This is a genomic window from Candidatus Hakubella thermalkaliphila, from assembly GCF_013281975.1.
Taxonomy (GTDB): Bacteria; Actinomycetota; Humimicrobiia; order Hakubellales; family Hakubellaceae; genus Hakubella; species Hakubella thermalkaliphila.
Genome location: NZ_BLRZ01000001.1, coordinates 1 through 55032, shown reverse-complemented (window position 1 = coordinate 55032; position 55032 = coordinate 1). Strand labels below are relative to the sequence as shown.

At 48.1% G+C, this 55032-nt stretch carries 59 protein-coding genes, 9 tRNA genes, 2 pseudogenes and 1 riboswitch; of the genes and pseudogenes, 48 read left to right on the top strand and 22 right to left on the bottom strand.

All coding sequences use genetic code 11. The annotated features are described in order from the left end of the window. Positions 1 to 677: 677 nt before the first annotated feature. The 11 genes from HW443_RS13715 to HW443_RS00300 all read right to left on the bottom strand — a co-directional run bounded on the left by HW443_RS13715 (position 678) and on the right by HW443_RS00300 (position 7522). Positions 678 to 962: a DUF3368 domain-containing protein gene (locus HW443_RS13715; RefSeq protein ID WP_407079816.1), complete on the bottom strand. Its 285-nt coding sequence runs from the start codon at positions 960 to 962 to the stop codon at positions 678 to 680. Positions 963 to 973: 11 nt separating this feature from the next. Further along, entirely contained in the window at positions 974 to 1105 is a 132-nt protein-coding gene (locus tag HW443_RS13195) for a hypothetical protein (RefSeq protein WP_258190432.1), read from the bottom strand. A gap of 39 nt (positions 1106 to 1144) precedes the next feature. Continuing rightward, positions 1145 to 1633 (bottom strand): PIN domain-containing protein, encoded by a 489-nt coding sequence (locus HW443_RS00340; RefSeq protein ID WP_176235233.1) that lies wholly within the window; start codon positions 1631 to 1633, stop codon positions 1145 to 1147. After that, positions 1630 to 2091, bottom strand: a complete 462-nt coding sequence (locus HW443_RS00335; RefSeq protein WP_176235234.1) for a helix-turn-helix domain-containing protein — start codon at positions 2089 to 2091, stop codon at positions 1630 to 1632. The genes HW443_RS00340 and HW443_RS00335 overlap by 4 nt, the downstream gene beginning before the upstream one ends. A 128-nt stretch (positions 2092 to 2219) precedes the next feature. Then, positions 2220 to 2295: transfer RNA gene (locus HW443_RS00330), tRNA-Arg, on the bottom strand. Positions 2296 to 2311: 16 nt separating this feature from the next. Next, positions 2312 to 2388, bottom strand: a tRNA-Arg gene (locus HW443_RS00325). Between the two features lie 159 nt (positions 2389 to 2547). Further along, on the bottom strand, positions 2548 to 3486 hold the full coding sequence (locus tag HW443_RS00320) for a D-alanine--D-alanine ligase (protein WP_176235235.1): 939 nt from the start codon (positions 3484 to 3486) through the stop codon (positions 2548 to 2550). Between the two features lie 108 nt (positions 3487 to 3594). Beyond that, positions 3595 to 4782, bottom strand: a complete 1188-nt coding sequence (locus HW443_RS00315; protein WP_176235236.1) for an aminotransferase-like domain-containing protein — start codon at positions 4780 to 4782, stop codon at positions 3595 to 3597. 231 nt (positions 4783 to 5013) lie between these two features. Further along, positions 5014 to 6039 carry an alcohol dehydrogenase catalytic domain-containing protein gene (locus HW443_RS00310; RefSeq protein WP_176235237.1) on the bottom strand — a complete coding sequence of 342 codons (1026 nt, stop codon included), beginning with the start codon at positions 6037 to 6039 and terminating at the stop codon, positions 5014 to 5016. 240 nt (positions 6040 to 6279) lie between these two features. Beyond that, a complete protein-coding gene (locus tag HW443_RS00305) occupies positions 6280 to 6516 on the bottom strand; it encodes an Lrp/AsnC family transcriptional regulator (protein WP_176227223.1) in 237 nt (78 codons plus the stop codon). A gap of 787 nt (positions 6517 to 7303) precedes the next feature. Beyond that, positions 7304 to 7522: a hypothetical protein gene (locus HW443_RS00300; protein ID WP_176235238.1), complete on the bottom strand. Its 219-nt coding sequence runs from the start codon at positions 7520 to 7522 to the stop codon at positions 7304 to 7306. Between the two features lie 583 nt (positions 7523 to 8105). On the opposite strand from HW443_RS00300, the gene rpe reads away from it, so the two are divergent. The 18 genes from rpe (at position 8106) to HW443_RS00210 (ending at position 21352) form a co-directional block, all read left to right on the top strand. After that, positions 8106 to 8765, top strand: coding sequence for a ribulose-phosphate 3-epimerase (rpe, locus tag HW443_RS00295; protein ID WP_176235239.1), 660 nt, complete (start codon positions 8106 to 8108; stop codon positions 8763 to 8765). 160 nt (positions 8766 to 8925) lie between these two features. Next, positions 8926 to 9255, top strand: a complete 330-nt coding sequence (gene trxA / locus HW443_RS00290; protein ID WP_308748292.1) for a thioredoxin — start codon at positions 8926 to 8928, stop codon at positions 9253 to 9255. A gap of 341 nt (positions 9256 to 9596) precedes the next feature. After that, a riboswitch (cyclic di-GMP riboswitch) is annotated at positions 9597 to 9681 on the top strand. Positions 9682 to 10477: 796 nt separating this feature from the next. After that, positions 10478 to 11737: an HD-GYP domain-containing protein gene (locus HW443_RS00285; protein ID WP_176231138.1), complete on the top strand. Its 1260-nt coding sequence runs from the start codon at positions 10478 to 10480 to the stop codon at positions 11735 to 11737. After that, positions 11692 to 12657, top strand: a complete 966-nt coding sequence (locus HW443_RS00280) for an MFS transporter (RefSeq protein WP_176231139.1) — start codon at positions 11692 to 11694, stop codon at positions 12655 to 12657. Before HW443_RS00285 ends, HW443_RS00280 begins: the two co-directional genes overlap by 46 nt. A 15-nt stretch (positions 12658 to 12672) precedes the next feature. Continuing rightward, positions 12673 to 12993, top strand: coding sequence for an MFS transporter (locus HW443_RS00275; protein ID WP_176231137.1), 321 nt, complete (start codon positions 12673 to 12675; stop codon positions 12991 to 12993). A 182-nt stretch (positions 12994 to 13175) separates the two neighbouring features. Then, entirely contained in the window at positions 13176 to 13775 is a 600-nt protein-coding gene (locus tag HW443_RS00270; protein WP_176227144.1) for a hypothetical protein, read from the top strand. A gap of 205 nt (positions 13776 to 13980) precedes the next feature. Next, a tRNA-Lys gene (locus tag HW443_RS00265) sits at positions 13981 to 14056 on the top strand. 2 nt (positions 14057 to 14058) lie between these two features. Beyond that, positions 14059 to 14134: transfer RNA gene (locus HW443_RS00260), tRNA-Glu, on the top strand. 1 nt (position 14135) lies between these two features. Then, positions 14136 to 14211 (top strand) — tRNA-Val (locus HW443_RS00255). 128 nt (positions 14212 to 14339) lie between these two features. Then, positions 14340 to 14417, top strand: a tRNA-Asp gene (locus HW443_RS00250). Between the two features lie 151 nt (positions 14418 to 14568). Further along, positions 14569 to 14644, top strand: a tRNA-Phe gene (locus HW443_RS00245). Positions 14645 to 14990: 346 nt separating this feature from the next. Continuing rightward, positions 14991 to 15224 carry a hypothetical protein gene (locus HW443_RS00240; protein WP_176231136.1) on the top strand — a complete coding sequence of 78 codons (234 nt, stop codon included), beginning with the start codon at positions 14991 to 14993 and terminating at the stop codon, positions 15222 to 15224. Between the two features lie 149 nt (positions 15225 to 15373). Beyond that, positions 15374 to 16540, top strand: a complete 1167-nt coding sequence (gene nifS / locus HW443_RS00235) for a cysteine desulfurase NifS (protein ID WP_176231135.1) — start codon at positions 15374 to 15376, stop codon at positions 16538 to 16540. 292 nt (positions 16541 to 16832) lie between these two features. Further along, positions 16833 to 17012 (top strand): DUF1858 domain-containing protein, encoded by a 180-nt coding sequence (locus HW443_RS00230; protein WP_176227176.1) that lies wholly within the window; start codon positions 16833 to 16835, stop codon positions 17010 to 17012. Between the two features lie 345 nt (positions 17013 to 17357). After that, positions 17358 to 17921 (top strand): hypothetical protein, encoded by a 564-nt coding sequence (locus HW443_RS00225; RefSeq protein WP_176231134.1) that lies wholly within the window; start codon positions 17358 to 17360, stop codon positions 17919 to 17921. Positions 17922 to 17989: 68 nt separating this feature from the next. After that, positions 17990 to 19147 (top strand): Gfo/Idh/MocA family protein, encoded by a 1158-nt coding sequence (locus HW443_RS00220; RefSeq protein WP_176231133.1) that lies wholly within the window; start codon positions 17990 to 17992, stop codon positions 19145 to 19147. Between the two features lie 54 nt (positions 19148 to 19201). Further along, positions 19202 to 20104, top strand: a complete 903-nt coding sequence (locus tag HW443_RS00215; protein ID WP_176231132.1) for a sugar phosphate isomerase/epimerase family protein — start codon at positions 19202 to 19204, stop codon at positions 20102 to 20104. An 81-nt stretch (positions 20105 to 20185) separates the two neighbouring features. Beyond that, entirely contained in the window at positions 20186 to 21352 is a 1167-nt protein-coding gene (locus HW443_RS00210; protein WP_176231131.1) for a Gfo/Idh/MocA family protein, read from the top strand. Here HW443_RS00210 and HW443_RS00205 read toward each other — a convergent pair. Further along, the gene (locus HW443_RS00205; protein WP_176231130.1) at positions 21261 to 22214 is read right to left on the bottom strand and encodes an ATP-binding protein; all 954 of its coding nucleotides are present in this window, start codon (positions 22212 to 22214) and stop codon (positions 21261 to 21263) included. The genes HW443_RS00210 and HW443_RS00205 overlap by 92 nt on opposite strands. Positions 22215 to 22479: 265 nt before the next feature. Between HW443_RS00205 and HW443_RS00200 the strand changes: the two genes are divergently transcribed. The 4 genes from HW443_RS00200 to HW443_RS00185 all read left to right on the top strand — a co-directional run bounded on the left by HW443_RS00200 (position 22480) and on the right by HW443_RS00185 (position 26924). Next, positions 22480 to 22809 (top strand): DUF5667 domain-containing protein, encoded by a 330-nt coding sequence (locus HW443_RS00200; protein ID WP_176231129.1) that lies wholly within the window; start codon positions 22480 to 22482, stop codon positions 22807 to 22809. 35 nt (positions 22810 to 22844) lie between these two features. Continuing rightward, positions 22845 to 23930, top strand: a complete 1086-nt coding sequence (locus HW443_RS00195) for a 2-oxoacid:acceptor oxidoreductase family protein (RefSeq protein WP_176231128.1) — start codon at positions 22845 to 22847, stop codon at positions 23928 to 23930. A gap of 300 nt (positions 23931 to 24230) precedes the next feature. Next, a complete protein-coding gene (locus HW443_RS00190; RefSeq protein ID WP_176235210.1) occupies positions 24231 to 26516 on the top strand; it encodes a thiamine pyrophosphate-dependent enzyme in 2286 nt (761 codons plus the stop codon). A 332-nt stretch (positions 26517 to 26848) separates the two neighbouring features. Next, positions 26849 to 26924: transfer RNA gene (locus tag HW443_RS00185), tRNA-Ala, on the top strand. Positions 26925 to 26968: 44 nt separating this feature from the next. Here the strand turns inward: HW443_RS00185 and hpnA are convergent. Further along, entirely contained in the window at positions 26969 to 27964 is a 996-nt protein-coding gene (gene hpnA / locus HW443_RS00180) for a hopanoid-associated sugar epimerase (protein WP_176235208.1), read from the bottom strand. 251 nt (positions 27965 to 28215) lie between these two features. Here hpnA and HW443_RS00175 point away from each other — a divergent pair, with 251 nt between their 5' ends. The 9 genes from HW443_RS00175 (at position 28216) to HW443_RS00135 (ending at position 34616) form a co-directional block, all read left to right on the top strand. After that, positions 28216 to 28590, top strand: a complete 375-nt coding sequence (locus tag HW443_RS00175) for a cyclophilin-like fold protein (protein WP_176231703.1) — start codon at positions 28216 to 28218, stop codon at positions 28588 to 28590. Between the two features lie 160 nt (positions 28591 to 28750). Continuing rightward, the gene (locus HW443_RS00170; RefSeq protein WP_176235207.1) at positions 28751 to 30040 is read left to right on the top strand and encodes an efflux RND transporter periplasmic adaptor subunit; all 1290 of its coding nucleotides are present in this window, start codon (positions 28751 to 28753) and stop codon (positions 30038 to 30040) included. Positions 30041 to 30043: 3 nt separating this feature from the next. Then, on the top strand, positions 30044 to 30748 hold the full coding sequence (locus HW443_RS00165) for an ABC transporter ATP-binding protein (protein ID WP_176231705.1): 705 nt from the start codon (positions 30044 to 30046) through the stop codon (positions 30746 to 30748). A 2-nt stretch (positions 30749 to 30750) separates the two neighbouring features. Next, a complete protein-coding gene (locus HW443_RS00160) occupies positions 30751 to 32028 on the top strand; it encodes an ABC transporter permease (RefSeq protein ID WP_176231706.1) in 1278 nt (425 codons plus the stop codon). A 135-nt stretch (positions 32029 to 32163) separates the two neighbouring features. Continuing rightward, entirely contained in the window at positions 32164 to 32889 is a 726-nt protein-coding gene (locus HW443_RS00155; protein WP_176235206.1) for a YIP1 family protein, read from the top strand. Next, positions 32886 to 33008: a helix-turn-helix domain-containing protein gene (locus HW443_RS13710; protein ID WP_176235205.1), complete on the top strand. Its 123-nt coding sequence runs from the start codon at positions 32886 to 32888 to the stop codon at positions 33006 to 33008. Before HW443_RS00155 ends, HW443_RS13710 begins: the two co-directional genes overlap by 4 nt. 203 nt (positions 33009 to 33211) lie before the next feature. Continuing rightward, positions 33212 to 33553 carry a BrnT family toxin gene (locus HW443_RS00145; protein WP_258188929.1) on the top strand — a complete coding sequence of 114 codons (342 nt, stop codon included), beginning with the start codon at positions 33212 to 33214 and terminating at the stop codon, positions 33551 to 33553. Continuing rightward, positions 33510 to 33800, top strand: a complete 291-nt coding sequence (locus tag HW443_RS00140) for a BrnA antitoxin family protein (protein ID WP_320411249.1) — start codon at positions 33510 to 33512, stop codon at positions 33798 to 33800. The genes HW443_RS00145 and HW443_RS00140 overlap by 44 nt, the downstream gene beginning before the upstream one ends. A gap of 138 nt (positions 33801 to 33938) precedes the next feature. Next, positions 33939 to 34616, top strand: a complete 678-nt coding sequence (locus tag HW443_RS00135) for an RQC-minor-1 family DNA-binding protein (RefSeq protein WP_176235203.1) — start codon at positions 33939 to 33941, stop codon at positions 34614 to 34616. Here the strand turns inward: HW443_RS00135 and HW443_RS13705 are convergent. Continuing rightward, a pseudogene (locus HW443_RS13705) lies at positions 34607 to 34879 on the bottom strand (RNA polymerase sigma factor); the annotation flags it as partial. The gene HW443_RS00135 and the pseudogene HW443_RS13705 sit on opposite strands and share 10 nt — an antisense overlap. A gap of 240 nt (positions 34880 to 35119) precedes the next feature. Here HW443_RS13705 and HW443_RS00125 point away from each other — a divergent pair. Next, positions 35120 to 35971, top strand: a complete 852-nt coding sequence (locus HW443_RS00125) for a nitrilase-related carbon-nitrogen hydrolase (protein ID WP_308748293.1) — start codon at positions 35120 to 35122, stop codon at positions 35969 to 35971. A 64-nt stretch (positions 35972 to 36035) separates the two neighbouring features. On the opposite strand, the gene HW443_RS00120 is transcribed toward HW443_RS00125, so the two are convergent. After that, on the bottom strand, positions 36036 to 36350 hold the full coding sequence (locus tag HW443_RS00120) for a hypothetical protein (protein WP_176235200.1): 315 nt from the start codon (positions 36348 to 36350) through the stop codon (positions 36036 to 36038). A 6-nt stretch (positions 36351 to 36356) separates the two neighbouring features. After that, entirely contained in the window at positions 36357 to 36743 is a 387-nt protein-coding gene (locus tag HW443_RS00115) for a hypothetical protein (protein ID WP_176235199.1), read from the bottom strand. Positions 36744 to 36989: 246 nt separating this feature from the next. Here HW443_RS00115 and HW443_RS00110 point away from each other — a divergent pair, with 246 nt between their 5' ends. The 16 genes and pseudogenes from HW443_RS00110 to HW443_RS00035 form a co-directional block, all read left to right on the top strand. Beyond that, positions 36990 to 37829, top strand: coding sequence for an NAD+ synthase (locus HW443_RS00110; RefSeq protein ID WP_176235198.1), 840 nt, complete (start codon positions 36990 to 36992; stop codon positions 37827 to 37829). A gap of 6 nt (positions 37830 to 37835) precedes the next feature. Then, entirely contained in the window at positions 37836 to 38687 is an 852-nt protein-coding gene (gene rsmI / locus HW443_RS00105; protein WP_176235197.1) for a 16S rRNA (cytidine(1402)-2'-O)-methyltransferase, read from the top strand. 69 nt (positions 38688 to 38756) lie between these two features. Continuing rightward, positions 38757 to 40301 (top strand): methionine--tRNA ligase, encoded by a 1545-nt coding sequence (gene metG, locus HW443_RS00100; RefSeq protein ID WP_176235196.1) that lies wholly within the window; start codon positions 38757 to 38759, stop codon positions 40299 to 40301. Next, positions 40301 to 41101, top strand: coding sequence for a TatD family hydrolase (locus HW443_RS00095; RefSeq protein ID WP_176235195.1), 801 nt, complete (start codon positions 40301 to 40303; stop codon positions 41099 to 41101). Before metG ends, HW443_RS00095 begins: the two co-directional genes overlap by 1 nt. Then, positions 41098 to 41991 carry a 16S rRNA (adenine(1518)-N(6)/adenine(1519)-N(6))-dimethyltransferase RsmA gene (rsmA, locus tag HW443_RS00090; RefSeq protein WP_176235194.1) on the top strand — a complete coding sequence of 298 codons (894 nt, stop codon included), beginning with the start codon at positions 41098 to 41100 and terminating at the stop codon, positions 41989 to 41991. The genes HW443_RS00095 and rsmA overlap by 4 nt, the downstream gene beginning before the upstream one ends. Positions 41992 to 42204: 213 nt before the next feature. Then, entirely contained in the window at positions 42205 to 42501 is a 297-nt protein-coding gene (locus tag HW443_RS00085) for a Veg family protein (protein WP_176226143.1), read from the top strand. A gap of 309 nt (positions 42502 to 42810) precedes the next feature. After that, a complete protein-coding gene (gene ispE, locus HW443_RS00080) occupies positions 42811 to 43695 on the top strand; it encodes a 4-(cytidine 5'-diphospho)-2-C-methyl-D-erythritol kinase (protein ID WP_176235193.1) in 885 nt (294 codons plus the stop codon). A 37-nt stretch (positions 43696 to 43732) separates the two neighbouring features. Beyond that, positions 43733 to 44536 (top strand): nucleotidyltransferase family protein, encoded by an 804-nt coding sequence (locus tag HW443_RS00075; RefSeq protein ID WP_176235192.1) that lies wholly within the window; start codon positions 43733 to 43735, stop codon positions 44534 to 44536. 148 nt (positions 44537 to 44684) lie between these two features. Continuing rightward, positions 44685 to 44759 (top strand) — tRNA-Gln (locus HW443_RS00070). 413 nt (positions 44760 to 45172) lie between these two features. After that, on the top strand, positions 45173 to 46330 hold the full coding sequence (locus tag HW443_RS00065; RefSeq protein WP_176235191.1) for an iron-containing alcohol dehydrogenase family protein: 1158 nt from the start codon (positions 45173 to 45175) through the stop codon (positions 46328 to 46330). A gap of 145 nt (positions 46331 to 46475) precedes the next feature. Beyond that, entirely contained in the window at positions 46476 to 47432 is a 957-nt protein-coding gene (locus tag HW443_RS00060; RefSeq protein ID WP_176235190.1) for a PucR family transcriptional regulator, read from the top strand. Between the two features lie 4 nt (positions 47433 to 47436). Then, positions 47437 to 47688, top strand: coding sequence for a PucR family transcriptional regulator (locus tag HW443_RS00055; RefSeq protein WP_176235189.1), 252 nt, complete (start codon positions 47437 to 47439; stop codon positions 47686 to 47688). 204 nt (positions 47689 to 47892) lie between these two features. Then, positions 47893 to 48180 carry a hypothetical protein gene (locus HW443_RS00050; protein ID WP_176233023.1) on the top strand — a complete coding sequence of 96 codons (288 nt, stop codon included), beginning with the start codon at positions 47893 to 47895 and terminating at the stop codon, positions 48178 to 48180. Between the two features lie 36 nt (positions 48181 to 48216). Beyond that, entirely contained in the window at positions 48217 to 49554 is a 1338-nt protein-coding gene (locus HW443_RS00045) for an acetyl ornithine aminotransferase family protein (protein WP_176235188.1), read from the top strand. A 166-nt stretch (positions 49555 to 49720) separates the two neighbouring features. Continuing rightward, positions 49721 to 49999 (top strand): helix-turn-helix domain-containing protein, encoded by a 279-nt coding sequence (locus tag HW443_RS00040; protein WP_176235187.1) that lies wholly within the window; start codon positions 49721 to 49723, stop codon positions 49997 to 49999. A 476-nt stretch (positions 50000 to 50475) separates the two neighbouring features. Then, positions 50476 to 50571 (top strand): annotated as a pseudogene (locus HW443_RS00035) (transposase); the annotation flags it as partial. Positions 50572 to 50677: 106 nt separating this feature from the next. Here the strand turns inward: HW443_RS00035 and HW443_RS00030 are convergent. The 6 genes from HW443_RS00030 to HW443_RS00005 form a co-directional block, all read right to left on the bottom strand. Further along, complete coding sequence (locus HW443_RS00030) at positions 50678 to 50929, bottom strand: MoaD/ThiS family protein (protein WP_176226652.1); 252 nt, start codon at positions 50927 to 50929, stop codon at positions 50678 to 50680. A gap of 19 nt (positions 50930 to 50948) precedes the next feature. Continuing rightward, a complete protein-coding gene (locus HW443_RS00025; RefSeq protein ID WP_176237812.1) occupies positions 50949 to 51452 on the bottom strand; it encodes an aldehyde ferredoxin oxidoreductase C-terminal domain-containing protein in 504 nt (167 codons plus the stop codon). Then, positions 51373 to 52728: an aldehyde ferredoxin oxidoreductase family protein gene (locus tag HW443_RS00020; RefSeq protein ID WP_176237811.1), complete on the bottom strand. Its 1356-nt coding sequence runs from the start codon at positions 52726 to 52728 to the stop codon at positions 51373 to 51375. Before HW443_RS00020 ends, HW443_RS00025 begins: the two co-directional genes overlap by 80 nt. Positions 52729 to 52748: 20 nt before the next feature. Continuing rightward, positions 52749 to 53999 carry an aspartate aminotransferase family protein gene (locus HW443_RS00015; protein ID WP_258188926.1) on the bottom strand — a complete coding sequence of 417 codons (1251 nt, stop codon included), beginning with the start codon at positions 53997 to 53999 and terminating at the stop codon, positions 52749 to 52751. A gap of 96 nt (positions 54000 to 54095) precedes the next feature. Next, complete coding sequence (locus tag HW443_RS00010; RefSeq protein ID WP_176236059.1) at positions 54096 to 54413, bottom strand: hypothetical protein; 318 nt, start codon at positions 54411 to 54413, stop codon at positions 54096 to 54098. After that, positions 54414 to 54977 carry an aldehyde dehydrogenase family protein gene (locus HW443_RS00005; RefSeq protein ID WP_176236060.1) on the bottom strand — a complete coding sequence of 188 codons (564 nt, stop codon included), beginning with the start codon at positions 54975 to 54977 and terminating at the stop codon, positions 54414 to 54416. Between the last annotated feature and the right edge of the window lie 55 nt (positions 54978 to 55032).

Genomic DNA, 55032 nt, shown 5'->3' with positions numbered 1-55032 from the left:
AGGCCAACGATTCTTCGACAGAAGGGAGAGAAGCTAGGCAATATCATGCGCTTCGGGCCTATCCATATTCTCCTCTTACGATAACATTATACGATAGCGTAGGAGCTTCGCCAAGCCACGAGACGCTGTGTTGTACCCTCACGACCTGGGCTTGTTGCCAAACTCGTGGATCGTGTTGTCTCAGATAAGAATCCTTTCGAACTCTTAAGTAAGGATCAACCAATAGGGTTATCCCTTTGAGCATTTACTTTGGATTTAAGGTCCCATTTTCCCTGGCGGTTTGAATACCTCTCCTTTTTGAGAAGCATTTTCAGCAAGATTCTTATCTGAGGCAATTCGCGGATCATATTATCTTCTTGCGATGGAATATAGTCTATGAACTATATTGCAAAGGTTATGAGATATTCTACTACGATTCAAAAGACAAATCGCTCCTCATCTGACCAATACTACGTCAGCTCCTAAAAGTCCTGGCACAGGCGATGAACCTTGAGAAGGCAGAGGTGGTTCAATGGGAAGCATTCCAAGCATATGAGTGGCTACATGCTGTATTGTGACGGTGCATATACCCCAAACCCTGCTTTCTTGCGAGTTTGAAGCTCAAAGACTTGTAGAAGAGAAAAGAAGGAGATGTGGAAGTATCGGTGAATCGCCAGGTGGTATGTTTAAAGGGAGTTCTATGGATTTTTTTCTTTGGAGAGCTCCGCCAGAACTTGATTGAGCAATTTGACACTGAGATAGAGAGAGCTAATGCTGAAAAGATTGGTTAAGGCTTCTTTCGTTTCAGAAAGTGAAAGCCTCCCTCTCTTGTAAGCGCGAAGGATGACACCCAAAGATCCATAAGTCTCCAACCCCAAGGCCTCCGAAGCCTTGCGAAGTTCCAAATCATGTATGTAAGTTTGGGAAAAGTTCAAGAATGTGGAAGAGCTTTGATTGGAAGAGGTAGATAAGAGGGCCGGCATCGATGATGATCTCATTCATCCGATAGGCCCCATCCGATGTCCTTCAAGATAAATCTTTTCTCCTCGTCAAGCAGCTTGACGAGCTCAGGCCCTAGGAGCTTCACAGCCTTCTTTTTTAGAGATCTTTCCTTCGACGTACTCATCCAGGATGGTCTGCTTCCACAGTTTGCGCATCATTCTCCTCATAGAGCTGGATTACCTTCAGAACGAAGGCCTTTCTTTTCGCCCCCGAACTTGCTCTCCAAAATATCCATAAATTCCTCCGGTGATATGATTTTGATTCGGTTCTGGGTGAGTCTCCCTACGGTTAAAAAATGTGCGCGGTTACTTGTTACAATGTACTGAGCATTGCCTGCAAGCGCAGAAGCTACCACGTGTTGGTCACCAGGATCTTCCTTCAGAACGCGGCGGAAGAAATCAAACCCACCTGCAAATTGAGTATACGAGAGGACTTCACGTTTCAGATCATTGATGGTTACACTACGATCTTGTCGCAATTTTATGAGCCTTGAGTCTCTCTCCAAAGCTCTCTCGAATTCCTGGATAATGGAAAGGCTCGTAAGAGCTACAAATTTGTGGCTAATAGCGGCATGTTTTATCGGCGCGTAGCGCTCGATTCTCCGCAGCTCGATGTCGACAAGAAGATTAGTATCCAGCACTGCCCGGATCATGGCAGGGCTGAGTCTATTTCCAATTTTTTGCCGAGGTACTCCCTGGTAACTTCCTGGGCTTTTTGTAAATACTGGAAGGCTTCTTTGGCTTCACTCTCTTGATCCGCGAGCAACAAGGCTCGGGTTAATTGATACCAGGGCAAAGGATCAGTGGGAGCAAGGGCCGCGGCCTTTTTATATTTGCTTATGGCAAGGGTATAATATTCTTTGAGCCCCTCAGTCTGCGCTTTTCTGAGATAAAGATCCCCCAATGAGATCATCTGATGGAGCAAGCTTTCCTGCGTCTCTTCTTCTACGGTCTCCAGGAAGCTAGCGATGCCTTCCAAGGGAACAACGTATCTGCGCCCTACTCTTTTGGCAGATATTCTTCGTTCTCTTAACAGTCGATAAGTGGTGTCGAGACTCAAACCAAGCCTCTCGGCGACCTCCTCTGGTGTCAATGCCAGGGTACTGTGCATTTGAATCTCATCTCTGAATCGTAGCGATACGCCTAAACTCCGTCTTCTTAAGAGATATCTAATCAACGTTCAGTTTAACACGAAATAGTTGGAATTTGCAACTAGACCGCAGATAGAAGGCAAAGCATTGGCGTCCCTGGGCGGGGTCGAACCGCCGACCTCAGGTTCCGGAGACCTGCGCTCTATCCACTGAGCTACAGGGACGCAAAATCCAGAAACTTGGAGGCCCTGGGCGGAATCGAACCGCCGACACCAGGTTTAGGAAACCTGTGCTCTATCCTACTGAGCTACAGGGCCCTGCAGGGTCAAGATTTACCTTTTGCTCTTCGCCGGGTTTTATTCTTTGAGGTCTATTGGTTAGATAGAAGGGAAAAATCTCCCTTCCGGCCAACTCCTCTCTGCGAGTTATTATACCAGGAGTAGGGCGGCAAAGGAAAGTGGCCAGGGTCTCTCTTTTTAAACGGGCAATGACATCCGCACTATTGTTTCTACCAGGTCATCGAACTCCATCCCCGCGGCTTTGGCAGCCATGGGCAACAGGCTGGTCTCAGTCATCCCCGGACTGGTGTTCAGCTCCAGGACTTGGGGAGTCCCATCTCTATCTACAATTATGTCTACTCGGGAGAGTTTGGTGCACTTGAGAGCGTGGTGGGTGCGCAGAGCAGTCTCTTCCACTTTCCTTAAGATTTCTTCCGAAAGTCTGGCCGGAACGAAGTAGTTGGTCATACCTGCGGTGTACATGGATTTGAAATTAAAGAACTCGCTCTTGGGGACGATTTCTACCACAGGTAATGCCTGGGGCTTACTTTCTCCAAGGATGCTGACTGCCACTTCGGTCCCCGCGATAAACTCCTCTATGATTACCTTTTTGCCGTAACTGAAAGCAGAGATCAAAGCGTTGGGTAATTCTTCCTCGCTTTTGACTATCTTGATCCCCAGAGACGAGCCCTGGGCAGCAGGTTTAACCACCAGAGGCAGGCCTATCTTCTTCACCACATGATTCAGGGCGCTGGCAGCCCCCATCTCTTTAAAGGTGTCCGAGCTGAGGGCAAAGAACTTGGGCGTAGGAATACCCTCTTGTAAGAACATCTCTTTGGAGATGATCTTATCGAAACTGATAATGTTGGCGAAGACACCAGGTCCAGTGTAGGGTATGTCCAGGATCTCTAGAAGTTCCTGAATGACTCCATCCTCGCCGTACTTGCCGTGGAGGGCGGTGTAGGCCAGGTCAACTTCCTCTCTCAGAAGGTTATCTACCAGATTCTCATCGATATCTATTTGAACCACCCGATAACCCCTTCTCAAGAGAGCATCGGTCACCTTTTGGCCGCTTTTCAGAGAAACCTCCCTCTCCAGAGAGCGGCCGCCCATGAGAACTGCAATGTATTTTTCCAATGCTTGCCTCCTTACAGATTTAAAATCTAAATCGGACACCAAATGGACCTGACATCTAGTTCTTGCAGTTTCGCAAGATGTGCTTTGTCTCCTTGTTGTTCCAGTTTCTTACTTTTTGCCTCTGTAGAATGACCTGTAAAGCCTCATCTGCTCTTTGATTATCTTTCCCAGTCTTTTAATTCCTTCTTCAATTTGTTCCGACTCTACCGTGCAAAAGGCCAGACGCATACAGTTTGTTCCTGACCCATCGGGATAGAAACCACGACCCGGTACATAGGCTACCTTATTAGTTATGGCCTCAGCTAACATTTCTGTGGTATTCATATACTCAGGAAGTGTGGCCCAGGTGAAGAAACCTCCTACTGGATGGGACCAGGTTACCTCTTCTGGAAAGTGTTCCTCCAGAGCTCCCAGCATGGCATCTCGATGTTCCTTATAGATGGAGATGAATTTCTTCAAAGTATTCTTCCAGCGGGGGTCGGAGAAATATTCGAAGGCCAGTCTCTGAGTAAAATTGGATGAGCAAAGATCAGCCGCCTGCTTTCCATGAATCAGCTTTTCCCGGATAGAGAAGGGGGCCACGATCCAGCCGATTCTCAGGCCCGGGGCGAACATTTTGGATGCTGTTCCTACATAGATGATATTCTCCTCATCCAGTTGTCTTAAATTTTTGAGGTGCTCTCCTTCAAAGCGAAGACGGCCATAAGGATTATCCTCAATAATCAGGGTTCCATACCGTCTGGCTAGCGAGACCAGTTCCTTGCGCCTATCAAAACTCAGAGTCACTCCGCTGGGATTGGAAAAGTTAGGGACAGTGTAGATGAACTTGATCTCTTTTTCCCGGCTAAGCTGGCTTAGCTTGTCTTCCAGAATCTCGATCTGCAGGCCATTTTCATCCACCGGAACGGTTTCTACACGAGCCTGATAGGACAAAAAGGCATTCAGGGCACCCACGTAGCAAGGGACTTCGGCGATGATTATGTCGCCGGGGTCGATAAAAATCTTGGCCAGGAGGTCCAAAGCCTGCTGCCCCCCATCGGTAATGAGTATATCATCAGGAGAGGCCACAATTCCGTCCAGCTTCAGAACATCGACGAGACACATCTTGAGGGGATAAAACCCCCCCGATGGACCGTACTGGAAGGCGGACAGGCCATCCTCGGCAATGATTTTTCTGGCATACTTTTCGATGTCTCGGAAGTTCAGAGCCTTGACATAAGGTGCTCCCGCGGCCAGGGGGATAATGTCCGATCGGGCAGTGACGTCCAGGAGGTCTCGCACCTCGGAGGACCTCATGTTTTTGGTCCTCTCCGAATATAGATGGGTCCATTTGTCGAGGATGATTTCTGACGACATAGTAAGTACGTCCAACTCCGCCGCAATAAATACCTTATATTACATTAAAATTGCATCCTCGTAAAGGCACCCAGAAGAACAAAAACTACAGCAGTAGTCAGCAGAGAAAAGGTGGAGAAGTTGAAAGCTCTCAAAAGGCGCAACTCACAGGGGAGAGTGCTCTAGGTCTTATTAGAGCCTGTTTTCTATCAGTACCTTGCTCTCCCTGGCTGCTGCCCTGATAGCCTGTTCGGTCTGGCGGAGAGGATAGACAGCGGAAATGAGGGGTTCAACATCTATCTTCTTGTCTTTGAGCATAGCTATGGCCTTATCAAAGGGACCGCAGCGGGAACCCTGAATCCTAATTTCATCCACGGCAATCCTGGTGACATCGAGGCCCTGGGCCAGCACACCGGAAGTGGTCTTGAGGATAATTGCTCCTCGAGGTCTGACCATGTTTAGGGCCAGTTCCAGTCCCTGGGGAGAGCCAGTGGCGTCTACCACTATGTCGGCACCCAGGCCAGAAGTAATCTCCTTAACCCTGGTTATGGGATCCGGGATAGAGGAGTCAATGACTTCCCCTGCCCCATATCTCTTTCCTCTCTCCAGCTTATCCCTGGAGCGGGAGACAGCAATGGTTCTTACACCTTGAGCGTTGGCTACAGCACAGATTAAAGTTCCAAGCCTACCAATACCAAGTATAACCACTGTATCGCCAGGGTTGATCTTGGTAAGCTCGAAAGTCTGGATAGCGGCAGCCAGGGGTTCAACAAAGATCCCTTCTTTGGGGGAGATCTCTGGAGGCAGGATGTGAATATTGCCCACAGGAACTCTAATGAACTCGGCGAAAGCTCCATCCCAGCGCCAGATGCCCAGGGTGGTTCTTTTGGCACAGTGGGTTGGGAGACCTCTGGCGCAGGCAGGACACGGATCCAGTGAACGATAGGCCAAACAGGAGTTATTGATCTCAGCGGTGACCAGCTTGCCCAGCAATTTCCGGGAGACCCTACTTCCTACATCTTCCACTCTTCCGCTGAACTCATGTCCCAGGACCAGAGGTAGAGCTACCTGGTAGTGGCCGGAGAATATAGCCAGGTCTGTGCCGCAGACTCCTGCCCAGGCCATTCGGACGAGGACCTCGTTGTCACCTAAGTCAGGGTAAGAACGGCTCTGCAGAACAATCTTTCCTGGTGAAATCAGGGCAGCTACCTGGTACACTTATCCTCTCTACGGCTACGAGAACCGGGGAAAGGAAAAACCCGCCTCTCGTCCCAGATCCTGATAATCCTGATCAGTATGATCACGCCGATGGGCGCAAAAAGACTCTCCTCCAATACACCATCAAGCTCACAGGAGATCCGTATCTTCCTTGCCTGGTCTCTCCCCGCTCGCTGAAAGGTAAAGTATAATATCTTCCTGTAACAGAAGCAGTATCCTGCAATAAAGCTTGGGGTAGTTCTAGAGCTCTACTGTCGGACAGGTAGTTGTCCTGGCAACTCCCGCTACGGCCTGAATCTCGGAGATCACCGTCCGTCCCAGACTATTCAGATCTTCGGCCTCCACGTAGGCTATTACGTCAAAGGGGCCGGTGATGGCATGGGCACTTTTTACGCCGGTGATCCCTTTGACTTTCGTGGCTACCTCTCCTGTCTGCCCGGGATGGGCATTGATTAGGACATACGCTGTCAGCGCCATTTCGATCGCCTCCTTGGGATGATGGGCTGAATCTGTTTCTATTATCCCACCTGACTTTTGGTTTTTCAATAAATGTACACCAGAAAAGTATTTGCCATTAAGGGTAAGCAGGGGTAACTCTCTTGGCGCACAGGTCCCGGCTATAGAATGGGTTAGAATCACTCCTGACGCCGGAAGAAGAGCAAAAAGGCCAAAAGCTCATCGCAAGATGAGCTTTTGGCCTGAAAGTGATTTCTAGGCTTAAGTAATTGCAGGGAACGGGCAAACCTTCATACTTAGGTGGAACAGAGTCTGGAATCCCACTTTGTTTGCTTCAGCAGAATCTGGCCAATCTTCGGAAAACTCTACCTAACTCTTATAGCCATCTATTTCTGCCCGCTATTTGCCCTTGCCCTTGCCTTTCCCCTTGCCCTTGCTTTTTCCTCCAGCCACCTGTCGTCCCCTCCCTCTTTGAGAAATAAAAACCCCAGTGACCTCCGGAGCATTTCTACCCCTCAGGGCCTCTGGGGTTCGCTGAGAAGACTTTTCTCAGGGACTGCCTTTACCACGAAGGTAACTGCGTTGCCTCCTGTCTCTCAGCATGGTGAATAATACCACCATCATCCTCTGTTGTCAAGACAGAGAATTTGGAAAAGATGTTTTCAATGATAAAATTTATTTATTCCCCAAAAAGCCTTATTTTTCCACATTCTGTTCAATTTCGCCATTTCCGGCCTTCTTCTGAACCATGGGTCTACCATCAGCCGGACCGATGAAATAGGGGAAGAGTGGCTTATAGAAAATGTCTCTAGGACCATTTGGCCATAGATAGCCCCATCCTTTCCAGATCTTCGGAGTGACAGACTCCACATCTTCTGGGATGGATATCAACAAGACCAGAGTCGTCCGGCAGGTAAAAACACCAGGAGAGGCTCCCGTCTTCCATCTGGGAGATTCTGGCTCTGCCACTTTCCAGCACATGCCCTTCGAAAAAGTCGGTATTGTCGCAGATCTTACATCTGTACATAAAGAACTCCTTTCCGATGTTACGCTGAAGCAGGGAATTTGGGATCAAAAGAGAACTCAAATCACCTCCCTTGCAGTTATTACCAGTTAATATAGCATACAATCGGTTATAATGCAAGAGATAAATTTCCTGCTTATTGGGGTATCCACTTGACTGACGTAATCACTATATGTTGTGCTCCGAGAATAAAATGTGACCTACATATTGTAGGCACGGGAGTCAAGTGCATACCCCTATCCTGTTTTTTCTTTTTGCTGGCTCGGGGATTGGTACGGATTCTCCACTTCTTCGGCCCCCTACTTACTAGCCAACCCTTACCTACAACCAACACCTACCAAAATCCTAAGTGGAAAGACTGTAGGAGATCTTTGGCTTGCTGCCTGCGGTGATTGAGACTAAAATAAGGGAGGCAGAGCCGCAAGGAGAATGGCCGGGATACCAGGGATTAGAACTTGCGGTGAAAACCAAAATAACTAGGCAAAGCAGGGCCGACGGAGAGTGCGGGATTTGGTAGTTCGCCCTTTTCGCAGCGCCCAAAACATACTCTAAAAGATACGTCAAAAAAATACTGAGGAGGGCAATAATGAAGATAAAGATCTCTCCTTCCATCTTATCCGCTGATTTGGGATGTCTGGCCAATGAGATAAGAAAGGTGGAGGAAGGGGGGGCCGACTACTTGCATATAGATGTCATCGATGGAGTCTTTGCTCCTAACATAAGTTTTGGCCCTCCTCTTATAAAATCAATCCGAAAATACTCTGCTCTGGTCTTCGATGTTCATCTCATGATTGTTGACCCGGAGAGATACCTGGATGAATTCGTCGAGGCCGGCAGCGATATCATAACTGTCCACATAGAGGCCCTGAAAGATCCTTCTCGAATTATATCCAGGATCAGAGGTGCCGGTGCTAAGCCCAGTATTTCTCTTAAACCAGCCACCTCTTTGAGTACGGTAAAGGAGTTTCTTGACGAAATAGATATGCTTTTGGTCATGACCGTCGATCCTGGATTTTCGGGCCAGAGCTTTAAGAGAGATATTCTGCCCAAGATAAGAGAAGCCCGAAGAATGATTGATCAGCTCAACAGAGAGATTGATCTCCAGGTGGATGGTGGGATAAATAAGGAGTCAGCCCCTCTGGTAGTGGAGGCAGGCGCCAATGTCCTGGTGGCTGCCTCGGCTATCTTCGGAGCGCCGGATGTGGAGAAAGCCATTAGGGAAATGAGGGAGAGCTGCAGCCCCTGACCCCTGTTGGGGCGAGCTGTTCGTGACACTATATTACCAGGTAATTACCTGACCTGCCCACCGGGCTTTGACGGAGGGAAAAGGGAATTGTATTATGAGAAAAACTACCCTACCTACGTAGGGTATAATACAGGACAAAGATAGCCAGGAGGTGTCTTTTTTGGGAAACGGAAAACCGATGGAAGTCAATGACGGCAACTTCGAGAAAGAGGTACTTGATTCCCCTACTCCTGTTTTGGTGGACTTTTGGGCTGCCTGGTGTGGCCCCTGCAGAATGGTCGCGCCGGAGTTGGAAAAGCTGGCCGAGGAGGAGAGCGACAGGCTGAAGGTTGCTAAACTGAATGTGGAGGACAACAGGGTTATAGCAGCCCGCTATGGGATTAGCAGTATCCCTACTATGATTCTATTCAAGGATGGTAAAGAACAGAAGAGATTGATGGGAGCAAGGTCCAAAGCCCGGATTCTGGAGGAGATAATAGCTTTCATTTAACCCTACAGCGCTACTTAAGAATCTTGGTTCAATATGTAGGGCAATTTCTTTAATTGAGCCACAACACATTGTAGGTATTCAGGTAAATGACGTTGTAGGGTTAACATTAGATACGGGACAAAGACTTCGATTTGGCTACCACCAAAGTAACTGAACATTTGCTTTTTGCTAAACAGGTTCGGCCAGTGGCAAGCTGGCCAAGGTCAATGGTTGCGCCTATCGACAACAATTGTTGTCAAAGAAAAAATTATTTTCAATACCCTTCCCAATATTTCCTCCATTTAAGTTGACTTTGAATTTTCCCTTTGCTAAGTTGAGGATAGTGGCATCATATTGGTAGTACTCTTACTGGAAGCGGAGAAGCAAGTTCTATAATTGGTACGCTTGGAACTTGTGGAGCCAAAAGTGAAACCGGCCAGATGGTCGGTTTTTTCTTTTTATCCTACTTTTGTGAGTTCTTTTATGAAGCCTGAACTCGTCCTGACTCAATTTGTCCTTTCACTCTGCTTATTATCCCGTTAACGCCTGGCACAACTATATTGTTAAAAAGGAGGTGAATGAGGAGCCCATTTTGTAAAAGGGAGGTGAAGGAAATGAGGCATATTCTCAGAGTCTTGCTAAGTCTGGCTTCGCTGATTGGCATAGCCACCAGCGTAAGGTGGTAAAGCTAGGTCTGGCAAAGAGAACGAAACCACTTCGGGAACCTACTCTTCGAATTTCAGTAGGACGTAGAAATGAAGTAGATTATCAGAATTCTGCATAGCCTGGCCTTGCTTATTGGCATCGTTTCCGGTGTGAAGTGGTAAGAGGGTGTCCAAAAACTAAGGGCATTTTGCCCAAGGTGGGGAATTACTCCTACATGAGATCTGATTTTGAGGTCAATGTGGGAAGTTTTATGCGAAATTAGCTCCTTTTTAGGCGCGAAGTGGGAGATGAGTTTTTGAAATTGGAGTTTTTAGACAGCCTCGTAAGATGAGGCCAGATTCATAGGGACCTACAACGAATGCCTTAAGAAGGATGAAGGCAGGATGCTTTATGAGGAACTTGGGAGGTGAAAAAAGTGAAACATATCATCAGAATCCTGCTTGGCCTGGCTTCCCTGATCGGCATAGCCACTAGCGTCAGATGGTAAAGGGGTCTGCTGAGGCAGAGTAGCCTGTGTTGAGAGAGGAGCCTACCTCTGTTATAATCTGGGCACGTACTACTTCAAGATAGAGGGTTGATGGCTCAGAAGATATCAGGTAGGCTCCTCGCCTATATACTCTCAGTTTTCCTGGCCGGCTTGGGCATTTTTCTCTATGTTTACCAGGCCTATCCTGGTATATCCATAGAGGGGGCAATAGCCTTTGGGCTTCTGGTATTGGTGACCGACAATCTCGCAGTGATGCTGCCCAAGGCAGGGGCTGTGTCCGTTGCCGGCAGTATTCTTATGGCCTGCCTTTTCGTAAACGGACCTGTCACTGCTTCCCTTATATCTATACTGCAGCTCCTGCACGTTGCAGATTTCAAGAACAGAGAGCCCTGGTACAAGTATCTTTTCAATGGTGGCCAGTTCCTTTTGGCCGTTGGTATAGGAGGGATAATTTTTAAGACCATTAACAGGAGTGGAGCGTTCGCTCTCCAGGGCGAGGTAGTTCTGGCAGTGGTTCTCTCTTCGCTGGCCTATTTCGTCATCAATACGGGACTTACTGCCATAGCTGTCTCGGCCTCTACCCCGGAGAGAACGTCTGCCATTCACACCTGGCTTTACAACTATGCCTGGCTATTTCCGTTCCATATCCTGGTCTCCATCGTGGCGGTAGGCATTGCCCTTCTATATTTGCGATTTGGATCTGTATCGCTTCTATTTAGCACTCTGCCCTTAATCCTGACCCAGTATATCTGGCTGCTGACTCTGAGGGAGAGGAAAGGTGTTCTCGACAACATTATTAACATGGTAAGGATAATGGAGGCTAAGGATGTCTACACCGCAGGTCATTCCAGAAGAGTAGCACAATATGCAGAGAAGATCGGTCGGGAGCTCAGACTCAACGAGTTCGAAATCGACAATCTGAAGAATGCGGCCTATCTGCACGACGTGGGCAAGATCCAGATCGACCTGAGCGTCCTTAATAATGAGGAACAGCTTTCTTCAGAAGCTCGAAAAATATTCCAGAGTCATGTGACCGTTAGTGCTGAGATAACCGGAAGCATAACCTATACTAAGCCCATTTCCGACATAATCTGGAGCCACCATGAAAGATATGATGGGCAGGGTTATCCGAGGGGCCTTAAAGGGGACGAAATACCCATTCTGGCGGCCATTTTGAGTGTAGCAGACTCCTTTGATGCTATGACCACCAAAAGGCCCTATCGGGATCCATTCCCTTTGGAGAAAGCGGTACAGGAGATCGAGCTTAATAGCGGCAAGATGTACCATCCTGCAGTCGTCGAAGCATTTTTGAAATCCGCACAAAAAGGAAACTTCCTTGTAGAGGAGTAACTCTGAAACTGGAGCCAGAAGCAGAACTTTACCTGGATCGAGCCCCTGGTTTCCTTACCGTTCTTCGCAATCGAGATTTTTTTGCCCTCTGGATAGGACAGACAGTCTCCGTGCTGGGGAACAACTCCCACTTCATCGCTCTGGTGTGGCTTACCTATGCCATCTCCGGATCTCCTCTGGATCTGGGGCTGGTCATGATGTTTAGTTCCCTTCCTCCTCTCCTCTTCGGCCTCTTTATGGGAGTTTATGTGGATCTATGGGACAGAAAAAGGCTGATGATCCTCTGTGATATTTTCCGTTGCTTTGTGGTACTTATGTTTCCTCTTCTCTATTATTTTGGTCTATTACGCCTTGCCCACATTTATCTGATCACATTTTTGCTCTCATCCCTTCAGGTACTGTTCGAGTCCGCCCAGGGCTCGTTTGTGCCCAATCTGGTGGCTAGACCCCAACTGGTGGTTGCCAACTCCATCAGCCAGATGACCTCTCAGGTCACTAATATCATCGGCTCTGCCCTGGCTGGGGTATTGATTCTGCTTATTGGCAATATCAACATATTCTATCTGGATTCCTTCTCCTTCCTTTTCTCAGCCGCCTCTCTCTCTTTCATAACCCGCTCTGGAAGAGTAGCGGGCGCCACTCTATCAGTCAGCGGGCGAGAGATCTTACACAGAATGAAAGAAGGAATGAGGCTTATGGCTAATACTGAGCTGATTCTGATTCTGACTATCACTATGGCCATAATGAACTTTGCCCTGGGTCCGGTAAACGTGCTTTTCCCCATCCTGTCGGAGAAGATCTTGCAAGCTGGAGCGGCTGGCTTCGGATTTTTGATGTCCGGACTTTCCTTTGGGATGCTCATAGGGGCTATAGTGGTTGGCAAAGTGGGCAGCAGATTAACCAAGGGAAAGTTAACCTAGTGGGGAGTACTCCTGATGGGCATCTTTTTTTCTCTTTTCTCCCTCTCCAGAAACTTTGCCCTTTCTATGGGCCTGATAGCCATCTCCGGTTTTTTCTTTGCGGCTCCCAAGGTTCTGGGCATAACTATCCTGCAGGACAAAATTCCCGACAAGATCCGAGGTCGAGTCCTCAGCGCTCAGATTATGCTCTCCAGCTTGATGTTTCCCCTATCCATGCTGATATCCGGGGTTTTTGCTCAATACGTTTCTGTGCCCATCATCTTGTTGGTGGCCGGATTTATTATGGTCTTAAACGGGATATACGGTCTTAGTTCCAGAGTCGTTTCTACAGTTTAGGGGCGTCTATCAAAACAGGAGGTTCTATCATCAGAAGCTGAGAAATGAGAGCAGGTAGATTCGTTTCCCATTACGCTTAGAGTCTTCTCCACAGCTAAGAAGAATTTACCTGAACCAATATTTGCAGAAGTAGTATTTGTCTCAAAGTATGCAAAGTTGCTAAAAGACCAGGGTGTACTTTAATGAAAAATTTATTCAAATGGATCTTTATCTGCGCTCTATGGTACATAGTGGGATTTCTCGTGGGATGGATAATGGTTTTTCTCTTCCCCTTCACCACTTCCAGTCTGATTATCCGATATAAATGGATTCAGAGTCTGGTAGGAATAAGAGAGGCCGCCCGATTGGGTGGAGAAGCCAATATCTTTCTGACCATCCTGGTGGGAAATACTCTTTCCACAGCCTCCTTCCTGGTTCTGGGAGCTCTCCTGCTAGGTTCCCTCATCAGCTTTCTCCTGGGCATTCTAATTTCTCTGTTGTTATTTACCGGCCCTTACCGGCATGGTATGTCGATCAATGCATCTATAGTGCAGTTGGTTGCTATCGAATCTTTGTACAGAATTCTGGCTACTTCCCTAGGCATGTTTGTGGGAGCCAAGCTGAGCGGTGCAACGATCTCCTTCAAGCCTGTTCTGGTAGGCTCCAGCCAGTCATGGCCGGCCAAAGGTATCTCCGGCCTGGGCCAGGTTTGCCGGGAACATAAAGGCGGCATCATTGTAGCTTTGCTTACGATAACGCTTCTGATTCTCTACGGCGCTGTCTTCGAGACCTTCTTTTTCTGATCGCTACGGTGAAACCCTCGTGCCTACTCCTACTCATGGCTTTTCAATGGCTTTTCACGCCTGGCTTTTCACACTCTTGACAAGGCCAAGGCACTCTTATAGACTTTACACCCGCTCTTTCTTATTGCTATGATGAAAGGGCTTAAGCTGGATCTGGAAATGGCCTGAGTTAGACTGGATCTGGCTGGCCTTTGTACTTTTGAGAGGGCCGGTAGCTCAGGTGGTAGAGCACCGGACTTTTAATCCGGGTGTCGAAGGTTCGAGTCCTTCCCGGCTCACCAGAGCCCCCATCGTCTAGAGGCCCAGGACACGGCCCTTTCAAGGCCGCGGCGGGGATTCGAATTCCCCTGGGGGCACCAGGGGCGAATAGCTCAGTTGGGAGAGCGCCTGTCTTACAAGCAGGAGGTCACAGGTTCAAATCCTGTTTCGCCCACCATGATATTATTATTTTCTTATTAGAGATATTAAGAAGGAACTCGAGGATCTCTAAGCTTCTTTTTACTTAAATTAGTGGAGCTAAATTAGTAATTTTGGATTAGTGGATTTACCTTGAACCAGATTAACGGAGCCGTGGTGTAGCCTGGTGAACACACTGCCCTGTCAAGGCAGAGATCGCGGGTTCGAATCCCGTCGGCTCCGCCAGTATTATCTTCGCACCTCAGAAGCGATTTTGCTGAGGTGCTTTTTGTTTGTATCACAACGCCTTGTAAAAGGGAGAAAAAGAAGCTAAAATTAGATTTGCTCAAAATTGTGACAGAAGATAGGAGGCGGAAACCACCGGCTCTCTCCACGTGGCGAGGTAGCTCAGTTGGTAGAGCAGTGGACTGAAAATCCTCGTGTCCCCGGTTCGATTCCGGGCCTCGCCACCATTTAATTGTTTCTCTGGGTTTTCTATCCATGAAGAGTGGGAGTCCCTCCAGGGGTTTCCCTTTGCCGGAAGCGCTGGTCTTTAACTTCGGGTGAAAAGCTTTTTGCACGATGTAATTGTCAGTTATGTGGGGAAAGAGCGCAGGTTTCTTGAACGTGTTATACCTGCTTAGATAAACCTCCGCTTGTCTCTTTTTGTAGGGCCAAGATAGCGTATCTGCAAAATGGCCGAAATTTAGTGTTTGGCGCCATCTGCGAGTCTAAATCGCACACAGCAAATCGACCCAGAAATTGGTTTTTTGCAGTTCCGCCGAAAGATAGTTTCGCTGAAACTGAAGGAGTCTGTTGTTGGCCCACAAGGGATACTGTCCTGTCTGTGGGATAGTTCATGAGAAAACAGCCTGTCCCAGCCAACGGATAGCTGCTGGGGAGCCGCCGTATGGTTATCCAGATTCTTCTCCCATGAAGGAATCTGTGAAGGAATTGACCCTTGCCGTCAGAGAGCTGGCACTTCAAATAGAATTATTGAGAGAAGAACTGAAGCGGTTTATGAAGGAGCCAGGGAAGAACTCCACCGATTAAAAGGTTGACAATTAGGACGATCACCAACCCCCACCCCGTTGACAAAATAGAGCTTCCGTGCTAGCCTTAGGTAAACCTGATTGTTTTAGTCAGGATTTATTTTGTTTGCACTCTTGGCATATTGCCTGAAAGATCATGGGAGGAAATATATGAGGAGGATATACTTCGACCACAGCGCCACCACTCCGGTCCTTCCGGAGGTGGTGGAAGCCATGCTACCGTGTTTTACCCAGTACTTCGGCAATGCCTCAGAGCCCCATCTCCCCGGTCGGGAGGCCAAGAAGCTTCTGGAGGCTTCCAGGGAGACTGTCGCCAGAGCCATAGGAGCCCATTCAGAGGAGATCATCTTTACCAGTGGAGGTACGGAGAGCGACAATCTGGCCCTTAAAGGAGTTGCTGAAGCTCTATCCAAGAAGGGCAACCACATCATCACTTCCTCCATCGAACATCCAGCCATAGGTAATACCTGCAAGTATCTTCAGCGGAGAGGCTTTGAAATTACCTATGTTCCTGTGGATAAATATGCCATTGTCGACCCTGACCATGTAGCCGCAGCCATAACTGACAGGACCATCCTTATATCCATCATGCATGCTAACAACGTGGTGGGTAGCATCCAGCCCATAGCTGAGATTGGCAAGATTGCCCGAGAGAGGGGGATAATCTTTCATACCGATGCTGTCCAGTCCTTTGGCACCCTGGAGACCGATGTGGGAGAGCTGAATGTGGATCTTATGTCCATGTCCAGTCATAAGCTTCACGGGCCCAAAGGAGTAGGGGCTCTCTATATACGAAAAGGAACCAAGCTGACTCCCCAGATGCAGGGAGGAGAGCACGAGAGAAGAAGAAGGGCTGGCACGGAGAACGTTCCCGGTATTGTGGGTTTCGCCAAAGCTGTGGAGATAGCCATGGCTGAAAGAGAGGAGAAAGTAGAAAAGCTGGAGGAGCTTAGAAAATATCTGGTGGCAGGCGTCCTGGAGAGGATCGAGGAGGTCAGCTATAACGGACACCCGGAGAAGAGGTTGCCTGGCAATGCCAACTTCTCCTTTAAATATATTGAAGGCGAATCTGTGGTCCTTCAACTGGACATGGTGGGAATTGCTGTATCCAGTGGTTCAGCCTGTGCCTCCGCTTCTCTGGAGCCCTCCCATGTTCTTCTGGCCATGGGGCTGACGGCTGAGGATGCTCATGGCTCCTTACGGGTGACCATGGGGAGATCTAATACTAAGGAAGAGGTGGATTACTTCCTGGAAGTTCTGCCGGAGGTAGTGGGCAAGCTGAGGAGGATGTCTCCCCTTTACGCTCAGGCTCGTTAGTAGAAGTCTCATTGGTCAGGCGGTCCTTCTAAGACAGTCGCATTGGGAGGGCATGGACAGTCACAGTGGGATGGTACGAAAAGGTCAAAGTACAGGAAGCAGGGATATTAGAAAATAGATTTCCCATTTTCATCATTCGAGGATGTGGCCCCCGAATGACTATTAGCCTTAAGGAGGGCCGATGGAAGAGAAAGCAATCAGCGAGTATCAAATCATGACGTGGACACTTCATAGTAGATAGACATAGAGGGAGGTGGAGGCATTGCCAGAGAATAGCAAAATAACCAAAGACATGATTATAGAAGAAGTAGTCAATCAATACCCCCAAACCGTACCCATATTTCTGATGCATGGGCTTCACTGCGTCGGCTGCCATGTATCACTGTGGGAGAGCATTGAGCAGGGAGCTTTGGCTCATGGCATTGACATTGATCCTTTGATGGAGGATCTGAATAAGGTGGTGGCTGACTAGAGCCCCTACCGAAAGAACTTCTCTATTATGGTGAGTAGGGAGATTTGTTTGTCAACTATTGACACCTAAAGTACAGTAGAAAGGAGAAAGCGCAAATCCCCTGCCTGCTAAGACTGGCAGTCCTCTTGCGTGAAGTTTTATGGACATCCCCAAACACCTAAAGTCGGAACCGAATCGAAAGCGGTATATCGAAATTCTTCGGAAGATGACTGGAGAACAGCGGATGCGAATTGGATTTGAATTATTTGAGATGGCAAAAAGCATTATGATCGATGGAATTAAAGCCCAAAACTCTAATATTACGCCTGAAGAGATCCAACAAGAAATCGTGCGGAGAATGATGCGATGTCACAGGAGGAATTCTTTGCAACGGTCATACAAATCCTTAACGACCTGAATATTCCGTATATGCTAACCGGCTCTAATGCCTCAAGTTTTTATGGTGAGCCACGATCCACCCATGATATCGATTTTGTGGTAGCCATTGCTCCTGCCGATGCGACACGACTGGCGCAAAGCTTCGACCGCACACGATATTATCTCGACGAGGAAGCTGTTCGGGAAGCAATTAGGCGCAGGGATATGTTTAACCTTATTGATTCCTATACCGGTCTGAAGGCAGATTTTTGGTTCTTAAGAACTGATGCTTATCATCAGACCTGCTTTAGCAGACGTAGAAAATATACTATATTTGGGCATGATACCTATATAGCCACGCCAGAAGACGTGATTCTTACGAAATTGGAGTGGTATAAGCTGAGTGGGGGAAGCGAAATGCAATTCAGGGATGCACTTGGCGTATACGAAGTACAGGCTGAGAATCTGGATATGGAATATATTTATGAATGGGCTGAACATCTTGAAATTCGATCTCTAGTAGATAAACTGATCGAAGAATCAGCACTATGAGAGACGGACCGAAGCAGACTCCCTATTGCACTTTCTCATATTAAAGAGTGATTGGCGGAGGTGCGAAGGTGAAGAAATTAAAAGCTGGGATAATTGGAATCGGTTTTGTTGGCGTGGCCCATATTGAAGCCATTCGGCGGGCGGGATTTGCAGAGATTGCCGGCATTGCTGGCCGAGACTATGACAAAACAACTAAGCAATCTGAAAGGCTTGGGATAACCAGGGTTTACCACTCCTGGCAAGAAATGGTCAGCGATCCCAACCTAGACATAATTCATAACTGTACCCCCAACCATCTTCATTTCCAAATAAACAAGGCGGCTATCCAGGCTGGCAAGCCTATTTTTTCCGAAAAGCCGCTGGCCATGGACTCCCGGGAGTCTAGAAAACTGGTCGGACTGGCCAAAGAAAAGGGTGTGGCCAATGCCGTAAACTATAACTATCGCGGCTTTCCCCTGGTCCAGCAGGCCAGGTACCTTGTACAAAGTGGTTACCTGGGAGACATAAGGCTGGTTCATGGTTCCTATCTTCAGGACTGGCTGATGTATCCGGAAGACTATAACTGGAGACTAGAGACACCTCTGGGCGGAAAATCGCGGGCCTTTGCTGATATTGGGACACACTGGTGTGACCTGGTTCAGTACCTAACTGGTCTCAAGATAAGCGAGGTCTTGGCCGACATAAAAACCATTATCCCAGAAAGGTCAAGACCTAAGACATCAGTAGAGACCTTCAGCAGGTCCCCTGATTCAACAAATCAACTTGAGAAATACAGGGTTGAAACCGAGGATTACTGCGCCCTCCTTTTGGCATTGGAGAACGGAGTAAGGGGTTCATGCGTCATATCCCAGGTAAGCCCAGGAAGAAAGAATCGGCTTTACTTGGAAATAGATGGTAGCAAGAGATCGGTGGTCTGGGACCAGGAAAATCCAAACTGTCTATGGATAGGCGGCCGCGATGGGGCCAATATGGAACTTATGAAGGATCCCTCTTTGCTATGCCAGGAGGCAAAAAGATATGCTGACTATCCAGGTGGACACAATGAGGGCTGGCCAGATGGACTTAAGAATATTGTTAGAAACTTTTATGGCTTCGTCCGGGATGGAAAAGACCCCCTGCAAAATGTTCCTGATTTTCCCACCTTTGAGGATGGTCATCTTGAGATGAAAATAATCGATGCCGTGCTTGATAGCAGCCAAAGGGGGAGATGGGTAAGGGTCAAATGAATATTCAAATGGTCTGGTTTCGGATAGAACTTCTTAACTGAACAGGAGGAGCGCATGAAGATAGGATTCATGACCGCTTGCATGCCGGAAATCAAACTAGAGGAATTGGTGCCCTGGGCCAGCGAAAATGGTTTCGATAGGCTTGAGGTAGCCTGCTGGCCAGACGAGCCAGCAGACAGGGCATTCGGTGGCGTACATCACATCAAGATGGAGGACTTTGACTCCACTAGGGCAGAGGCAATCAGAGCACTGTTTCAGAAGCATGCTCTTGAGATATCAGCCCTGGCCTATTATCCAAATAACCTGGACCCAGACCTGGGCAACCGGAAAAAGTACCATAACCATCTCCGAAAGGTCATCGATGCTGCCAGCATGCTGGGGGTTGACCTTGTAGGTACTTTCATAGGAGGTGACAAGTACAAGTCAATCCAACAAAATCTGGCAGAATTTGAGAAAGTATTTCCGGAAATAGTCGATTATGCTGAAAGAAGAAAAGTAAAACTCATGATCGAGAACTGCCCCATGTTTGATTTCTGGGCCACTGGTTATAACGTCGCTTTCTCTCCTGTGGTGTGGAAAAAAATGTTCGAGATTATACCCAGCCAGAATTTCGGGCTAAATTACGATCCGTCCCACTTTATATTCCTGGGCATTGATTACCTTAGGCCCCTAAAAGAGTTTGCCGACCGGATTTTTCACGTCCATGCCAAGGATGCCGAGGTTTTTGAGGATGTTCTCAAGCAGGCAGGAATCCACGGTGAGGGATGGTGGCGCTACAGAATGTCGGGCTCTGGTGAGGTCAACTGGAAGAAATTTGTCGATATGCTCTACGAAATAGGTTTCAACGGGACCATCAGCATCGAACATGAGGATCCCACCTGGTGGGGAACCGAGGAAAAAGTGAAAACTGGCCTGGTCATGGGGCAGAAATACCTGCGCGGGTTACTTCTTGATTAGAATGGGCAAAATCAGTTTGGTGCCAATTACTCCTATTTTTGGCTAAGAATCAAATTCTGGCTTAGAAAGGACTCTGGCAGAATGGCCGATAAACTACGTGTTGGAATAGTAGGTGCAGGTGGTATTGCCCAAGGGGCTCACCTTCCTGCCGTCAAAAAAGTAGAGAGGGCTGAACCTATAGCTCTGTGTGATCTTGATTCCAACAAAGCAGAAAGGGTGGCCCGGGAGAACAACATACCCTATTTCTTCCAAGATTACCAGGATATGTTTGAAAAAGTGGAGATGGACGCAGTCATTATCTGTCTTCCCACCTATCTTCACCTTCCGGCTACAAAAATGGCTCTGGAAGCAGAGCTTCATGTGCTATGCGAGAAACCTCTGGCCATGAACGCCCTGGAGGCCCTGGAGATGGTGGAGCTGGCCCGAAGGGCCAAAAAGATATTGATGGTAGCCCTCAATGAGCGCTTCCAATCCTACAGCCAGGTGCTCAAAAAACTTATAGAGAACCAGGAGCTGGGAGATATCTACTATGCCAAGATGGGATGGTTGAGGAGACAGGGAGTTCCAGGGGGCTGGTTTTCTGAAAAAGAGAAAGCGGGAGGAGGTCCTCTTATTGATCTGGGAGTTCACCTTCTGGATCTGGCCTGGTGGTTGATGGGTAATCCCAAGCCCATGAGTGTTATTGGCTCCACCAACATGGCTCATCCCGCCTCTTATATTTCGGACTCCGACATTTTGGACAATGAAAATAAGCCCCTGGCCAACAATCTGGACTCCAGCAGAAATGTCTCTGACAGAGAGATGCCCAAGGCATGGGGGGTAGAGGATCTGGCTGTAGCCTTGGTGAAGTTTGAGAGGGGACAGACCCTCTTTCTGGAAACAAGCTGGACCCTTCATTGCCGAGACGAAATTATGTACGGGGAGATTTTCGGCACTCAGGGAGGAGCCAGGATCGGACCTGTTGAGTTCTGCAAGATGATTTCCAAGCCAGCATCCATGGAAATTTACAAAAATATGCAAGGCATTCCTGTAAATATCACTCCTGTGCTGGAGGACGTTAACTCCTATGATGCTGAAGTAAAGCACTTCATTGACTGCATTATCCAGGGGCGGGAGCCCACTACTCCCGCGGAGCAAGCGATAGAAGTGATGAGGATTATTGATGCCATCTACAAGTCGGCGCAGACTGGCCAGATGGTGAGGATTGGAAATGGTAGGGGACGACCGGATTCTTTTCGATGTAGATGACGAAGCCAAAGTGATTGAAATCTTTGAATACTTGCAACTTAGGACTGGAGCCACGCCGACGCACAGCCTGTCCTGAAAATTTACCAAGGCCTGTAACAAAGCCAGCTCCACTCAACAACTCCAAATAGTGAGCAAGCGTGGTTGTACTCCCCGCTTCTTGCAATTGCCCCAACATTTTCTGATAGGAAAGAACTTGTCCGGAATATTCGCATCCCAGATAAAAAAGCCTGCGAAGAAGAGCCGGTTTGTCAACTCGGGTCATTAATAAAATATCCCGAGATATTGTTGTTTCAATGAGAGAATCCTGAATGTAGCGCACCCAGCGTTCTGGCTCCCTAATCAATGGAGCAGCTCCAGGATACCCGCCATAAAAGATATAAGTATCCAGATCCCATCCAAAATAATCTTGGTACTCTGAAAAAGACCAGTGGCCGGCCCTGATAAGCTCAAATCCCCCCGCCAAACTTTCGGTAAGGCCCTTTTGTATGAGAAGCTGCGAGGAACCCAACAAAATAACCCTCAAGGGAAGATTATTAAAAGTGTCCTCGTCCCACAGTCGTTTTACTACCTCGGACCAGTCTGAAACCTTTTGGATTTCGTCAAAAACCAAAACTGCGGCTTTATTTTCCTTGGCCTTCAAGCGACCAATCTCCCATTGCTCTTCCAACCAGACTTCGTTCCTCAAAGTTGGCTGATGGGCGGATGCATAATGAGAAGGCAAATCTATTTCTTTGAGAACCTGCTTGATCGCAGTGGTCTTACCAACTTGGCGGGGCCCGTAAAGAACTTGAATGAACCGACGTGATTCAAGGATCCTTTCAATCAGTCTTCGATTTATATCTCGATCGTACAATTTAGCCATGTTAATGACCTTTTAAAAATTTTACTCAATATATTGAGTAATATATCAATAATCCAGGTCGATTGTCAGCACGTCGAATATTGTCCTCTAGTCAGGCTAACATTCCAATGTTTGAGACCTCTGAAGTAGTCCTCCTTTGCCTTTCGGGTTTGTAAATCCATAAAATTCTCAGAGTCCTGCGTGCATTTTTGCCTCACTCAACGTTATTCATTATAGAAAGACCTATTCGGCAAACCATACTTTAGGGGAAGAGAAAGGAGAGAATATGAAAAGCAAAATTTTAGTTTACTTGACCATAGCCTTCCTCTTGCTGTGGTCAATTCCGGTGCAGGCTTTCGCACAGGATTCGGTCCAGGAGGCACTGCCAGAGCCGGGAATCACACCCCAAAGCATCCTCTACTTTCTGAATGTTTTGATTGAAGAGATTCGGCTTTTTTTGGCCTCAAATCCTGTAGACAAGGCGCGGCTGAGTCTTGAGTTTGCTCAGGAGAAGGCTGCAGAAGTTGAGCTGCTCCTGAAGACAGCCTCAGATACAGAGACATGCCCCTCCTTGACCGTACAGCGGAAGGTAGCGTACTATCAGGAACATGGATAAGTTTAGCAGGCTACCGAATAGGAGGTAGGTGGCATATGGTTGAATCCGCAAAGTTGCCTTATACCAATGAGCTGGGTTTCTATGAAATGCGCTTTGAATCCATCGGAGGACTGGGTGCCAACCTGGCTGGCCAGATTCTGGCGGAGGCTATGGTACTGGGCCAGGGTCTAAATGGGGCCAGTTTCTCCTCCTATGGCTCGGAGAAAAAGGGATCTCCCATAAAGTCTTTTGTGCGTCTGTGCGCGGCTGATCGGGAGGTACGTACCAGCAGTCCAGTAGAAAGACCCCATCTTTTGGCCATCTTCCATGAGGCTCTGACTGGGTTGGACGGGACTACTGAAGGGCTGACTTCGGAGAGCACTGTGGTTGTGAATACTACCCGAACTCCGGCTGAGATGCGGGATATTTTGCAGTTGCCATCGGGAAGAATAGGGGTTGTTGATGCTCTGGGTATTGCTGTTCAGGAGAAGACGCGTCTTAATACGGCCATGCTGGGAGCTATCACCCAGGCCGCCGGGTTTATTGACCGTGAAGTTGTACGTAAAACTATTGCTGACGCTCTCAGTCAGAGGTATCCGAGTCTGGTAGAACCCAATCTCAGAACTTTTGACCGTGGTTATCATGAGCTGGTGTTGGAAGATTTTGCCCCTGATGGAAAATACGATTGGATTCCTTTTACCCGCTTTGTCCCTGCTCTGGGCTATGCTAACGTTCCTCTGGGGGGCACAATCATCAATCCGGGAAACACCATTCTTAAAGACTTGAGTCCCTCCCGTCAAGGCTTTGTCCCTCTTTTTCATCGGGATGAGTGTATTGATTGCGGCAAATGTGAGATGACCTGCCCCGACTATTGTTTTGTGTGGGAGGAAGGGGTAGACAAAAGAGGTCGGCCAGCTATGGTTCTCCAGGGTATTGATTACCAACATTGTAAAGGATGTCTCAAGTGCGTGGAGATTTGCCCGGTGGAGGCTCTTACTATGGAGCGGGAGGAACCAGAGCTGGTGCGAAGAACCAGCATAGAGCTTGTGGGCCCACCAGAGGCCCTGGTGGCCATGGAGAGATCTAAGTTCCATCTTTACGGTGAGCCGGAGAGCCCGGGGTATTGGGATAAGATAAGTTGATGGTGTAGACAGTCGAGTTGGGAAGGTTCTCTACTACATAGAAAAAACTTTTTTAATCAAAGGGCGACATCATGGGTCCCAGAGTAACAATACGAGAGTAACAACACCGGAGTAACAATAACATTTAATAAAACATTTCCCATCCTCCGCGGGTGATGTGCCCCTAAACAGTAACAATTTGATAACAATAATAAGGAAAGTAAATTTGTGTCCATCTCACGAGAAGACAAACAATCTGGAAGTTTTCTATTAAGAGAGTAGGTGGAGAATAGCATGCGAGCACAGACAACGATCCCCACAATGGAAGAGCAGGAAGAAGAACGAGCAATAGAGTTAGTCCAGAAGGTAGATTTCAAAAAGGGTAACGAGATGGCAGCTATTGCGGCCAGGCAGATCAACTACCATCTCATGGGATATTTTCCCATCACCCCTTCTACCGAGATTGCCGAAGAGGTGGATGAGATGTATGCGGACGGCGAGCACCAGATCAGAATGGTTCCCGCTGACGGTGAGCACGGAGCGGCAGGCATCTGCTATGGGGCCACTCTGGGAGGAGGAAGAGTACTCAATGCCACCAGCGCTCAAGGCCTTCTTTATGCCATGGAACAGTTGCCAGTACAGTCAGGAACGCGCTTTCCCATGGTTCTTAATGTGGTTACTCGCTCAGTGAGTGGACCACTGGACATCAGGGGGGACCATTCCGATATTATGATGGCCCTGAATACGGGATGGATCATCCTTTTAGCCCGGGATCCTCAGGTCGTCTATGATATGAACATCATTGCGGTTCGCCTGGGCGAGCATCCGGAGGTGCGTCTGCCGGTCATAGTGGCCAGTGATGGTTTCTTTACCAGCCACCAGAAAAGACGGGTCCGTTACTTCCAGGAGGCCCGAGTAGTCCAGGAATTCGTCGGACTCTACTGGACACCCATTCATGCCCTGGATCCCCACAAGCCCGTCACTATCGGGCCCTACATGAATGATCCTGACCTTATTAACAATAAATACCAGCTTAAGCAGGCCATGGATGCTGCTGAACGGGTGCTCCCTCAGATATTCCAGGAGTACGGAGATTTGAGTGGACGATATTATCCTCTGGTGGAGCAGTACTGCATGGAGGATGCGGAGGTGGCCCTCTTCATCCTGAACTCTGCAGCCGAGACGGCCAAAGACGCTGTAGATAAGCTTCGAGCCGAAGGCTATAAAGTGGGGATCATCAGCCCCAATGTGATAAGACCTTTTCCGGCCGAGGAGATCCGAAAAGCTCTGGAAAGAGTCAAAGCAGTGCTTATCGCCGATCGGGCCGACTCCTACGGTGCCCATGGCGGCAACATGGCCTTAGAAGTGAAAGCAGCTCTCAAAGACGATCCTCAAAGTCGAACCCTATGTCTGGCCCGGGTTTATGGGCTGGGCGGAAAGGACTTCTATACTGAGGATGCTGAGGAACTTCTTCGCCAGGCCCTGCAGGCTGCCCAAACCGGGCAGGTGGAAATTCCTTTTGATTATCATGGTGCTAATCCAGGCCATCCAGACCCGAAGCTGGAACCACTCCAACCCCCTATTTCCCGGGAGAACTCCACTCTTGGTTTGACCAAAGTGGAGGTGGATGAGGCTACGGGCAGGCCAAAAGTGAGGGTGGGCACTCCCCGCCAGTTGACAGCCATGCCCAAACGCATTGCACCCGGTCATGGAGCCTGTCCTGGCTGTGGTATCTTTCCCACGCTGAACCAGTTCTTGAAAGGTATTGAAGGCCCTGTAGTGTTGCCTTTTCAGACTGGTTGTGGGATGGTAGTTACTACCGCCTATCCCTACAGTGCCCATCGGGTAACCTACATACATAACCTCTTTCAGAATGGGGCTGCCACCCTCTCCGGTCTGGTGGAGATGTATCGGGAGCGCAGACGTCGAGGAGAGCTCCCTATAGAAGAAGAGCTAACCTTTATTATGATTAGCGGAGACGGGGGTATGGATATTGGCATGGGTCCAGTCATTGGGACGGCCCTCAGGGGTCACCCCATGATCATCCTGGAATACGATAACCAGGGCTACATGAATACCGGGAACCAGCTTAGTTATGCCACTCCTCTCGGCCACGCCACTTCCACCAGCCACGTGGGTCCAGCCGAGGTAGGCAAGAGCTTCCAGCACAAGGATACAGCTCAGATCATGGCTGCCACCCATATTCCCTATGTCTTTACCAGTGTGGAAGGAATGGGTACAGATTTAGTAAGAAAGGGAGCCAAAGCTCAGTGGTATGTGAGAAATGGCGGGTTCGTTTACGGTAAGGTATTGAGTGTCTGTCCCCTTTCCTGGCGCTATGAGGAGCGGCTGGGGACCGAAGTTGTCCAGGCTGCAGTAGATTGTTGCTTCTTCCCTATCTATGAAGTAGAGCGGGGTATCACCACCATTAATTATGACCCCGAAGAAAGAGGTAAGCGCATACCAGCAGCCGAGTGGTTGAAGATGATGGGCAAAACCAGACACCTGACCAGACCAGAGCACGCCGACATTCTGGCCGCTTTTGAAGCTGAGGTGGAGCGGCGCTGGCGCCGCCTGAAGGCCATGCACGAACATCCGCTACTGTAGATTTGAGAAAACTCCTCTGCCAGTTGGCAAACTGAGATGGGTTGGGACCGTTGGCTAAGGTAAGAGTAGATAGAGAACCTGGTCTCGTCGCCCAAGGCTTTGCTTGTTTCAAAGATTTTGTCGCTTAATTTCACTGCTATTCTCATTAGAGAGTCTTTTTGTATTGTACAGAAGAGTCAGAGTATAGTAAAGAGACGGTTAGCAACATAAAAACAGTGCAAATGATTTATATTTCATGTGGTATCTCCCGTCCGGTAGTTTGAGGTAATTTTTCAGATAGGTGCTGTGTGGTATAATTTCATTGCTTTCAAAATCTTAGGGTAACCCCCGGTGGGGATATAGCTCAGCTGGCAGAGCGCCTGGATCGCACCCAGGAGGTCGCCGGTTCGAATCCGGCTATCTCCACCAAACCTCTCAAATGTCCCTCCGGGGAAAATTGCACGAAGTTTCTATTAGACGTGGACATATCCATTTTCCCTGAACCACCTGACAGCTTTTTCCAGAGATAGCTCTAGAGAGGTTTGGGGGAGTCCCAGTTCTCTTATCGCTTTAGAGCAGTCAAAATAGATATACTTGCTGATGATCTGAACCCGGGCTACGGTAAGGGGAGGGGGTTTTCTAGTAATCTTGCTGGAGAGTTCCAGGAGAGAAGCAGCAGCAAGAGCCAGAGGATAAGGTATTCTCACCTTCGGAGCTGATACTTTGGATATTCTTTCTAATAAGAGAAAGAACTCTTTCATGGAGATATTTTTATTTCCCAGTATGTACCTTTCCCCTATCCTTCCTTTGTGAAAAGCAAGAATATGTCCCTTGGCCACATCTTCTACATCTACAAGGTTGAAGCCTCCATCAAGATAGCCAGGAAGTTTGCCGTTGAGGAAATCCACGATGGATTTTCCGGTGGGAGTAGGTCTTATGTCTCCTGGGCCAACTGGACCCGTGGGGTTGACCATCACAACAGGAAGACCTTTCTCTGCCATTTTCAGGCATAATTGCTCTGCCACGTATTTAGATTTCATATAATGGTCTTTGATGTGCCAGCAGTTAAATTCGGTCTCTTCATTGGCCAAAGTCCCTTTCTGAGGTATGCCTAGAGCTCTGATGCTGCTGGTGTAAACGACTTTTTCAACACCCTCTTCCAAAGCTGCATCCAGTATGTTTTGGGTACCCCGGACATTGACATCGTAAAATATCCGGCTATCCCGAGCCCAAAGAGCATTGTGGGCGGCTGCCTGATAGAGTCCTCTACAGCCCCTGAGAGCCTTTTTCAGGGATTCCTTGTCTCTTAGATCTCCAAAGGTTACCTCCAGGCCATCCAGCCTCTGGATAGTGCTTATGTTACTCTCCTTTCGGACCAGTGCTCTTATTTCATACTTTCCATCTTTTGTTAACTCTCTGGCCAGGACTCCGCCCACAAAGCCGGTAGCACCGGTTATCAGGACTTTCATTTGGGTTGCACCTCTTCTCCAGGTGGTTTGTCCCCTGAATTATAGCACAGGGATGGTTAAAATTACTGTTGTCATGCTATAGCCCAGGTCTGGTATAATCTGAACCAAATGCAGGTTCTTTTGTTCTTTCCAGCGTATGCCAAGGAAAACATGGAGTTGATAGGCCGGCTACGAGAGGAAGAAGTAGAATGGAGGAGGAGCATGCTCTGGAGTTCTTCGAAGAAAGAGTTTAATCTAGAGAGGGGGGAATAATGCCAAAAAAGATAAGAATCAGAGCTGGCAATGTAGAAGCTGAGGCGCTCCTCAACGACTCCAGGACAGCTCAAGCCATCTGGGATGCTCTACCCATAGAGGGAAGCGGAAGCAAATGGGGAGAGGAAATCTACTTCCCTATCCCGGTGCAGGCGGAGCTGGAAGACGGACAGGAGGAGGTGGAAGTAGGGACTCTGGGTTATTGGCCACCGGGATCAGCTCTATGTATCTTCTTTGGCCCGACTCCTGTCAGCCAAAGTGATCAGCCGCGGGCAGCCAGTCCGGTAACTCTGGTGGGAGAAGTCTCGGGAGATGCTAAGATCTTCCAAGAAGTATCTTCGGGAACTAAGATTATAGTGGAAAAAGCAGAGTAGGTCCGTTTTTCAAAAGGACCAGTTTTCACGACCCTGACCCTCTGTCGTGACAGCCGTTGCTAAAATAACCTGTCCTAATTTTGATAGCATATCTTTTGCTCGACACCAGCGCCCCCGAGATATAATAGCCTGGATCGTAGCGACTGAAGGGAGAAGAAGGATGCTCAGCGTGATGAAAAGGAGAGGCAAGTTTTCCTGGCTGTATTTGTTCCCGGCAATTCCTCTAAGTCTGGTCTTTACACTTACTGCCTGTGGTCTGATTACAGGAACAGTGGAGCTAGACCAGGAGACTGTGGAGGTGAAGAGAGGAGATCTGGGCACAAGCATATCTCTGCTGGGTCAGATTTTCCCCAGGCAGGAGGTCTCTTTGGGATATTCTGGTTCGGGCGTGGTCAAAGAAATCTATGTTTCAGTGGGAGACCGGGTGAATAAAGGTGATCTTTTGGTGGAGCTAGATGATGAAGAGCTGGTAGCAGGTCTGGACAAAGCTAAAGCCAGCGCCGCCAGCGCCGAGGCTGCGGTAGAGAAGGCCATGACCGAGTATGAAAAAGCTCTGGACAACAACCATGTGGTCATCCAGCGGGCCGATCTGGCTTACCAGATGGCCCAAAAGGACGTGGAGCAGGCCTGGACCGGTGTGGAAGATGCCAGTCGGTACCTCAGGAAGTTAAAGGAGCAGGGAATGTCCAAGGCAGAGATAGCTGCCGCCATTCAGCGAGTGCATGAGGCCAGAGCGGTTTATGAAGATGCTGAGCTTCGACTGAAGGATACCTATTGGGATACACTTAAACAGAAGGAGGAAGCGGCTGCCCAGATAGAAGCAGCGAGAGCAAACCTCGATGATGCCCAGGCCCAACTGGATCTGGCCCAGGCCTCGGTGAGGGAGACCGAGTACGCTCTGGCTGAGACCAAGCTATTTGCTCCCTTTAGCGGTATTGTGGCCCGGGTCGACTTCAAGCTCTCCGCCAGGGTCAACACTCAGGATCTGATAGTTATCACTGATCTTAGCGAGCTTCATCTGGAGGCTGACGTAGATGAGATAGATGTGGTAAATCTTAAAGAAGGACAGAAAGTAGAAATAAAGCTAGATGCTTATCCCGACCTGCCTCTGCCTGGCAAGATTACCTTTGTTGCTCCTACTCCTACCGAGTCAGAGGGCATCATTACCTATCTGGTCAGGTTCAGCATCGAGGATGACCAAGGGGCGGTGATTAAACCAGGTATGTCTGCAACTATCGATATGGTCATAGAAGGTGTGAAAGATGCCCTTTATCTCCCCAACCAGGCCATAAAAGAGGTAGATGGCCAGAAAATAGTCACCGTCAGGGGAAAAGGTGGGAGGACCGAAGAAGTCACTATCGAGACTGGCTACATCACCTCAGAGTTCACCGAGATCAAATCCGGGCTTCAGGAGGGCGATATAGTGGTGATTCCCAGGGAGTCCAAGTAAGCTATGGGAGAACAGGACAACCAGGTTTTGATTGAACTCAGAGACATCTGCAGAGACTTCCAGATGGGAAGTGCAGTGGTCCATGCTCTGAGGAATGTCAATCTGAATATCAAAAAGGGAGAGTATATTTCTTTGATTGGACCCTCCGGTTCCGGAAAGTCAACCCTCCTCAATCTGATCGGAGGTCTTATCCGACCCACTTCCGGCCAGATCATAGTGGAAGGAATAGATATTTCCACCCTCTCGGATAGAGAGATGGCTGTCTACAGACAGAAGAAAGTAGGATTTATATTCCAGTCTTTCAACCTCATTCCCACACTGACCGCTCTGCAAAATGTAGAATTTCCTTTGATATTTGCGGGGATTCCTCCTCGGGAGCGCCTGGCGAAGGCCACAGAAGCTCTGAAGATTGTAGGTCTAGAAGAACGCATGGGGCACAATCCCACCGAACTCAGCGGAGGAGAGACACAGCGAGTCTCCATTGCCCGAGCCCTGGTGGCTGGCCCTGAGATCCTGCTGGCTGATGAGCCCACGGGCAGTCTGGACAGCGAGACAGGTAAGGAGATAATGACTTTTATTCAGAAGATTAATAGAGATATGGGGCAGACTTTGATTGTAGTCACCCACGACCGATATATCTCTGATTATGCCCAAAGAAGAGCACATCTTCTGGATGGACAGATCGAGCGAATCGAGGAGGTAAGATAAGCTTGAGACCTTCGGATCTCTTCAGAATGGTTCTTACTAATCTGAAAAGGATGAGGCTCAGGACAGCCCTGACTGCAGCCGGAGTGATAATTGGAACTGCTGCCATCGTGACTATGGTTGGAATTGGCTCCGGGCTTCAGAAAACAACCCGGGAGCAGTTCGAGAGTGAAGCTACCCTCACTCAGATTTCCGTCTTTCGGGGCTCTTTCTCCAGAGGGGGACCTTTTGTCTCCAGTACCGAGGAGAGCGATGCTCTTAACAAGAAAGCCATCGATAGGATCAAGGACATAGAGGGTGTGGAGGCAGTGGTGCCCAATATTAACGTGGCGATAGATCTTCAGGTGGATGGGGGAGTGAGCAGTGCCTACATTGTAGGTGTGACGGAATATAGTCTGGAGAAGCTGGAGCTAAAAGAAGGCAGGAAGTTCAGGCTCAAAGAGATGGGCTCCATTGTGGTGGGCGATCGGGTGGCCGAGACCTTCTTTAACCCTAAGACCGAAGAGCAGATTAAAGGTATCCAGATGCTGAACAACCTGGGGAGACTGTTGATCTCTCAAGCTCTGGAGACAGGAGAGAGCAAGTCTAAAGTCATGCCGGTGAAGATAATAGGAGTTCTGGAAAGGAAAGGCACCCAGGATGATTACTCTTCCTACGCCCCCATTGATCTCGTGGAGAAGATAGCCACTATTCAGAAAAATGATCCGAGAGTCATTGAGAAAGAAGGGTATGCCTATCTCGACGTATATGTAGAGTCGGTAGAAAAAGTGGATGAGGTGACCAGGGAGATCACTGGTCTGGGCTATACTGCCTTCTCCATGAAACAGCAGTTCAGTTTCCTCAACATCTTCTTTAACATAATCAAGGCCATATTTGGCAGCATGGGGGCCATTGCTCTTTTGGTAGCAGCTTTGGGTATCATCAATACTCTGGTAATGTCTATCTATGAGAGATTCAGAGAGATCGGCATTATGAAAGCGGTAGGTGCCTCCAATGACGATATCACCAAGATTTTTCTTCTGGAGGCTGCGGCCATAGGTCTGGTGGGAGGGATTGGTGGTATCCTGGTAGGATGGGGTGCCGGGGAGCTTATTGATCTCGCGGCTGTATACTATCTGAACACTATCTCACTCGAGCCGGTAGAGGTCAGCCTTTTTTACGTGCCCCTCTGGCTGGTCTTTTTTGCCCTGACCTTTGCTGTTCTGGTAGGAGTGGCAGCAGGAATCTATCCAGCCCGGCGGGCTTCCAGTCTGGATCCTTTGGATGCTTTGAGACATGAGTGAGTTTGTAGTCTTTTGGGCTGTACGGAAAAGCATGTTTTCCAAGGAATCAACTTTTGGTAAGCTGAATCTGGAGAGGGTGCCATGCTTGGCCTCTCTATCTGTTTGGCAATAATCTAGCGGAGAAAAGGAGTGGAAATGCTAGAAAGCTTAAAAGTTATGGGATTTGTTCTAGTCAACCCCCTCAAGGCCTTTAGGATTGTCAAGGACAAGTATGGGTTTAAAATTTATTTCCTTCCAGCTCTCTTGATCCTGATAGGAGTGATTCTCTACACCGTTGTAGTTGGCCCCCTGGAAGCTGAGTTTGGCCAAATGATCCTTAGAGAGCGACTGAAGGAAATGTCGCCGGAGCAGGCCAGGGCGATAGAAATGCAGTTGGAAAATAATCCTCTGGGCAGCTCTTCAGTGATGCTCATCTTCGGCCTGGTCTTCGGAGTTCTGGGTCAGGTAGTCTACTGGCCTTTTATTTCGGCCATCTACCTCCTGTTGGCCATGATCATGAGGGAAAGAATAAATTTTAGCCAGACTCTTACAGTAGTGGTGGTCTCTTCTCTACCACTCCTGGTCAAGAGTATTATAGAGGGAACTTATGTGGCCATTTCGGGACGGTATATTGCCTATCCCGGACTCTCCGGACTGGTGGTAGGAGACCAACTAACCAACGTTCTGAGCCCCCTCGCCTTGACCCTATCCAGGATTGATATCTTCATCATCTGGTATCTCATCGTCCTGGCTATAGGTTTTACTGTTGCCTGCCGTGTGCCCAAAATCAAGAGCGCTATAATGGTGATAGCGGTCTGGATTCTGGGGACTATAGTGACAGTAATACCCGGCGTTCTGGGCTCGCTGGCCTTGGGCGGATGAGATGCAATACAACACTAACAAGAATTGAATTAAATGTTATAACTAGACCAACTATCCAAACCGTGGTAAAAATTGCCACGGGATTGGATGTTTCTTTAGATGATTTGGTAAAATTATAAAAAGTCCACTTGATTTGTTAAAGAATTGTGCAAATCAAATACCATGAGATTGGCATTTGTGGGCTTTCCTGCGGACTGTGCCCAAGTTATCACACCGAAGGCATGGTCTCATGCGCTCAGGTGGGAACCCACCAACTCCAAACCGCGCCCTTCTCATTTCCTGCCGTCTTGACAACCGTATATATTTGATGTATACATGAGATGTGGTGAATCCCCTTGATCAACTTCTCCAATGCACTGGTTTCCAGTGGAATGAAGGCAATGCTGAGAAGAACTGGATCAAGCACAAAGTCAGCCGAGCCGAATGCGAAGAGGTCTTCTTCAATGAGCCACTGCTGGTGGCCTCGGACGTAATGCATTCGGACGCTGAGCCCAGGTTCTATGCGCTGGGCCAGACCGATCAGGGGCGCTTATTGTTCGCGGTCTTTACCATACGCGAAAAGTTGATACGGGTGATCTCGGCTCGAGATATGAGCCGGCGCGAAAGGAAGGAGTATGAACGTGTCCAGAGTGAAGCAGCCGATTCGCAAGGTCCCAAGGTTTGAAAACGAAGATCAGGAACGAGATTTCTGGGCCTCGCACGACTCAACTGACTTCGTTGATTGGCGCCAGGTCGAGCAGGTTAAGCTCCCGAACCTGCGTCCAACGACGCGAACCATCTCGATTCGGCTGCCAGAGTCGATGATCGAAAGGCTCAAGGTTCTGGCGAACAAGCGCGATATTCCCTATCAGTCGCTGCTGAAGATGTTCGTCGCAGACAAGATTGAAGAGGAGTTGCGCTCGGCACGGTAGATCTATGAGGCTGCCCGACCCCTCGCTGCAGCGGACGGCGCTTCGCTCCGCTCGCGCCGCCGCTGGCTTCGATGTCGGTTAGCCTGCTTTGTCGCTTGTGTCCCCTAAGGTCAACGCCAGTTTGCAGCGGGATGGTAGATGGGTCGCAAAGTCCAGCGGATCAGATATCACCTTGACACAAAAGGGATCAAGAACTTACCTTATGACGAGATCAGGGCTATCCTGAGAGGCGCGGATGATCTGATCCTGCGCGGTGGGCGCACTCTCCTAGCGAAAGTGTTGAAGGGCTCGTGCGCCAAGGAGGTGCTGGATTTGGCGCTTGACAAAAGCCCCGTGTACGGCTTCTACCGCGACCTGTCTCCAGAAGAGATCCTGGCGCGAATTGATTGGGTTATTTTGAATGGCTATTTGGCCATTGAGTACGATTATCGTCTGCCGCTGCTGGTGTACACCGAAAAGGGATGGGAAATCGAGAAGGAGACCTATGCCGACGAACTGCTCCGTGGCTTCGATGAGATGCTAGCAGCGGACAACCGCCCCTTCGATATGAGTTACCTTAAGGACAGAAACCGAGGGCTGATCTGGCGCTTATTGGACAAGGTAGAGGCGAGCGGCGACCCCAAGTACATTCCGCTGCTGGAAGCCTGGGAGCGAATTGATTACAAGAAAGTGCAGCAGAGAATTCGGGAAGCCATCAATCATCTCGGCCAGGCGGCGGGTACGGTAGCTTGTCTTCTACTGCTTCCGCTGGTGCCAACGACTCAGCGATCTTCAACATCTCCGCCTCGGACAGGTTGGAGATCATCTCAACCTTGACGTCGCCGACGTACCAAGTGAGACGCTTCCCATAATAGATATGCGGTCAGCGACGCTGGAGAAACTCTGTCTAACGAGATGATGGTGAGACGATGCTTGCGTCGCCGAGTAAGACAGTGGTTCACTGTAATCCGATGCAACCAAGTCGTGAAAGCCCCTTTCGGAGGCTCAAAAGTACACAGCGATCTATGCACTTGGAGAAAGACTTCCTGGAGTGCATCTTCGGCCTCGTCAGCGCTGTCCAATATCAGGTAAGCAGTCTCATAAACTAGGTTCTCCCTTGGATGTCAAGCGAAAGAAAGAATCAGCCAATGACAGGGGGGATTTGTCTAATATTAAGTATGGCAGTGGTGCAAAAAGCAGATTTTTGGGCCAATTTGCCATCCGATTTAGATTCGCAGGATAGGGCCAAATACTGAAATTCGGCCCTTTTGCAGTTTCAGCAGGTATTTTCTCTTAATCTTTACCCAACCATGTTACATAACGCCAAGAGGTAAGTGAAAATGAGAGTCATGCTGGCTCAAGTCGCCCCCACGTTGGGCGATATGACCAAAAATGTGAAGATTCATAGAGAGTGTATAGACCGGGCTATCAATGAGTCTGCCGATCTCCTCCTTTTCCCTGAACTTTCCCTGACTGGCTATTTTGTTCGTGACCTGGTCCCGGAGGTCTCCCTGAGCCTGGAAAGCCAGGTCATGGGGGAGTTTGTTGAATTGAGCAAGAGAATCAGTATAGCCTTTGGTTTTGTAGAGGAGACCAGGGACTTCCTCTTCTACAATTCGGCTGTCTATCTGCAGGATGGTCTTATCAAACATGTCCACCGCAAGGTTTATCTCCCCACCTACGGTATGTTTGATGAGGCCAGGTATTTTGCCCAAGGGGATCGCATCAGAGCTTTTGATACCCGGTTCGGCCGATTTGCCATGCTCATTTGCGAGGATGCCTGGCATCCCTCGGCGGTCTATGTGGCGGTGATGGACAGTGCTGACTATCTATTGTTTCTCTCCAGCAGTCCAGCCAGAGGTGTGGGCAGGCATGCCATATCCAGCGGTGAAGCATGGGAGACCCTAAACAGAATGAATGCTGAACTCTATGGATGTTACGTCTTCTATACCAATCGTGCCGGACAGGAAGAAGGAGTCAGCTTTTGGGGAGGTTCAGAGATCGTCCTTCCCAACGGACAGCTTTTGATTAAAGCCCCCTATTTCCAGGAAGCCTGTCTGGCTGCCGAGGTGGACACAAGAGAGATCAGAAGATCCCGCCTGATTACCCCCATCAGCAGAGATGAAAACATCGACCTCACCCTGAGAGAACTTATCAGGATTTATGAGGAGAGGTTTGAGGGGAAATACTAACCCTCTTCTGTTTTAGTCCACAACTTTAATAGATGGGCTAAATTGCACTAAAAGGTTGTAGCAATTAACAGGAGATAGCCTTCTCAGATATGGTATCGTAATACCACCACCAATGATTATGAGGAAGCAGGAGTCTACGGCGTTTCATCACAGGGTTGTTCAAATTCTGCCAAACGTAATCTATGTTCTTCCTCAGAATGGCATCGAGCCTGTCCAACTTTTCCAGCTCCCGGGGTGAGAGCTGAGACTTTACTTCTTCAAGTAGGTCTCGGCCATCCAGGACATTATCCATTTCCGGAGCAAGCGTGTTTATCTCATGTTCTTCTATGCGGTGTACATCTTGTTCCCAATCTTCGAGTAGATCTTGCGCAATTCCCATTGGTACTCACTCCTTGATGATAACTACATTGAGATGTTCTTCGAAATACCGACGTCCTCTTTTGATCCGCCAGAAACCTGTTCTTACACCATGCTCAATTTCGTAGATCAATCCAATATTGCGAAAAATCTTGCCAAGTGCTTGAACGCTGTCAGCATAAATACCGATGTTCTCTCTATTCTTGTGTACATAAAAGTATATCACTTTCTTGGGTGTGTCGAGGAGGTAGCTCTGAAGTTCCATAAATTGTTGGGGGCTGAGCACTATTCCTGTTTGTCTCACCCAATCGCCTCTGTGCTTATTATACTCCTTGCGTTCATATGGAGCATCTGGCCAGGACGATTTCCTGATAGTGTCTATAATCTGTTTCTCTGAAAGGATTGGTTTACGCATAAGCATATAAGCTCCCTTTGCGATTTCAGAGCAAAGATGTTGCGATATGTGGCCTAACCCGGGTGCAACTATAACATATATATGTCTTTAAATAAATACGTATATAGATAAAAGTGTGACCTTCGATGGAGCGAGGGTGTGTTTCGGCTACCGACACTCAAAGTCAAACTCTCCACACATATTTCCCCTTCCACAACTGATATAATTGGTATAATCTAATACTGCCAGGTATGGGGGAGCTAAAGGATGTTAGATCTTAAGGTAGAAGTAGATCTTACTGTGAATACTGATCTGGTGAAACAGATACTGACTGATTTTGTGCGGTCGGAGACCCACCGGGTGGGCTTTGACCGGGTGGTAGTGGGACTCTCGGGAGGTGTAGACTCCTCGCTGTCCACCTTCGTCGCGGTGGAAGCTCTCTCCAAAGAAAATGTTGTTGCTCTTATCATGCCCTACAAGACCAGCCGTAAGGAAAGTACCGACGATGCCAGGATGGTGGTGGAGCTGTTAGGTATTGATAGCAAGGTTATTGATATTACCCCTATGGTTGATGTCTACTTCGCCATGCTTCCTGAGACTGATGAACGCCGCCGGGGCAATAAAATGGCTCGGGAGAGAATGAGTATCCTTTACGATCATTCAGCGGCTCTGGGGGCTCTGGTTCTGGGTACCAGCAACAAAACGGAGCTCCTTTTGGGCTATGGGACCGTTTACGGAGATATGGCCTCGGCCATAAATCCTCTGGGAGATCTCTACAAAACTCAGATCCGCCAGGTGGCCAGGGCCTTTGGTGTGCCCGAGAAGATCGTAGCCAAAGCTCCTACTGCTGACCTGTGGATGGATCAGACCGATGAAAAGGAGCTGGGGTTTACCTATGAGGATGTGGATAAGCTTCTCTACCTCATGGTGGACAAGAGGTATGATCGGGAGTCTCTGGTGGAGGTGGGCTTCCAAAAGGAGTTTGTCAACCGGGTCTACCAAATGGTCCAGCGTTCCCACTACAAACGGCGGCCTCCCCTTATTGCTAAGCTTTCCGGACGCACCATTGATCGGGAATTTCGCTACTCCAGAGATTGGGGTGTCTGATCCTAGATGTCCCGTCAGCAGTCTGGCAAACTCTATGTGTGCGCAACGCCTATTGGAAATCTGGAAGATGTCACCCTCAGGGTTTTGAGAACTCTAAAAGAAGTTGATCTCATCGCGGCCGAGGATACCAGGCGGACCCGAAAACTTTTAAGTCATTATGAGATTAAGGCCAAACTCATCAGCTTCCACAAATTTAGCCAACCGGAAAAGAAGATCCAAATTGTTGATGAGATTTTATCCGGCAAGAAAATAGCCCTGGTCTCTGATGCCGGGCTTCCCGGGATATCTGATCCGGGTCATGATTTGATTCAGGGCTGCATCGAAAACTCCGTGGACATCGAGGTTCTGCCCGGCCCCTCAGCTCTCCTTTCAGCCCTGGTCATCTCCGGTCTCCCCACAGACAGATTCCTTTTTGTGGGATTTGCTCCCCGCACAGTTGCCAGAAGAAAGAAATTTTTAGGAGAGCTAGTAGATGAGGCCGGAACTCTCGTTCTCTTTGAGGCTCCTCACAGGATAAAAAAGTTACTGGAGGATCTTCTGGAGGTTCTGGGCAACCGTCGGATCGCTATTGTCCGGGAATTGACCAAAGTTCATGAGGAGGTTCTGCGAGGCCAGGTGAGCGAGATGGTAGAAGTTTTCCGGGAGAGAGAGCCGCGGGGAGAATTTGTGGTAATTGTCGAGGGTAGAAAAGAAGGGAACATTCCCACTCTCCAAGATCAAGAAATTGTGGATAAAGTTAAGGAGATAGAAGACAGGGGGATGTCAACCCGGAAAGCTATCGAACAGGTAGCCATGAGGTATAATGTTTCTAAGAACTGGGTTTACGACCTGGTAGTCGAGGATAGGCGAGGAGGGTGATTTCGGTCCCGTTTCGCCGCCTGACCGCTAGTGGTCGTCGGCCTTCAGTGGAGAAGGTTTAGGAGAAAAATGACTCAGAAAGTATTCTATGTGACTACTGCTATACCTTACGTTAACGCCAAACTTCATCTGGGTAACCTTTATGAAGCCATATTGGCTGATTTTCATGTCCGGTACCACAGGATAAGGGGAGAGGACGTTTTTTTCCTTACCGGGACAGATGAGCACGGGCAGAAGATATATAAGAGCGCCATACAGAGCTCCATGACACCCCAAGAGTTCGTAGACAGGATGTCTGCCGAAGTTCGCCGCCTGTGGGATCTTTTTCAGATCAGCTACGATGACTTCATTCGCACTACCGAGTCCAGACACGAAAAGGTGGTCCAGGAATGGTTTACCCGGGCCAGGGAAAAGGGGGACATATATCTGGGGAACTATGAAGGATGGTACTGTGTGCCCTGTGAAACTCTTCTCCTTGAGTCTCAGTTAGTGGAAGGAAACTGTCCCGACTGCGGACGTCCGGTGGAGAAGGTCAGAGAGAGCAACTACTTTTTCCGTCTGTCCAAGTTTCAGAAGCCTCTGTTGGCTTACATCGAAGAGCATCCGGACTTCGTCCTTCCAGAAATTCGCCGCAATGAAGTGATCAGTTTGATTAAACAGGGGCTCAACGATATTAGTATCTCCCGTACGGCTATAGACTGGGGGGTGGAGATACCTTTCGATCGGGAACACGTCTCCTATGTGTGGGTGGATGCCCTCATAAACTATATCTCCGCACCAGGGGCCTTTTCTGATCAGGACCGGTTTGTCACCATCTGGCCGGCTAACTATCACCACATCGGCAAGGATATTCTGAAATTTCACGCGGTTATCTGGCCAGCCATGCTCATGTCCGTGGGGTTGGAGCTGCCCCAACACATTGCCGTCCATGGCTGGCTCTTGAGTGAAGAGGAGAAGATGTCCAAATCCAAAGGGAACATCCTGGATCCTGATGAGCTCTCAGAGAGATATGGAGTGGATGCCCTGCGCTACTTCTTGCTGCGAGAGATATCCTTCGGATTAGACGGTTCTTTCTCTCACGAGATGATGAAAAAGAGATATAACTCTGATCTTTCCAACGATATCGGCAATCTTCTTAGCAGAACGGTGGCCATGATAGAGAGGTATTGTGACGGCCTCATCCCTCCACCTACACTCTTTGAGGACATTGATGAAGAGTTCAAGATGAGATGGTCCGATACCAGGCGCTCTGTGGATGAAAAAATGGAGCTATTGAACTTCCGAGAAGCTCTGGACGATGTCTGGTTTTTTATAAACGCGGTCAACAAGTACCTGGACACTACGGCACCGTGGTCCTTAGCCAAATTTTCCGATAAGAAAGAAAGAATGGACACCATTCTCTATAACGTAGCGGAAAGCCTGAGGCTGATAGCCCAATTGATCTTCCCGGTCATGCCTGCATCAGCTCAAAAGATCTGGGATCAGTTGGGAATAAGGAGAGAGATAGGCCGGAGTACGTTGCCAAAAGAGGGCAGATGGAGTCTTTTGGAGTCCGGCCTCTCTGTGGGCAAGAGGTCGCCTCTCTTTCCGCGCATCGAGGAAGAGGCGGAATAGTGCTATCTGAGGACATTTCGGATCTGGAGAGCCGAGACTATTATATCGATACCCATGCTCACCTGGATATGATCAAGGAAAAGACACCCCAGGAGGCTGTCCAGGAGGCCGAAAGGGAGAGAGTCAGGATCATTCTCAATATCGGTGCTCACCTGGAGGCCAGCCACCAGGCAGTGGAGATGGCTCAAAGTTTCCCTAATGTCTTTGCTACCATGGGAGTTCATCCTCACGATGCCCGATTTCTCACCCGCAAGGCCGTTGAAGAAATGAGGAAGCTCTGTAAATCTCCCAAAGTTGTGGCCGTGGGTGAAACAGGTCTTGATTACTTCCGCAATCTCTCCACCCCTGAAGAACAGAGGCAGGCTTTTATCTGGCAGATTGAACTGGCCAGAGAGCTGGAGCTTCCTCTTGTGGTGCACGACCGGGATGCCCATAAGGATATAAAAGGAATTCTCAAGTCAGAGGAAGTGAAACGAGGAGTTCTTCATTGCTTCTCGGCCGATGAGGCCATGATCGATTTCTGCCTGGAGCAGGGGCTACACATTTCCATCACTGGCAATATCACCTTCAAGAATGCTCAGCGCCTGAGAGGCATGGTGAAGAAAATACCCCTGGACATTCTCATGTTGGAGACGGACTGTCCCTTCCTGGCACCTCATCCCTTTCGGGGCCAGGAGAACTACCCCAAGTACATTCCTCTTATCGCCAGAGCTGTAGCCGAGGCCAAAGGTATAAGCGAAGATGAGGTAATGCGGCAGACTACTGAGAATGCTTTCCAGTTGTTTGGTTTTACGGCATGAGAATTGTCAATCCCAGCGTGACCAAGGAGTTACTTAAGCAATACCGCGTTACCCTGCGCAAGAGATTAGGACAGAACCTCCTGGTCGATCCTAACATTTTGGATAAGATTATTGAGGTGGCCCAGATCCGGGAGGATGACTGCATTTTGGAGATTGGCCCCGGTCTGGGAGCTCTGACCCAGGAGCTGGTCAGGCGGGCCAGGCGGGTAGTGGCTGTCGAGTATGATAGAAAATTATGTCAGATTCTGAAAGAGATCTTTGCCAGCACCCAAAACCTCCTCGTCATCAATGCTGATCTCCTGTCTCTGGACCTGGCCTCCCTTGCCCAGGAACACACCCTGACCAAAGTGGTCTCTAACTTGCCCTACAATATTGCCTCTACGGCGGCTCTCAGAATAATGGAGGAGTGTTCTAACATTGCTGAAATGACGGTGATGGTTCAAAAAGAAGTGGCCGAAAGGATGGCAGCCAGCCCTGGTTCTGCTGCTTATGGCTCCTATACCCTTAAACTGAGATATTTCGCTCAGGTCTTTCCGCTTTTTCAGGTACCCCGAACTGTTTTTCTTCCTCCTCCCGGGGTGGATTCAACGATGGTTAAGATTGGAAGGGATACTTACTGGCAGAAGGTTTATCCCGTCCGAGATTTCCTTTTCCGGATTATCGAGCTGGGGTTCGGGCAGAGAAGGAAGAAGTTAGTTAATTGTCTTTATTCCGGATCTGCTTTACGGCTCTCCAAGGAAGACGTTGTCCAGGCTCTGAACTCGGCCGGCATTGATATTTCAGCCAGAGCTGAGGAGCTTTCCCTGGAGAAGTTTGTGCAGTTGGGCCAGGCTCTTTGGCCTCTTTTGCACCAATCGAGCACCCGGTTCAACAATAAAAGTCCTGATTAAGTGATAGTTTTACCTTGTCCTGACTGCTACCGCGGCAGGTGATACGAGCAACTGGCATGTGTGCAAAGGTAAATATAGTTTTCTCTTGCCCAAACCGCTGTTCGGCACCCCATGCCCCCGTGGGCCACATGGAAGAGACTGCCACTTGACTTCTCCCTCTACTTAGTATATAATATCACAAATATACCTTAAGTCAGGAGGAGGCAAGAGTTAATGCCGGTCGTTAATGGCCCTCATGTTGATGTGATAGATCGGATCAAGGGGGATCTGAGCAAAATGGTAGGGCAGAGAGTTAAAATGAGGGCTAACAAAGGAAGAAAGGTTATCGTAGAAAAAGAGGGGACTATCGAGGAAGTTTATCCAAACCTTTTTGTTATGAGGCTGAACGAGGCGGCCAATAGGTCAAGTCGAGTGTGCTACAGCTACGTGGATATTTTGACCAAGACGGTTCAGCTCTCCTACTTTTCAACAGGAGAAAATGCTCTGCCCTGGCTTTCTAAGCTTAACTAATTCCCCGCCGAGAAGTCCTCTTCCGTAAGGGAGGGGATGAGAGGCGGTTTTCCCCTGTTTTTTCTGTTGGTTGCATGATATAATATACTCCTAAAAGCTACCGCAGGAACTGCGGGAAGTAACGCCTGGGGAGACACGCTGTGTGTCGCTGAACCAGGAAGCTTCGCCCGTAAGGGCCAGGTAGTTCACCTGATTGGAAAGCGTTGTTTGCAAAAAAAGCACAGTTAACAGGCACAGTCCTTTTGACTGTGCTTTCTTGTATTTTCTAATCTATTGCACCTCCTCTCCATTGGCTATACAATATACCCCATGAGGATAATTACTAAGGCTTATGCTAAGATAAATCTCTTTCTGAACGTCCTGAGGAAAAGGCTGGACGGATACCACGACATAGAATCCATCATGCAGAGTGTGAGTCTACACGATCAGCTCCTCTTCGAGAAAACCGAGGAGGGCATTTTTGTATCCTCCGATAACGGTGGCCTTCCCACGTGCGAGAAGAACCTGGTAGTCAAGGTCGCCGAGTCTTTTCGAAAAAGGTATCCCCAGAAGTGGGATGGCGGAGTATCCATCCATATTATGAAGAATATTCCCATAAGTGCTGGTCTGGCAGGGGGGAGCACTGATGCAGCAGCTACCATCGTCTCCCTTAGCAGACTATTTGACCTGAACCTCTCTTATGAAGAAATGAAGGAGATCGCAGAGGATGTAGGTTGTGATGTGGCCTTTTGCCTGCGGGGAGGGACCGCTCTGGTTCGGGGCAAAGGGGAAGTAGTTACCCAGTTAGATCCTCTTCCGAAAACCTGGATTGTTCTGGCTACCATTCCAGGGGAAGTATCCACCAAAGAGGTTTATGACCGTTTTGACCAGATAGGACATCCCAGTACCACCGATATCCACACTTTCATAGAGGGTATGTACCAAAGCTTTAATGGTAGGGTATATCAGGAGATGGAGAACGTTCTGGAAGGAGTAACCGCGACCCAATATCCTGCCATCAGGGAGATAAAATCTTTAGCTTTGAAGAAAGGCGCCGCAGCAGCCGTAATGTCGGGAAGTGGGTCGACCGTCTTTTGTGTCTGCTCTTCCTTGAAAAAGGCCCAGGAAGTATACGGCGCTCTGGCTTCCCACGTGAGAGATGTCTTCATCACCAGTACTGTAGACAGGGGTCTGGAGATGGAGGTCATGAAGTGAAAGAGAGTTCACGTAGTCACCATACAGGGACCTGACTATGGTCAAAGCTCAAAAAAAGATCGATGCCGTGATCCCGGCCGGCAAGAGCGAGATTAGAAAAGTTCACGATTTTGGAGCCAACGATAAAGCCCGATTTCCTCTCAACGGCAAGCCTATGGTGGAGTATGTGGTCGAAGCTGTTAGAGCGTCTGAGCTGGTGGGACAAATTGCTTTGACGGTTCCTGTAGGTACGGACTGCAGTAGGCTGGAAGACAAGGTGGATAAGATCTTCTTCACCGATCGGCCCCTGGTGGAGAATATCGAGATGGCAGTCCGGTATCTCTTGGACTCGGACTATATCCTCCTAACCTCCTCTGATCTTCCTCTTCTTGACAGTGGGGTAGTCGATTCCTTTATCAGCCAATGTCTGGCAGGAGGCGAGGCGGATTTGTACTACCCCATTACGAGGAAGGAGGAGCTGCTCAAAGAGTACCCGCAAACTAAGAGGACCTTTGTCAGGCTGAAAGAAGGATCTTTTACCGGCGGCAACTTAGCCCTGGTAAGGCCAGAGATCATCCTCAATAACCTGAAGGTTTTTGAGAGACTTTATGATCAGAGGAAAAGTCCCTGGGGTATGGCCAGGATCCTCGGGCTCAGCTGCGCCCTGAAGTTAGTGGTGGGTATTCTTACCATAGAGGAAGCGGAGAAAAGGGTGTCCAAATCGATCAGGGGCAGAGGTAAGGCTGTCATCACCAGGGAGGTGGAGATAGGCATGGACGTGGACAAAAAGGAAGACCTTATCCTGGTGAGGAACGTACTTTCCATGCGGGAGAGAAAAGAGATGCCTCAGGTCTCCTGCTAGAGTTCTGGCAAAGAATTACTGGTGAAACTGCAAAAACCACATTTTTTCATCAATTCATCGCTAATTTAGCTTCCCCAAAATTTGATTCTTTCCGCTAAAGATTGTATCATTTTAAAAGATGCCTCACCTCCACCCTTTGTCTAACTGCTGGGGAGTGGTGTAAGGGTAGCACGTCAGACTTTGGATCTGAAGACTGCAGGTTCGAATCCTGCCTCCCCAGCCAGATAGTATGTGGTGTTGCCCATCTGAGACGAAGTCCTTGAGGAAGGCATGTCCAAGCCTAACCTCTTGGATTCGGCGCGCGAGTCTCTTGAAGACATAGAAAAACGGGTGTTTTCGCAAAAAGGTTCAAATTTCAGTATCTGTTCCCATTCTGCGAATCTAAATGGGACGGCAAATTGGCCCAAAACATACTAATCTGGTTTTTGCAGTGCCGCCAAAATTAGTCAAGGCAGGCACTTCTGGAAAAATCCTTCCACAGTTAGAACTATCTCACTAGTTTCTGTAAGTAGATCTCGCAATATTTCTACGCCTCTTTCTCCAGGAAAACAACCAGCGACATTTAGTTTATAATTAGAAGTAATCCTATCCGTCCTTACTGTAACACTGGGGACAAAATCTGGAGAAAGGGAAGAGGTGTCTGGATTGCTTACGGAATACTTTCTGCCCCCAAAGATTATTATGGGCAACCATAGCCTCGATCGTGTTGGCGATGAGGCCAGAAAATATGGCTCCAGGGTCATGCTGGTCTGTGGACAAAGGGCCATGCGAGAGTCGGGTACCCTGCAAAAGTGTCAGAGTCTCCTTGAATCGAAAGATCTTGAGGTGATCCTTTTCGATCAGGTCAAGGGTGAGCCAGATCTGGATTTGGTCAGAGAGGGTCTCACCCTGGCCAGAGAAGAGAAGGTAGAGGTGGTCATAGGTCTGGGCGGGGGAAGTGCTATAGATGTGGCCAAAGCTGTAGCCGGGCTTTTCTATCTGGAGGGTGAAGTGGAGGAGTACCATGATGGTAGAAAGATAGAAGGTCCGGGCATCGCTTTTATGGCCATCCCTACTACGGCCGGAACAGGAGCTGAGGTGACCAACAACTCCGTTCTGACTAACCAAAAGACCAGCCTCAAACAGAGTATCAGAAGTCCCCTTTGGTATGCCAGGTGCGTCATTGTCGATCCTACTCTGACTCTGAGCATCCCACCGGCGGTCACGGCAGCGACTGGCGCCGATGCTCTGGTCCAGGCTATTGAGGCCTACTCCTCCAGTCGGGCTCAACCTATCACTGATGCCCTGGCAGCCCGGGCCATTCAGCTTTTAGGAGCCAACCTGGCCAGAGTTTACAAAAACGGTCAGAATCTAAAAGCCCGGAAGGATATGTTAGTAGGAAGTGTGCTGGCCGGTATGGCCCTTAGCAATGCGGGTCTGGGAGCGATTCATGCCCTGGCTCACCCCATTGGTGTGCAGTTGGATCTTCCCCACGGTCTCGTCTGTGGTATTTTGCTGCCCAGTGTAATGGAGCACAATCTGGAGTGTGCTCAGGAAAAGTACGCTCAAATAGCTGGCCTTTTGGGGGTGGATATAGTAGGCAGCTCTCCTTGGGAGGCAGCTCAGTTGGCCATCCAGAAAGTTAAGGCCGTCCTGAAAGAGGTAGAGATTCCCGAGGATTTCAGGGGGTTTGACCGTAGGGCCTTGAATTACCCTGAGATTATCTCCTACGCCCTATCCTCCAATTCCCTTAAGTACAACCCGCGGAAGATGGAAGCTGAGGATCTGAAAGAGATTTTGGATGAGGTAATGTAGATTGGTCTCAAAAGTCCCCACAAACTCGTAATGGGAAAGTTTTACCTCCTAACTTGTGCTTCGAACCTGCCAAGTGCCCAACAAACAAGGGTAGGTGTTACAAAGTCTGGACTCTGGAAAGTAGCTGATCAAGGTAGGATGATAGATGGTGTGCACTGTAGGATATCTCTACCAAAAAGGGGTTCTCCAACCAGCCGAACTTGTAGCTGGGTCCTCAGGGTTGGACAATTTGGTGAGTTGGCTCCATGTGGTAGAGATATTTGACGATCTAAGTTTGTTCCATGGCCAGGAAATAGTTTTCACCACGGCCTTTGATGTAAGGGACGATCCCTGGCAGCAGGCAGAGCTGGTAAGGGAACTGGCCGGACGGGGTGTCTCTGCCCTGGTGATCAAAAAAGGATACTATCTTTACACCATCTCGCCTCAGATGAAGGAAGCAGCAGACAGGCATTCTCTTCCTCTTTTTTCCGTATCTCTGGACACAGATCTCATGGCCCTGACCCGATCTGTTTCTCGTTGCCTTCTAGAGCAACAGCTGCAGAGAGATATGGCCTCCAATTTTCTTTCCCAACTGTTGGAGGGAGATTTGGCAGAGCCGGTCACTGTGGCTCAAAGGGTACGTTCTTTGGGTATTCCCACCGGTATCTTCTACTTTATCCTCCAGGTAGATCTAGGAAATGTGAAAGCTTTTCTGCAGAGTTCTCCTCATTCGGAAGAAATTGAGATGGCCCGACTGCAGAGCAGAATAGCCGAGCTGGTTCAGACCGTCTTCCCCGAGCACCGCTATCCGGTGCCTTTATGGTACCGGGGAGATAACTTTGTTCTATTGGTTCCCTGTACTGATGAAAATGAGGAAACTCCCCTTACCTTGGCAGAAGCTCTTCGGCAGAAAATGGAAGCTTCCCTGGTTCCTATTACGGCCACGGTGGGCATGAGCAGTTGTTTCAAAAACCTTTTGGAAGCCTCCCGCTACCTGAAGGAGGCTTCTCTGGCTATCGAAATCATCCGGAGGATCAAAGAAGGGGATCAGGTGACCCCCCCTTTCCCAGTTACAGCCTTATTCTATTCTTCTGAGCATAGCCGATGGAGAAGAAGCCCGTAACTATGTGGCTTCCCTGCTAGGCCCATTGGAAGCAGCCGATAAACAGCGCCGCGGTGATCTTCTCTCTACCCTGCAGCTTTTTTTAGAAAGCGACGGGAATGTGAAGCTGACAGCTCAGAAACTGTTTGTGCACCGCAACACCCTTCGCTATCGACTTCACCAGATTGAAAAATTGCTGGGTCATACATTGGATTCCTCTGCTTATCGCTTCTCCCTACAGCTGGCTCTCTATTTGCGAAACCTTCAGTCCAGGTAAGTTTTGTCCTGCAACAGGGTAAATCCGGGTACTTATGCTTCTTGCACAAATAAGATCGTGCCTGGTGGCTCTATCTTGTTTGCCTAGGTTTTGTTATTTTTGTTTTGGGCGCAAGTGGCTGAATAGAGGGATCCGAGGTGAAAATGGTAATGTCCTAAGATTCCTGTAGATTCTGTCAAAATTATGGTAATTAGGGTGACGGGAGTGAAATCAGAAGAAGGTATCGAATACACAATATCTTATCCTTACACCCATTTTATCACTGAGGAGGAGAGGCTGGAGATATATAAAAAGTTCGGGACAATAAATATCTGGGTCGGTTTGCCGGCGATCGTGGGAGCGAAGATGTGTGTGGAAGGAGAAGCGGAAAAGGGTGTAATTGGCCCTGAATGTCTTGACCCAATAAAATTCTTGAAGAAAATGGCGGATATGGGTGCCCCTGTGAAGTTTCGCGAAACAGTTTCTAAGGAAATAATCATTTCCCAAAAATAGAAAAGTAGGTCTTGCAGATATTTAAAGGAGGGAAAGATGACGAAGAAAATACCAAATATCGTAACACCGCCACCGGGGCCAGAAGCCATAAAATGGATAGAACGTGATGAAGAAACGATGGCTCCTTACAATAGACCCTTTTACTATCCCCTTGTGGTAGCTGGTGGAGAAGGAGCCATTATACGCGATGTTGATGGAAATGAGTATATCGATTGGAACTCTGGTTTGGGAGTTTTGAATGTCGGGCAATGCAATCCAAAGATAGTTGAGGCCATGACAAATAAAGCTAAGAGCTTCATGCACTATTCTTATACCGATTTCCGATTTACGGAACCTGTTGAATTAGCCGAGAGATTAAATAAGATATTGCCAATGCAATGCAAATATTTCTTTGCCAACAGTGGCACCGAAGCCAATGAAGCAGCCTTTAAGATAGCCAGGCACTTTACAAAAAGGCAATTGTTCATTGGCTTCATTGACTCATTTCATGGAAGAACCTTTGGAACAATGGCTTTTTCATCCACATCTCCTGCACAGAGACGCCATTTTCACCCTTTGATGCCCGGCGTAACCCTAGTTCCTTACCCATACTGTTATAGATGCCCATACAAGCTTGAATACCCGGATTGCAACCTATGGTGCGTTGATTTTATAGATGAATGGGTTTTGCAAAAGTTTGTACCACCAGAAGAGGTTGCTGGCTTCTTTTTTGAGCCCATTGCTGGAGAGGCCGGGTATATAGTTCCTCCTCCTGAGTTTTTCCCTAAGTTAAAGAGGCTGGCCGATAAGTATGGGATTTTGATGATGGCTGATGAGGTTCAAGTTGGCTGTGGGCGTACTGGAAAGTTCTTAGCTATAGAACATTGGAATGTAGTTCCAGATATGGTAACTCTTGGTAAGGCAATTGCCGGTGGACTTCCACTGTCAGTTGCAGCGCCCAGAAAAGACGTAATGGATTTGCCGCCTGGGTCACATTGCGTAACAACCGGAGGAAATCCTGTTTCATGCGCTACGGCGTTAGCTTTTCTTGACATACTTTTAGAAGAAAGACTGATGGTAAAAGCAACCCAGCTTGGAGACTATACAATAAAGAGACTAAAAGAGATGCAGGAAAGGTACGAAATTATAGGGGATGTAAGAGGAAAAGGACTGGCAATCTGCATCGAGCTTGTTAAGGATCGAAAAACAAAGGAGCCTGTAGATAGTAAGTACTTCGCGGAAAAGATGTTTAGGAAGGGAGTTCTAATGGTTTCCGGGGGTGTAGGGGTTAGGATATTCCCGCCACTTACTATCCCTAAAGAGATGATGGATTCTGGCCTTGAGATACTTGAGTCAACAATAAAGGAGGTAGGCGAGGAATTCCATAAACTCTAGAAAAAGGATATAGAAACAGCTGTGCTAAAGCAGAAAATCCTTAGAGCAAATCTTAGCTCTCAAATAGATCGGGTGCTAGTGCCCTTTCTCATAAATACTATATTGTATAATGGATGAAAGATGGTATAATCCTTCCTGCAGAGATACAGTTTGAGGGGAGGGAAACATGCCAAAGTCTGTTCATCTCCGCTGGCCAAGCGCCCAAGAGAGAAAGGAGCTGGAACGATGGGGAAGGTCTCGAAGCATACCGGTGGGGCTTTGGAAGAGAGCCATTCTCATTTTGGATATTAGCCGAGGTCGCAAATTGCCTGAGGTAGCCAGAGAAATTAAACTTGATGCGGTCAATGCTCGCAAATGGATACACCGATTTAATGAGCAGGGCTTGCCAGGACTTAAGGAGAGGGAGGGGAGAGGAAGACCGTCTCTTTACGAAACTTTTTTATAAAGATTATAAGGGAATAAAAATTATTAAAGAGCGTAAGGAAAAGGTCTTTGGTATCTTCAAGAGGAAATATTCCACATATATAGTAATGCCTTCTATGACGAAACAGACCCAAAATTGGACTTGACCTTTGATCTATCCACCGCTTACAGAAGTAATTATTCTTATTTGGTTATGTCCTAAAATGTCCACCAATTATACTCGACAAAAAACAGATAATCGAGCCAAAAATCGAACAAGGATAGAGTTTTGAAGTCGATTTTGGAGCTTTTGAACGCCATTCCTCAGTATTTGTTGCCATAAACGGTGTGAAATGTGCCAAAGATGTCTGGGTAACAGATGGGGATAAGGTAACCATTTCCCCCTTTGTAACCGGTGGTTAACAGCACAGGCTAAACATAAGATGTACCAGCGAGTGCCGGCAGTCTTCTTGCGGCAGGGGCATTGGGTAAAAATTACCTAAACCAAGGCGTTTCATAGGAGTTAACAACAAAATCAAAGTCATTAAACGGAGATGTTATGGTTTCCATGATCTTACTTACTTTATGCTTAAGATCAAACAAGGTTTTACTTAAGTTTACCCACTAAAAATGGAGAAGAACCTAAAATTTTTAGAAACGTTCCATCACAGCCATTTCAGTTCCCCCTTCCTCTATTTTGTTATTAGACTTTTAATGTACATCAACCTCCGCTTATAATAGGTAATATTTCTACTAGATCACTGTCCTTGATTTGAGTTTGCAACCCTTCCATAAATATGCAATTTCTTCCATTGATAAGGATCGTTTGCGCTTCCCTAGAAGAGATTTTTCCCCAATCTTTCGCTATTCTTTTTGTAAGCTCTTCTAAGGTTATTTGCCCCTCTATCTTTAGATTTAGTTCCTCTTTTCCGACAAGTTCCTTAGCTCTACCGTATAATTTAATCTTCACCATTTGTTTTATTGTAATAACCTCATCTCTCTATTTTTAACCTTTCTAAGGTCTCTTTCGTCGGTTTTCCATCATGATCCCATCCTCTAATCGCATAGTATTCATCTAACATCTTATCGAAATCCGCTGGCGTAATTTTCCACCCAGTGTCTTCTCTTGGTTTCCTAAAGCGCAAAGGCAGTTGGTCATCCTTTCTGGAAAAGCCTTCCCTCACATTAAAGAGCCTGGTGAGATTATAAATGCGCTCTCCCGCTTCCAAGAACTTCTCTTCATCGATCTTCCAGCCGAGCGTGTTTAAAGCTTTTATCGATAGATCCACGAACTTAGCGGGATCACCGGTCGTGTTTCCGGGTATGTTATCGCACCCTATCAAAGACCATAAAGCACTATTTCTATCCTGCAACTCTTTAGTTAACTTTGCCTTCCCGGTTATGGTAAATGGATCGTCAAGTTCTGCAACTATCGTCCATGCTCTTAAGTGATCTCCCCCCGCGATCCGCCGTGGTGTAAGCCAAAGCCATACCAACGGGACCCCGGACGTCGTAGCCGGGAATCTCTAACCCCTTGATCTGTACAGCATGGCCTTGAAGCCCAAGTTTCTCAGCTGTTCTCATCAACCCCTCAGCTAGAGTGTCTCCTATGTCCTTTCTTTGTCCGATCATTTCTACGAGTTTAACTTGACCTGCCGAGTCGCCATAGTTCAGCCTATAGTCGATCAGGCCTTTTTCGGAGCATTCCATAACAAATGCGGTTATATTACCAACCGAAATGGTATCCATTCCATACTCGTTACAGAGCCGAGCAACCTTTGCTATGGTTCCTATGTCTAGCTGCATACAATTGGGGCCGTTTAATGCTACGGTTTCATACTCGATTCTATCTAAATCCAGGCCCGCAAAGGATCCTGTTTTTACTTTGATGTGAACACCACAGGCAACGGGGCATAGATAGCACGTGCTTTTGCCAATTGTCACCTCTCGAAACGCATCCTCAGAGACTTTCTCGTATCCTTCGATATATCCTTCCCTAAAATTTCTAACAGGAAGAACCTTTGCCTCTGCAGCTAGCTGCATGACTGGAAGGTTTCCACCTAGACCTACTCCTGGGATCACTTCACTTTTCAGGTATTCTATAAAGGTTCTGCGAAGTTGTGCGGCTGCATCTCTAAATTTCTCCGCAACAAGCTCCTCCGGAGTAAATTTTCTCTTAACAACTATTGCCTTGAGGTTCTTTGAGCCCATTACAGCTCCAAGTCCTCCTCGGCCGGCGACTCCAGCCCTTTGTCTTTTGGCAGGATCGTTTATCACGCATGCAAATCTGATCAATCTTTCCCCCCCAGGCCCGATGGTGGCTACGCGAAAGTCTTTAAAGAGGGCGTCAACCTCATAGGTGGTCTTGCCTGCCAAATCTTTGGCATCTTCTATTGAAATCTTGTCTCCGTCTATTTTCAGGTAAACCAGGCTATCGGCTTTACCCTCAACGATGATGCCGGTGAATCTGGTTTTTGCAAGCTCAGCCCCAAACCAGCCCCCGGCATAGCTGTCTGAGAAAGTACTTGTGAGTGGAGACTTTGAGGCAATAACATGCCTAGAATATACGTTGAAAATTCCTGTAAGTGGCCCGATGAAAAACATAAGTTTATTCTCAGGGCTTAGCGGATCTATGCCAGGTTTAAGCTCTTTGTAAGAGTAATAGGCAGCGAGTCCTTTCCCCCCAATATACTTTTCTAAAATTTCTGGTGATATTTCTTCTTCCCTGAATGATCTGTCAGATAAATTAACGCGTAATAAGAGCTTTTTCATTTTCCCCCCCATAATTTTTGCTAAGTAATTTGAGAGAGAGATTGATCGAGTATCTTTGCAGCTTCATCTACATCTGCCTTACCTATTGTCAAAGGAGGCGCAATACGGATTACATTACCATACAGACCACCTTTACCAATGAGAAGGCCTCTTTTCTTTGTTTCTTCAAAGATCTGTAGGACTAGATCTGGAGCTGGCTCTTTATTTTCCCTCACTATTTCTAAGGCTTGCATCAAACCCATGCCTCGTACGTCCCCTACTATGGCATATTTTTCTTTTAAGTTCTCTAATTTATCCCTTAGGTAGCTTCCGACTACTTGAGCATTCTGGGCTAGATGGTCCCGCTCTATTATGTCTAGAGTAGCCAGGGCAGCAACACAAGCCACTGGGTTCCCCCCAAAGGTTGAAATATGGGAGCCGCTAAGGCTATTTGCTACTTCTGAGGACGCAGTTGTAATCCCGATAGGGAAACCATTCGCTGTACCCTTAGCAAAAATCATTATGTCGGACTCCACACCCCAATGCTCAATGCCAAACATTTTAGTTCCCGTCCGCCCCCAGCCGGTTTGGATTTCGTCACATATAAACAAGCCACCGTATTTCCTTATTATGGGCACAACCTCCTGAAAATACTCCTTAGGCGGGGTTATGAACCCCCCAATACCCTGAATAGGCTCGGCGATAAATCCTGCAATTGCCCCACAAGTGGTAGTCTTAATCAATTCTTCCATGTCCTTGGCGCATTCTAAATTACAACTGGGGTACTCTCTACCAAAAGCACATCTATAACAGTAGGCATTATGGGCATGTTTTATGCCGGGTATCGCTGTATCCATCAATCTCCAGTTTGAATGAGCAGTAATATTCATTGCCAAAAGGGTGCCCCCGCTGTAGCAATGCCTCAGCGCAATAATATCTCCTTGTCCTGTATACAGTCTCGCCAGAATGACAGCAACTTCGACCGCCTCAGAACCACTATTGGTGAAAAAACTCTTTTGTAACTTTCCTGGAGTCATCCTTGCCACTCTCTCGGCCAAGGAGACCATGGGTATATTGGGATAAAGTGTTGAGGTATGCCCTAACTTGTGTGATTGCGCGGCTATTTTTTTGGTTACCTCTTCGTTGCAATGACCTACACTGATGGTCAGTATTCCTCCAAAAAAATCTAGATATTTTCTTCCTTCAATATCATATAAATATTGTCCTTCCCCACGGTCCATTACGATTGGCTCTTCGTAATAGCTAGCCACACAGGGAACCAAGTAATTCAAGTGCTTCTCATAGACCTCATTTGCTTTTATAAATGATCACTCCTTTTCCGGTATACCAACGACCTATTATTTGCGGATTGCTCCCAATCTATCTATTCATAGAAATCTTTTTTCTTCCATCTCTACAGCCTTCTCCAAAACATCAGAATAACTTGCCCCCTCCGCCAGTTCAGTTTTAAACGCATAATCATCCGGATTTATATTAAAGGCAAAACAAGCCTCAATTGCATCAGTGATAACTTCGTAGTACGCTCTTTCAACCTGTACTATATTCTTTCTATTCTCCTTGGCAAAAGAGAGCAAAACATCTACATCCTTTATGTATTTCCGAGACAAATCTTCGTAGAACTTTGCCGAGTCTTCTTCAAGCTTTTTAGCAAAACTGATAGCTGCCGAAGCCGTATTTATTTTCATCTATAACCATCTTTGGATCACGACTTTGCTTTCAGTAAAGAAACGAACAGCCTCTTGACCTTGTGTGTGTAATATTCCGAGGAACGAATCCTTCATGCCACTGAACGGGAAGAATGCCATAGGCGCTACTATGCCAATATTTATGCCAACATTACCGCTGGTAATCCTGTATTGAAATTCCCTGGCATTCTTACCACTTGAGGTAAAGATAGCATTGCCATTACCAAATGGACTGGCATTACACATTTCTATGGCTTCATCCAGATTTTTCGCCCGCATAACACTCATTACTGGGCCAAAGATTTCCTCAGTGCCTATTTTCATATCGGGGGTAACATTCTCAAAGATAGTCGGACCGAGGAAGCACGTTTCAGGATAGTTGCCAGCAATTTTTATATCTCTTCTGCCATCAAGTCTGAGTTTTGCCCCTTGCTGGATACCGCTTTCTATATATCCTATGATTCTCTCTTTCTTCTCTTTATCACGCACCGGCCCCATTTGAACTGATTCATCAAGCCCGTTACCAATGACTATCCTGGAGGCTGCATCAGCAACTGCATCCATAAGGATCAGGCTTCATACTGCACCTCGTTTCTTCTTTTCGCCGAACACTTGCTCC

Excerpts from the sequence above, each read along its gene's own strand:
- HW443_RS13715 (WP_407079816.1), bottom strand. The coding sequence starts at position 962 with ATGCCGGCCCTCTTATCTACCTCTTCCAATCAAAGCTCTTCCACATTC.
- HW443_RS13195 (WP_258190432.1), bottom strand. The coding sequence starts at position 1,105 with ATGAGTACGTCGAAGGAAAGATCTCTAAAAAAGAAGGCTGTGAAGCTC.
- HW443_RS00340 (WP_176235233.1), bottom strand. The coding sequence starts at position 1,633 with ATGATCCGGGCAGTGCTGGATACTAATCTTCTTGTCGACATCGAGCTG.
- HW443_RS00335 (WP_176235234.1), bottom strand. The coding sequence starts at position 2,091 with ATGCACAGTACCCTGGCATTGACACCAGAGGAGGTCGCCGAGAGGCTT.
- HW443_RS00315 (WP_176235236.1), bottom strand. The coding sequence starts at position 4,782 with ATGAGGTCCTCCGAGGTGCGAGACCTCCTGGACGTCACTGCCCGATCG.
- HW443_RS00305 (WP_176227223.1), bottom strand. The coding sequence starts at position 6,516 with ATGGCGCTGACAGCGTATGTCCTAATCAATGCCCATCCCGGGCAGACA.
- HW443_RS00300 (WP_176235238.1), bottom strand. The coding sequence starts at position 7,522 with ATGTACAGATGTAAGATCTGCGACAATACCGACTTTTTCGAAGGGCAT.
- rpe (WP_176235239.1), top strand. The coding sequence starts at position 8,106 with ATGAAGATAAAGATCTCTCCTTCCATCTTATCCGCTGATTTGGGATGT.
- HW443_RS00285 (WP_176231138.1), top strand. The coding sequence starts at position 10,478 with ATGGCTCAGAAGATATCAGGTAGGCTCCTCGCCTATATACTCTCAGTT.
- HW443_RS00275 (WP_176231137.1), top strand. The coding sequence starts at position 12,673 with ATGGGCATCTTTTTTTCTCTTTTCTCCCTCTCCAGAAACTTTGCCCTT.
- HW443_RS00270 (WP_176227144.1), top strand. The coding sequence starts at position 13,176 with ATGAAAAATTTATTCAAATGGATCTTTATCTGCGCTCTATGGTACATA.
- nifS (WP_176231135.1), top strand. The coding sequence starts at position 15,374 with ATGAGGAGGATATACTTCGACCACAGCGCCACCACTCCGGTCCTTCCG.
- HW443_RS00230 (WP_176227176.1), top strand. The coding sequence starts at position 16,833 with ATGATTATAGAAGAAGTAGTCAATCAATACCCCCAAACCGTACCCATA.
- HW443_RS00225 (WP_176231134.1), top strand. The coding sequence starts at position 17,358 with ATGTCACAGGAGGAATTCTTTGCAACGGTCATACAAATCCTTAACGAC.
- HW443_RS00215 (WP_176231132.1), top strand. The coding sequence starts at position 19,202 with ATGAAGATAGGATTCATGACCGCTTGCATGCCGGAAATCAAACTAGAG.
- HW443_RS00210 (WP_176231131.1), top strand. The coding sequence starts at position 20,186 with ATGGCCGATAAACTACGTGTTGGAATAGTAGGTGCAGGTGGTATTGCC.
- HW443_RS00205 (WP_176231130.1), bottom strand. The coding sequence starts at position 22,214 with ATGGCTAAATTGTACGATCGAGATATAAATCGAAGACTGATTGAAAGG.
- HW443_RS00200 (WP_176231129.1), top strand. The coding sequence starts at position 22,480 with ATGAAAAGCAAAATTTTAGTTTACTTGACCATAGCCTTCCTCTTGCTG.
- HW443_RS00195 (WP_176231128.1), top strand. The coding sequence starts at position 22,845 with ATGGTTGAATCCGCAAAGTTGCCTTATACCAATGAGCTGGGTTTCTAT.
- HW443_RS00190 (WP_176235210.1), top strand. The coding sequence starts at position 24,231 with ATGGAAGAGCAGGAAGAAGAACGAGCAATAGAGTTAGTCCAGAAGGTA.
- hpnA (WP_176235208.1), bottom strand. The coding sequence starts at position 27,964 with ATGAAAGTCCTGATAACCGGTGCTACCGGCTTTGTGGGCGGAGTCCTG.
- HW443_RS00175 (WP_176231703.1), top strand. The coding sequence starts at position 28,216 with ATGCCAAAAAAGATAAGAATCAGAGCTGGCAATGTAGAAGCTGAGGCG.
- HW443_RS00170 (WP_176235207.1), top strand. The coding sequence starts at position 28,751 with ATGCTCAGCGTGATGAAAAGGAGAGGCAAGTTTTCCTGGCTGTATTTG.
- HW443_RS00165 (WP_176231705.1), top strand. The coding sequence starts at position 30,044 with ATGGGAGAACAGGACAACCAGGTTTTGATTGAACTCAGAGACATCTGC.
- HW443_RS00155 (WP_176235206.1), top strand. The coding sequence starts at position 32,164 with ATGCTAGAAAGCTTAAAAGTTATGGGATTTGTTCTAGTCAACCCCCTC.
- HW443_RS13710 (WP_176235205.1), top strand. The coding sequence starts at position 32,886 with ATGAGATGCAATACAACACTAACAAGAATTGAATTAAATGTTATAACT.
- HW443_RS00135 (WP_176235203.1), top strand. The coding sequence starts at position 33,939 with ATGGGTCGCAAAGTCCAGCGGATCAGATATCACCTTGACACAAAAGGG.
- HW443_RS00125 (WP_308748293.1), top strand. The coding sequence starts at position 35,120 with ATGAGAGTCATGCTGGCTCAAGTCGCCCCCACGTTGGGCGATATGACC.
- HW443_RS00120 (WP_176235200.1), bottom strand. The coding sequence starts at position 36,350 with ATGGGAATTGCGCAAGATCTACTCGAAGATTGGGAACAAGATGTACAC.
- HW443_RS00115 (WP_176235199.1), bottom strand. The coding sequence starts at position 36,743 with ATGCGTAAACCAATCCTTTCAGAGAAACAGATTATAGACACTATCAGG.
- HW443_RS00110 (WP_176235198.1), top strand. The coding sequence starts at position 36,990 with ATGTTAGATCTTAAGGTAGAAGTAGATCTTACTGTGAATACTGATCTG.
- rsmI (WP_176235197.1), top strand. The coding sequence starts at position 37,836 with ATGTCCCGTCAGCAGTCTGGCAAACTCTATGTGTGCGCAACGCCTATT.
- metG (WP_176235196.1), top strand. The coding sequence starts at position 38,757 with ATGACTCAGAAAGTATTCTATGTGACTACTGCTATACCTTACGTTAAC.
- rsmA (WP_176235194.1), top strand. The coding sequence starts at position 41,098 with ATGAGAATTGTCAATCCCAGCGTGACCAAGGAGTTACTTAAGCAATAC.
- HW443_RS00085 (WP_176226143.1), top strand. The coding sequence starts at position 42,205 with ATGCCGGTCGTTAATGGCCCTCATGTTGATGTGATAGATCGGATCAAG.
- ispE (WP_176235193.1), top strand. The coding sequence starts at position 42,811 with ATGAGGATAATTACTAAGGCTTATGCTAAGATAAATCTCTTTCTGAAC.
- HW443_RS00075 (WP_176235192.1), top strand. The coding sequence starts at position 43,733 with ATGGTCAAAGCTCAAAAAAAGATCGATGCCGTGATCCCGGCCGGCAAG.
- HW443_RS00060 (WP_176235190.1), top strand. The coding sequence starts at position 46,476 with ATGGTGTGCACTGTAGGATATCTCTACCAAAAAGGGGTTCTCCAACCA.
- HW443_RS00045 (WP_176235188.1), top strand. The coding sequence starts at position 48,217 with ATGACGAAGAAAATACCAAATATCGTAACACCGCCACCGGGGCCAGAA.
- HW443_RS00040 (WP_176235187.1), top strand. The coding sequence starts at position 49,721 with ATGCCAAAGTCTGTTCATCTCCGCTGGCCAAGCGCCCAAGAGAGAAAG.
- HW443_RS00030 (WP_176226652.1), bottom strand. The coding sequence starts at position 50,929 with ATGGTGAAGATTAAATTATACGGTAGAGCTAAGGAACTTGTCGGAAAA.
- HW443_RS00020 (WP_176237811.1), bottom strand. The coding sequence starts at position 52,728 with ATGAAAAAGCTCTTATTACGCGTTAATTTATCTGACAGATCATTCAGG.
- HW443_RS00010 (WP_176236059.1), bottom strand. The coding sequence starts at position 54,413 with ATGAAAATAAATACGGCTTCGGCAGCTATCAGTTTTGCTAAAAAGCTT.
- HW443_RS00005 (WP_176236060.1), bottom strand. The coding sequence starts at position 54,977 with ATGGATGCAGTTGCTGATGCAGCCTCCAGGATAGTCATTGGTAACGGG.